Below are 53379 nucleotides of genomic sequence, written 5' to 3'. Positions count from 1 at the left end.
GTGGGCAATATCGACGGCGCACGCACGGCGATGAACGGGCTGGTTTCGTCGAGCCAGTCCGCGACCGGCGCTCTCCAGGCAGCGCAGGCCGGCAACCAGCTTCTCGCCCTGCAATCGCAGCAGCTCGCCGACCTCACCGCTCTGGTCGCGGCACAGGGCCGGGCGCAGGCATTGGATTCTGCTCGCCGCACGGCGGCCGAAGCGGAGGGCCGCGAGCGGCGTCAGCGCTTCCTGACGCCGTCCACCGGCTATCAGCCGGGCAACGCGCGCATGTTCCACGACTGACCGTCATGGGCAGCAAACACCTCGCTCGGATCGGCGCGATCATCTTCGTCGCGATCGCGATCACGATGACCGCGATCGAAATGGCGCGCGTGCCGGAGCCGATCCGCGAGACGCCGGTGTCCGTCGCCGAAACCCCGGCGACGGACCCGCTGCTGATCGAGCTACGCCGTTGTCAGTCGCTTGGGGCTTCCGGCGCCAGCGATCCCGATTGCCTTCGCGCATGGGCGGAAAATCGCCGCCGCTTCCTCGCGCCTGGTGCGCGTCCCGCCGCGCGCATCGCCGATGGCGCGGCCCCACAGGAGAACTGACATGGGCGGCACCGGCGTCGTCGATCGCTTTCTGGATGTGTTCACCCGCTACATCGACAGCGGGTTCGGCCTGCTCGGCGGCGAGGTGGCGTTCATCGCCACGACGCTGATCGTCATCGACGTAACCCTGGCGGCGCTGTTCTGGACGTGGGGCGAAGGCGACGACATCGTTGCCCGCCTCGTCAAGAAGACGCTGTTCGTCGGCATCTTCGCCTACATCATCGGCAACTGGAACAGTCTGGCGCGGATCGTCTTCGAGAGCTTCGCCGGCCTGGGGCTGAAAGCGTCCGGCACCGGCTTCACCGCCGCCGAGCTGCTTCAGCCGGGACGGGTCGCGCAAGTCGGCCTTGAGGCCGGTCAGCCCATCCTCGAATCCATCTCCGACCTGATGGGTTGGATCGCGTTCTTCGAGAATTTCATCCAGATCGCGTGCCTGCTGTTCGCCTGGGTGCTGGTCATCCTCGCTTTCTTCATCCTGTCGATCCAGCTCTTCATCACGCTGATCGAGTTCAAGCTGGCGACGCTGGCCGGCTTCGTGCTCATCCCGTTCGGCCTGTTCGGCAAGACCGCCTTCATGGCCGAGCGCGTGCTGGGGCTGGTCATCTCGTCGGGCGTCAAGGTGCTGGTGCTCGCCGTCATCGTCGGCATCGGCTCGACCCTGTTCGACGAGTTTCGCGCCGGCTTCGGCGGCGCGCAGCCGAGCATCGAGGACGCGATGGCGGTCGCGCTCGCAGCGCTCTGCCTGCTCGGCCTCGGAATCTTCGGCCCGTCAATCGCCAACGGCATCGTCTCGGGCGGTCCTTCTCTTGGCGCGGGCGCCGCGGCCGGAACCGCACTGGCCGCCGGCGGCGCGCTGGTCGGTGGCGCGGCCGCAGCTCGCCTTGGTGCGGGCGCCGTCGCTGGCGCTGTTGGCGGCGCAGCGCGTGGCGCGGCCTCCACCTCGGGCGCGGCGAACAGCGCCTATGCGCTCGGCTCTGCCGGAAAGACCGGCGCAGCCGCCGCAGCGGGCGGCGCAGCCGGCGTTGGGCGGGCCGCTGTAGGAGCCGCCATTTCGCCGCTCCGCCGCGCCGCTGCCTCGCTCAAGGACAGCTATCGCTCGGGTGGCCGCGCCGCCGTCACCGCCACGGGCGGCACCATTTCGGGCGGCGGCGCATCGCCCGCGCCGGAGGCGTCCAGCGGTTCGCCCGCTTGGGCCGCCGCCATGAAGCGCCGCCAAACCATGACCCATGGCGCGACCGTCGCTGCCCATACGCTGCGCTCGGGCGACGGCGGGGGCAGCGGCGCGTCGGTCGACCTCAGCCAGAAGGATTGATTCATGTTCAGACGTCCCAGCATCCGCTACGGCCAGACGCCGGAACCGACCACCCCCTATCAGCGCGCCGCACAAGTCTGGGACGATCGGATCGGATCGTCCCGCGTGCAGGCCAAAAACTGGCGGCTCGCCTTCTTCGGCGCCCTGGCGCTGTCGGGCGGCCTGACTGGCGGCCTCATCTGGCAATCGGCGCGCGGCCATATCGTTCCCTGGGTCGTGCAGGTCGATCGGCTCGGCGAAGCGCAGGCGGTCGCCCCGGCCGAGGCCGGCTACAAGCCCACCGATCCGCAGATCGCATTCCACCTCGCGCGCTTCATCGAGCAGGTTCGCGCGATCCCGGCCGATCCCGTGATCGTCCGCCAGAACTGGCTCCGCGCCTATGACTTCACCACCGACCGCGGCGCGGTAGCGCTCAACGACTATGCCCGCGCCAACGACCCGTTCACGCAGGTCGGCAAGGTGCAGGTCGCGGTGGACGTGTCGAGCGTGATCCGGGCATCGCCCGACAGCTTCCGCGTCGCCTGGACCGAGCGCCGCTATCAGGACGGCAGCCTGGCCGCGACTGAGCGCTGGTCCGCGATTCTCACCGTCGTCGAGCAGCAGCCGCGCACGCCTGACGCCCTGCGCAAGAACCCCCTCGGCATTTTCGTCAATGCCCTCAACTGGTCGAAGGAGCTGTCGCAATGACCGCAAGTCCCTATCGTCGCGCCGCATCGGCGGCGCTGCTCGTTTCCGCTGCCGCACTCGCTGGATGCGCCACCACATCCGCGAAGCCGCCCGCTATCACCTATGACGATCCACCGGCGGGGATCGCCGCGACGCCTGCGGTCGAACCGCCGCGTCCGGTCGAAGTGGTGACGATTCCCGAGCCGCTGCCGCTTCCCGGTCAGTTGAAGCCTGTGACCGTCGCGCCTCGCGCGCCGGAACCGTCCGATCCCCGCCAGCGTGTCGGCGCGGCGAATGCGGCCGCTCGCGTGCAACCCGTGCGAGACGGCTTCCTCAACGCCATCCAGCAATATCCGTGGACCGACGGCGCCCTCTATCAGGTCTATGCCGCGCCTGGTCAGGTGACGGACATTGCCTTGCAGGAAGGCGAGCAGCTTGTCGGGCCGGGGCCGGTCGCAGCCGGCGATACCGTGCGCTGGATCATCGGCGACACCATCAGCGGCAGCGGTCCCGCCGCGCGCGTCCATGTACTCGTCAAACCGACCCGGCCCGATCTCGCCACCAACCTCGTCATCAACACCGATCGGCGCACCTATCATCTGGAACTGCGCGCCACATCCTCGACCTACATGGCATCGGTGAGCTGGTCCTATCCGCTGGACGCACTGATCGCCTTGCAGGGCCGCAACGCGGCGGCCGCAGTCGCCGCGCCGGTGGCGAGCGGCATCGACCTGACCACACTCAATTTCCGTTATCGCATTGACGGCGACCGCGCGCCCTGGCGACCGGCGCGCGCGTTCGACGACGGGCGGCAAGTATTCATCGAGTTCCCGGCGGGGATCTCGCAGGGCGAGATGCCGCCGCTGTTCGTAAGCGGCGCATCTGGCGGAGCCGAGCTGGTCAACTACCGGGTGCAGGGCCGTTACATGGTGGTGGACCGGCTGTTCGCCGCCGCCGAACTGCGTCTGGGCGACCGGCGCACCGCGCAGCGGGTCCGTATCGTCCGCACCGATGGACGGGAGCGGCGGCCGTGAGCGATCCAACCGTCACCGCACAACCCGCCGCACCGGCAGCGCAGCCCGATCCGAACGCATTCCAGCTACACGGGCCGCAGCCGCGCGTCATGCGCTTGTCGCGCAAGGCGCTCGCCGTCGTCTGTGTCGCCGCCGGCCTCGGCATCGGCGGCTCGCTGATCTATGCGCTACGACCGCCAAGCGATCGCCAGGCACAGGAACTCTACAACACCGACAGCCGGACCACGGCCGAAACCATCACCTCGGGACCGCGCGACTATGCTCAGGCGCCGCGGCTCGGCCCGCCGCTTCCCGGCGATCTTGGGCGTCCGATCGTATCGGCGCAGCAGCGGGGCGAAGACGTGCCCGTTCCGCCTATCGGGGCGCAACCGGGGCCGCCCGATCCGCACGCCCAGGCCGCCGAAGCCGCACGGCAGCGCGCCGCTCAGGAACGCGACGCGGCGCGCACCAGCTCGGTCTTTCTCGGCAGTGGTGGAGGCGCCGCATCTTCGCCCGCACCGGCTATGCCGGCTTTGGCCGCGTCCGGCTCGGCCCCGCCGACTCCTGAAGCACCGGCCCAAGGCGATCAGGCGGGCAAGCGCGCTTTCCTGGCGCAGGCGTCCAACCAGCGCACCGTCAGCGTCGAGCGACTGACGGCTCTGGCCTCGGCGAACATCGTGCAGGCGGGCAGCATCATCCCTGCCGCGCTCATCACCGGCATCCGCTCCGACCTTCCCGGCCAGATCACCGCGCAGGTGACGGCCAATGTCTATGACAGTCCGACCGGGCGCATCCTGCTCATTCCACAGGGCGCGCGGCTGATCGGCGAATACGACAGCGAGATCGCAGCAGGACAGACCCGCGTTCTGCTCGCCTGGGATCGGCTCATCTTGCCGGACGGCCGCTCGATCGTTCTCGAGCGCCAGCCCGGCACGGACGGGGCCGGCTTCGCGGGCTTACAGGACCGCGTGAACCAGCATTGGGGCAATCTGCTCAAGGCCGCCGCGGTTTCGACGCTCCTCGGCGTGGGCGCGGAGCTGGGTGCGGACAGCGAGGACGATCTGACCCGCGCGCTGCGGCGTGGATCGCAGGATACCATCAACCAGACCGGCCAGCAGATCGTGCGTCGGCAGCTCAATGTGTCGCCGACGCTCGCCATCCGGCCCGGCCATCCGCTGCGCGTCGTTCTGACCCGCGACCTGGTGCTCGAACCGATGGGAGCAACACGATGACGAAACTGAAGCTGGGGCCGCTCGCCGACGACCGGCCCGTGAAGCTGACCGTGGAGCTACCGGCCGCTGTCCACCGCGATCTCGTGGCTTACGCCGCCGCGCTCGGGGCGGAGATGGGCGGCGAGGCCGTTGCGCCCGAGAAGCTCGTCTCGCCCATGCTGGCAAAGTTCATGGCAAGCGATCGGGGGTTTTCCCGCCGTCGCGATAGCTCGAGGAGCTGAATCCGTGCGGCGATCAATTGCCCAAGAACCGCTTCCGGCGCTCTTGGGCATCGACCTTGATGATCGCTTCTTCGGCCGTGGCGCACTCGCCACCTCGCACCGAACCATCACGGCATCCAGCCACGATTTGGCGCGCTTCTTCGAGATGCGCTACAAAATACTGGACGCCTCGCGCCTCGCTTGATGTCGCGGCCATTGGCGGCGCGTCAGCCACAGTCTCGGATTGCGGCACGGGCAGTATCACGGGGCGCATGACGAAACCGCCTGCAAATCCTACGACGAGTGCGGTCAGCGCGACAATAAGCACCTTATTCTGCGACATAAATAAGCTCCGACAAAACAGGTCTATCCTACCGCGCTATCCGAAATATCAAACGCTAGCGCGTAGCGCGACTTGATGAACCTGAGAAAGCGCAGAAGCGCGGGATTGCTGTTAAGGTCGCGCCAGTAGCCGGAATAGCCGATCAGCATCGGCCCTTGTTCACCATGAATGGGCCGATAGACAACTTCAGGATAGCACGCCCCGGCGCTACCTTCGCAGATGACGGTGAGGCCAAGCCCATCGCCCAACAAGCTCAGGATCGTCTCGCGGCTACATCGATGCATCCTGATGTCTGGTTGGACCCCGGTCACTGAAAGTCGACCGACAAGCATGTCGCAAATTTCTGGGCCTGGGTCCGCGGCGGGTAGCAGGAATCGCTCGCCGCGCAGGTCGGTCCAATGCACGATCTCGCGTTCCGCGAGAGGGTGGCTTGAAGACAGGGCTACCATCACACGCTCGCTCCAGAAGGCTTCGCGTCGGTAGCCATCATGAGCGGCTTCGCCCGCCAGAATGGCGATGTCGATTTCCCCGGTATCGAGACCAGCAAGCAAAGCGCTTCGGTTCGCTTCTATTCCGTCGAGATTGACATCTGGATGCGTGCTACTCCAACCTAATATCGTCGCTCGCAGGTTTCCCGCAGAAAGGGAGCAATAATGTCCAATAACGAGCTCGCCGGCGCGACCCTGACCAGAAGCACGCATCGCTGCCACTAACCTATCCGCGTTGGCAAGCATTGGCCTAACGCATCGAATAAAATCCCTTCCCGCCACCGTTGTGCTTATTCCTGCGCGCGAACGCACAAAAATTTGGACGCCGATCATCCGTTCTAGTTTGGCAACGTCCCGACTAAGTGTGGACTGCTCCATCCCCAGTGCACGGGCGGCCTTGTAAAAGCTACCGTGATCGGCAGCGGCGAGGACGTGTCGTATCTGGCAAATGCTAAAAGACATCAGCGGACGACCGTCCGAAGGACATTGGTCGCTGCTGCTGTTGTACGCGCTCCGGATATCAATCCGGCTCGCCGAGGCACAAAATACCGGCCGCCTTCATGATGATTTTGGCAGCTGAGCCAGGCGACACTTAATATGGCGCCCGTCATGGTCTGCTCAAGCTGGCTTGAACGTCATCGCAACGCCATTCATGCAATAGCGAAGCCCGGTCGGTTTCGGGCCATCATTGAAGACATGCCCCAGATGACCGCCGCATCGTGCGCAATGAACCTCGGTGCGTTCCACGCCCAGGCTGTTGTCGATGCGCTCGCCGATTGCGCGAGGTAGGTGGTCGTAGAAGCTCGGCCAGCCGGTGCCACTGTCGAATTTCGTGGCTGACGAGTAAAGCGGGAGGGCGCATCCAGCGCACGCGAAGATGCCCTTGCGGTGCTCGTTATTGAGCGGGCTTGAATAGGGACGTTCGGTCGACTCTCGCCGGAGCACGGCATAAGCCTGCGGAGAGAGCCGCTTTCGCCATTCCGCATCGGTCAGACGAAATGTGGCGGGTGCGGCCGCCACAGCCGCAGCGTCATCGGCACCGATCAATCGCCATACGAGCGTGCCGAGTGCTGCGGTTGCGCCAAGCCCGAGAAGCTTGCGGCGAGTGGGCTGGGAGAGTGATCGTTCCATATCCACATATACGTCGCTGGGGGCAGGATGGTTACAGGTCGCCTGTAACCGGCGTTGTGGCACGAACGAATGCAGGACCGGAGGCGCGTTTCCGGAGTCTGTGTCAATGTTACGTTCCACTGCCTTTGCGGCCACATTGTTCGTCGGTATCGGCGTGACCGCTGCAATAAAGCCCAGCGAAGCGCGCGATAGCGCCATCAAGGTTCCCGCTGCCGTCGTGAAGGAAGTGCCTGGTGGAAACCGCGAGACTGCGATCTTTGCTGGCGGCTGCTTCTGGGGTGTCGAGGGGGTCTTCAGTCATGTGAAGGGAGTAGTCAGCGCGACCTCCGGATATGCCGGCGGCTCGGCATCGACCGCGCAATATGAGACCGTTTCGAGCGGCACGACCGGCCATGCGGAAGCGGTCAAGGTCGTGTTCGACCCGCGGCAGGTCAACTACGCTACTTTGCTGCGCATCTATTTCTCGGTAGTCGCAGATCCGACCCAGGTGAACCGGCAGGGGCCCGATCAAGGCACCCAATATCGCACCGCCCTGTTCCCTCTATCGGCACCTCAGGCCAAGGTAGCACGCGCCTACATCACCCAGCTGAGCGCGGCCCGCGTCTATTCGGCGCCGATCGCTACGCGGCTCGAACAGCAGAAAGGCTTCTTCGCAGCAGAGGGCTACCATCAGGACTTCATGGCTCGTAATCCGAACTACCCCTACATCATCGTCAATGATCGGCCGAAAGTCGAGGCGCTCAAGCGGATGTTCCCAGAGAACTGGAAGGCCTGATCTCTGTAACGCACACCGCCAGTCCTCCTGGCGGTGTGCGACCGGCGGCGTGCTGGTCATTCGCTGATAGAGCGCAGGCCAAACCGTCACGCCAGATGAGGTGATATTTTCGGATCGAGTGTAACCATCTTCGATTGAGGCGCGAACTTATCGTCGTTGTCTCATTCCAAGCGAAGTGGCAGATGCTGCTCATGATCCGCCAAATCCTCTCTCTGCTGCTTTCGATCGCGCTCTTCAGCGCGGTAGGGCAGAGCGCGGCGTCGGCAGCTCAGGGCCCGATGCCGGCGGGGAACATGGCGATGTCTATGGCCGACTGCATGAACATGATGCAATCAGCATCGGATCAGGACCACGGGCCAAGCAAGCACAAGGGCTGCACGCCAGCGGATTGCCTCAACTACATGGTTGCCTGCTCTGGAATGGCGCTAGCGCTTCCCGATACGGTTCCGTCCGCGGTCCGCTCCTATATCGCCAATTCGATTGTGACGCTGAACGTCACCGTCCCACTTCGAGGCCGCTCGCCGCCGCCCGACATCCAGCCTCCGATCATCTGATCTGAATCTCGCAATCCAGTGTGCTTGCTGCCGGGCTGAGCCCTCGCAGGCGCTGGTTTGCTGCAATTCATTCAGATTCGGAGATTGACCAATGAAGACCTCAACCTTTGTCGCGGCAATAGTTGCCGCTCTTTCTTTCGCCGGCGTGGCTCACGCTTCCCCCTCGCAGCCCGATGCTTCCAGCGGCCACTACGAATGGCGCCGGGCGCCGACCTACGGGCCTCGCGCTCCGCTGGTCGCACCGCGCCGGGTTTGGGTTCCTGACACCGAGCAAATGGCCATGTCGGGTGGACACTATGAATGGCGCTCCGGACCGAGTTTCGGTCCCAAGAGCCCGTTCCCGGTGCGGCGGCGGGTGTGGGTGCCCGACCACGCGGAGGCTGGCGACCGCGCGGCCGGCGATATGGCGTGCGCGCCGGCAGCTTCGGCCGGCTGATACCCGGGCCGATCCGACGCCTCTGGCAACAGAGAACATAAATTCCGGGGGAGCGGCATCGCCGCGCCTCCGGAAACGCGCGTCCAGCGCTGAGGGCATCGGTCGGCTCGATCAACTCGATCGGGAGTTTTTCATGCGATACCTACTTTTTGTGCCGCTGCTCGCGGCGCTTCCCGATGCGGCTTGGGCTGGGCCGCTGACGTTCGAAGCTGCGTTGCGTCAGGCGCAGTCAGCTGCACCCTCCTTGAAGGCTAAGGCGCTTGGGGTCGATGCCGCCCGTTCGGCGCGAGACGCGGCTGGAACCCTGCCTGATCCTACCCTCGCGTTGGGCATCGAAAGTTTCCCCGTCTCAGGACCGCTGGCATTTGAACCGAACCGCGACGATTTCACGATGGCGCGGGTTGGCGTTTCCCAGGACTTTCCCAACCTCGCCAAACGCCATGCGCAACAGGCACGCGCAGCGACGAATATTTGGGCGGCCGAGGCCGGCGAAGCCGTGGAAGCGCGGAACGTTGAGGTCGCAACGGCGCTTGCCTGGATCAACCTCGCATATTCAGAGCGGCGCCTCGCCGCGCTCGACCGCTTGCTAGCCGGACTGGACGGCGTGATCCGCACGACACGGGTCGCGGTAGCGTCCGGGAATGCCAGACCGGCGCAAACGCTGGAAGGCCAGCAGGCAATCGCGGCCCTTCAGGATCGCCGGGCGGAGCTAGTCTCCCAGGTCGCGCGGGCCAAGGCGATGTTGACAAGATGGACAGGCGAGCCTGATCCCGAAATCTCTGGGCCGGTCCCCGATTTCATTGTTGACGGGGCTGTGCTGAGAGCGGGCATCGAGGGCAACCCGTCGCTCCGATTGGCAGACGCACAAAGGGTGCAGGCGGATGCGGACGTGCGTGTCGCCGAAGCCAGTCGCCGACCGGATTTCGGTGTCAATCTCGCCTACCAGCGTCGCGACCCCCGGTTCGGCGACTATGTTTCGGCGGGACTCACGATCAGCCTGCCGACCTTCACGCGGAAGCGCCAGTCGGCGGATATCAGCGCGGCGCGGTCGCAGGCCGGGCGGGCTGCTGCCGACCGCGAGACTATTTTGCGTTCGCTGACGGCCGATCTGGAAGCCGACCTCGCCGATCATCTTATGCACCATGAACAATGGGTGCGCGCGCGCGACACGTTGCAGCCGCTCGCGGAGCAGCGTGTGAAGCTCGAGATCGCAAGCTATGGGGCGGGACGCGCGACCTTGGTTGATGTGGCCAGTGCCTATGCGGCGCTCGTCGACGCGACGCTCAACACCCTCGACCGCGAAGCTACGGTTGCCGCCGATGGCGCACGGCTGACGCTCACCTATCGGAGCACTGAACAATGAAAGTTTCGTCCTTGATACCACGCACGCCGGCAGGACGCGCCGTCATCCTCGCGATCTTGGCGAGCGGGGGCTTGGGCTACGGCGTAGCTCGTCTGACGTTGACCGCGACCCCATCTGCCCCTGCGACAGATGGCGGCAGGGGCAAGCCGCTCTATTATTACGACCCGATGGTGCCCGGGCAGCACTTCGACCAGCCGGGCAAATCTCCTTTCATGGATATGCAGCTCGTCCCGAAATACGCCGACGACGCGGGCGGCGGTGCTCCTGGGATCCGGATCGATCCGGCAGCCTCTCAGAGCCTCGGTCTGCGCACCGTGACGGTTCGGCGCGGAGAACTGGCGGGCCAGCTCTCCGCAACGGGCATGATCGACTTCAACCAGCGCGACCTGGCGATCGTCCAGGCACGGGCGGCAGGCTTCGTGCAGCGCGTCTATGCGCGTGCGCCGGGTGACGTGATTGGTGCCGGCGCGCCTCTGGCAGACATCCTGGTGCCGGACTGGGCAGGCGCGCAAGTCGAGTATCTCGCCGTGCGCCGCACCGGCAATTCTGCGCTCGCTGCTGCCGCCCGCCAGCGGCTTGCCCTGCTCGGGATGCCGGTAGGGACGATCGCTGCCGTTGAACGCAGTGGCAGGCCACAGAACATCATCACGATCTCGACACCGACCGGAGGCGTGATCAAGACGCTTGGTGTCCGCTCGGGCATGACCGTCGCGATGGGCCAGACGTTGGCCGAGGTGAATGGCCTCGGGACCGTTTGGCTCAATGCTGCCGTGCCGGAGGCGCTCGCCGGCCAGCTCAAGATCGGCCAGGCCGCGACCGCCACGCTCACCGCTTATCCGGGCGAAACCTTCACCGGTCGGGTTACGGCGGTGCTGCCTGACGTGCAGGTGGGGAGCCGGACGCTTACCGCGCGCATCGAACTTCCCAATCGCGGAGGACGACTGCGCCCCGGCATGTTTGCCACAGTAGGATTTGGTGGCAACGCGACACCGGCATTGTTGATCCCGTCCGAGGCCCTGATCCGGACGGGCAAGCGGACGCTGGTGATGTTGGCCCTTACCAATGGGCGCTATCAGCCGGCCGAAGTGCAGACCGGCCGCGAGTCCGGTGACGATATCGAGATTCTCGCGGGCCTTTCGGAGGGTGAGAAGGTGGTGGCTTCGGGCCAGTTCCTGATCGACTCGGAGGCAAGTCTGTCAGGTGTTCAGGCGCGTCCAATCAGCGGGATGGCGATGGCAGTAAAGCCTCCGACGTCGGCAGTCAGCAGCGAAACGACCGGCAGGATCGAACAGCTTACCAGCACGTCGGTCACGCTTAGCCATCAAGCGATACCGACGATCGGATGGCCGGCGATGACGATGAGCTTCGCGCTTCCCGATCCGTCGATTGCCCGAGGCTACAAGGTGGGCGATCGGGTGCGCTTCAGCTTTGATCGGCCGGCGTCGGGGCCAGCGGTTCGCCGCATGACGAAGGCGGCTGGCCAATGATCGCATCCATCATTCGCGGATCGGTCAAGAACCGGTTCTTCGTCGTGCTCGGCGTCCTCGTCGTCGCAGCGATCGGGGTATGGGCGGTCCGGACCACGGCCATCGACGCGCTGCCGGACTTGTCCGACACGCAGGTCATCATCCGCACGTCCTGGCCGGGGCAGGCGCCGCAGATCGTCGAGAACCAAGTCACCTATCCGCTTACCACCACGATGCTGTCGGTTCCGGGCGCCAAGACGGTGCGCGGTTATTCCTTCTTCGGCGACAGCTTCGTCTATGTGATCTTCGAGGACGGCACCGACCTCTATTGGGCGCGTAGCCGGGTGCTGGAATATCTGAACCAGGTCCAAGGCCGACTACCGGTAGGATCGAAGAGCGCTCTGGGTCCGGATGCGACCGGCGTCGGATGGGTTTACGAATATGCACTCATCGACAAGACCGGGCGACATGACCTGCCCCAACTTCGATCGTTGCAGGACTGGTTCCTGCGGTACGAGCTAAAGACCGTCCCGGGCGTTGCCGAAGTCGCCAGCATCGGCGGCATGGTCAAACAATATCAGGTGCAGCTCGACCCGGTGAAACTTGCCGCATACGGGATCACGCATTCCCAGGCGGTCGATGCCATTCAGAAAGCCAATCAAGAAGCCGGCGGATCGGTGCTCGAAATGGGCGAGGCCGAATATATCGTCCGCGCCTCGGGCTATCTGAATACGCTCGACGACTTCCGCGCTATCCCCCTTCGAACGGCCTCGGCAGGCGTACCCGTCACGCTTGGCGATGTCGCCACCATCCAGGTGGGCCCCGAGATGCGGCGCGGGGTCGCCGAACTGAACGGACAGGGGGAAGTCGCCGGAGGTGTTGTGATCCTGCGCTCCGGCAAGAACGCGCGGGAGGCGATCACCGCCGTGAAGGATCGGCTGGCCACACTGAAAAGGAGCTTGCCGGCCGGGGTCGAGATCGTCACCACTTATGACCGCTCGCAGCTCATCGATCGCGCGGTCGACAATCTCACTCATAAGCTGGTCGAGGAATTCATCGTCGTTGCCATCGTGTGCGTGCTGTTCCTTTGGCACGGGCGATCGGCGCTGGTTGCAATCTTCACACTGCCGCTCGGCGTGCTCGCGGCCTTCGTCGTCATGCGGTTCCAAGGGGTCAACGCCAACATCATGTCTCTCGGCGGGATCGCCATAGCGATCGGCGCAATGGTCGATGCCGCAGTCGTCATGGTTGAGAACGCCCACAAGCATATCGAACATTGGGAAGCCGATCATCCCGGAGAATCTCTGCGGAGCACCGAGCGCTGGAGTGTGATCACAGAAGCTGCGGCCGAGGTCGGACCGGCGCTCTTCTTCAGCCTGCTCATTATCACGCTCTCGTTCGTGCCGGTGTTTACGCTAGAAGGACAGGAGGGCCGGCTGTTCGCGCCCCTTGCCTTCACAAAGACCTATGCGATGGCGGCGGCGGCCATCTTGTCGGTCACGCTCGTCCCCATTCTGATGGGCTGGCTCATCCGGGGAAAGATTCCGGCAGAACAGGCCAATCCGGTCAATCGCTGGCTGACTCACCTCTACCGGCCGGCGATCGACTGGACGCTCAATCGCCCCAAGACGGTGCTGCTGGTCGCAGGCCTTGTGTTCGCGACCACGGCTTGGCCCCTTAGCCGATTGGGCGGCGAGTTCATGCCGAACATGGATGAGGGCGATCTGCTCTACATGCCTTCTGCATTGCCTGGACTGTCGGCCGCGAAGGCGTCCGAACTGCTTCAGCAGACCGATCGCCTGATCAAGACCGTGCCCGAGGTCGAGAGCGTGTTCGGCAAGGCCGGTCGCGCCGAAACCGCCACCGATCCCGCACCGCTCGAAATGTTCGAGACCACCATCCAGTTCAAACCGCGCGACCAGTGGCGTCCAGGCATGACGCCATCCAAGCTGGTCGACGAGCTGGACCGGACGGTGAAGCTTCCCGGTCTAGCAAATGTCTGGGTGCCGCCGATCCGCAATCGCATCGACATGTTGGCGACCGGCATTAAGAGCCCGATCGGCGTGAAAGTCTCCGGGCCGATTCTCGCCGATCTCGACCGGATCGCCCATGATGTCGAGACGGTCGCCAAGGGCGTGCCCGGGGTCAGCTCGGCGCTCGCCGAGCGGCTCACCGGCGGGCGCTATGTCGATGTCGACATCGATCGTGCCGCAGCCGGGCGGTACGGGCTCAACATCACCGACGTACAATCGATCGTCTCTGGAGCCGTGGGCGGTGAGAATGTCGGCGAAACGGTGGAGGGCCTGGCCCGTTACCCGATCAATGTCCGATATCCGCGGGAATTGCGCGACAGCCTCGAAGGGCTTCGCGATTTGCCGATCCTGACGCCAATGGGGCAGCAGATCACCCTTAGCAGCGTCGCGAGCGTCAAGATCGCGGACGGTCCCCCGATGCTCAAGACCGAGAATGCGCGACCCTCGACCTGGGTTTACATCGACGTCCGCGGGCGCGACCTCACCTCGGTGGTCAACGACCTGCAGCGCGCGGTGGCAAGCGGGGTCAAGCTCTCGCCTGGCGTCAGCATCGCTTACTCCGGGCAGTTCGAATATCTCGAGCGTGCCGTCAGCAAGCTCAAGCTGGTCGTGCCGGCGACGCTACTGATCATCTTCGTGCTGCTCTATCTGATTTTCGGACGGCTCGACGAGGCAGCTCTAATCATGGGGACGCTGCCGTTCGCGCTGACCGGCGGCATCTGGATGCTCTATTTGCTCCACTTCAACCAGTCGGTTGCAACCGGCGTCGGCTTCATTGCGCTCGCCGGTGTCTCGGCCGAATTCGGCGTGGTGATGCTGATCTATCTGAAGAACGCGCTTAAGGAGCAGGGTGCGGATCCCGACCCGGCACAGGTAGAGACGGCCGTCCGGGAGGGGGCCTTGCTCCGCGTTCGGCCCAAGGCGATGACGGTCGCAGTCATCCTCGCCGGTCTATTGCCTATCCTGCTTGGGTCGGGCGCAGGCTCGGAGGTCATGAGCCGGATCGCCGCGCCAATGATCGGCGGTATGCTGACCGCGCCGCTGCTGTCGATGTTTGTGCTGCCCGCTGCCTATCTGCTGCTGCGACAGCGCCGAGCGTTGCTCGCGTCAGCGCACCTGCAGGTACGGGAGTAACCTATCAGTTCTTGGGGCACGGCCTACATGGCCGTGCCTGCTACGCCCCTCTGCGGTCAGATATTAGCGCGGTCAACATGCGACGATTTACGCCACACCGTTTTCCCGGAAGTGCGTCAACATGCGCGACCATCCGTCGCGGGCGTCGCCTTCGTTGTAGCTCGACCGGTAATCGGCGTGAAATCCATGCTGGGCGTCGGGATAGACGTGGATGTCCGAACCCGTTTTCCCGGCTGCTTTCAACGCAGCACGCATGGCGTCGACGTCGGCTGGTGGGATGCCCTGATCAAGCGCGCCGTAGAGGCCTAGCACCGGGGCCTTCAATTCCGCAGCGCGGCCGATCAGCGGCTTGAGCTGCCCATACCAGGCGACGCCTGCCTTGATATCGGGATCTTCCATTGCGGCGCGCCAGACGACTGCACCACCCCAGCAAAAGCCAGTGATTCCGATACGCGCTCCTTCTACGAAGGTCTGTGTTTTCAGCCAGGTCGAGGTTGAGGCAACGTCGCTTTTGACCTGGTCGGGTGTCGCCTGCCGGACGATCGGGATGATCTGGTCGATGTCGGCGATGGCCGGGAGATTGACGCCCGCTCGATAGAAGAAATCGGGCGCGATCGCGACATAGCCGAGATGCGCCAACCGTCGGCAGATGTCTTTGATATAGTCATGGATTCCGAAGATCTCGTTCACGACGATGATCGCAGCGTGTCGGCCCTGACCGACAGGTCGGGCGATATAGGCGGGTAGGCGCTGGGACGCTCCGTTCGGAATCGTAACGCCCTCGATAACTAGCCCGTCGGCGGATGTCGTGATCGGCGCGGCCTCCGCGGAGAAAGCCGCGAGGGCATAGCCGCCGAAGAACATGCCCGCGACTGCCCGTCGCGTGAGGTGGAAATCTTCCGGCAAGGAGCCTTCGGGTCTGGTCAGCATGGGAGCCTCCCTGCGAGGATCGACTTGCTTCACAGCGCGCGATGCGACTGCACGCCTCGCTCGAAGACGTCTTTGATCGCGATAAAATGGGCGTCGATCGACGTCGGATCCGCGCGATTCAGATCGATCAGAACCTGTCGTTCGGGGCCGCCGCGCACCACGCTGATGGCGTCGTTCTCGATACCTGCGATGATCGCCTCAGCGACCGCTTCGGCCGGCTCAAGCGAGAATCCGATCTCCGGGCCCGCATTATTCGTCGCCATCATCGGCGTGTCGGTGCCGCTGGGATAGACGGTCATCACGCGGATACCCTCTCCATTGAGCTCGCGTCGCATCGATTCCCCGAAGTTCGCCAGGCCAGCTTTCACCGCAGCGTAGGTCGCATAGTACGGCATCGCGACCAGCGCGATCGCGGAAGAGACGTTCACGATCATGCTCTCTGGGCCGGTTCGCAGGAGAGGCAATGCAGCGCGGGTCAGCATGATGGGGGCGACAAGGTCCACCTCGATCATGGCGCGAATCTCATCTTCATCAATCGCATCAAGGCGACCGGCGCGGACCGCGCCTGCGTTGTTCACGAGAATATCGAGCCCGCCGAATGCGTCGATGGCGCCCTGCAAGGCCGCCGCTCGCCCTGCCTCGGTTGCGACATCGGCCACGATGCCGGCGGCCTCCGCGCCAGACGCGTCCAAAGCCGCGACAGCGTCATCGACGCGCGCTGCTCCGCGCGCGGCGATGACCAAATGCGCGCCGCGTGCCGCAAGCCCATGCGCCATGGCAAGCCCGATGCCGCTCGACCCGCCAGTGATAAGAACCCGTTTTCCTTCGACGTCCACGATCGGTGTCCTCAGCCTTTTGCCGCATAATTTGAGGGAAAGAGCGCGCGCAGGGTTTGCTCGTCGAACTCGCGCTTGAACTCGTGGTCGCTGCCGACGTCGCGGGCGCGCCACACCGCCGGCCGTGCATTGATCAGCCTGTGCCACCGGGCCACATTCGGATAGCGATCGAGAGGCTCATCGAATTCAGGGAAGACGAAACCGGCGCGTTCGATCCATCCCCAGGCGGCCATGTCGGCGATGGTGTAGGCTTCGCCGACAAAATAGGTCCGTTCGCGAAGATGATCGTCGAGAACCTGGTAATGGCGTTCGGCTTCGCGCCGATAGCGGTTGAGCGCATAGTCCAGGCCCGGTGGTGCGACCCGTTGGAAGTGCACCGCCTGGCCGGAAAACGGTCCAAGGCCCGATGCCACGAAAAACAGCCACGAGAGCAATTGCCCTCGATCCTCGTGCGACCCGAGGAATTTGCCGTGCTTTTCCGCGAGGTAGAGCAGGATCGCGGTTGAATCGAAGACCGCCGTCGGAACCCCGCCCGGACCTTCGGTATCGACGATCGCGGGGACTTTCCCGTTCGGATTGATCGCCAGGAAGGAGGAGGTGCGCTGTTCGCCCCTATAGGTGTCGACAGGTACAAGCTCATAGTCGATGCCGAGTTCTTCGAGCATCAGGGCGACCTTCAAGGGGTTTGGGGTCGGATGAAAATAGAAGCGGATCATCGGCGCTTGGTCCTCATACAAAACGGTCTCACCGGATTTCCGCGATCATCTGGTCTTGCACCCAGGACGCGAGGTAACGACTTGCGGCATCGACCGCAATTTCGATGCCGATCTCTTCGGACAAGCGGTCGCACAGGCGAGCAAAGCTCATTCCCGACGATGCGAGCTGGATGGCTCCCATCTCGGTGGTCTCAATCGAGGCGAAATGCGGTTGGAGGCCGACACGCCAGACACGCACCCAACCTGGTTCGGGCAGCATCTCGGCCGCCGGAACTTCTTCTTCGGCGGCGATCGCGTTCCAGATCAAGGCGCAGTTGGTCTTGACGGATAGCAAGGTGAGTGTCGGCACGAACGCGATCACCGCTTCATCCCAATCGACCGCGCCGAGCTGTTGCGGGTCGAAGGCCGGTGCATCGGGGCCGTCGAAGGCGCGCCGTAGGGCCCAGTCGAGCGCGGCGATTTCGGCGACTTCGGGATCGTCCGGGTAGAGGTCGGCCACCGTCGCTGAAAAATCGACGCCATAGTCGGCGAGCGTCCAGCTATGCGGCGGGTGGCCGGCGATATGTCGCCGCGCAGCCGTTTCGAACGCCTCGTCGCCGAGCCATGCCCACAGGCGCTCGTAACTGTCCTTGAGGCACTCCACGAGTTGGGCGCTGTAGGCGTTGTGATAAACCGCGAGGCCAATTCCATCGTCACCGCCAACCGCGATGTCACTTGGCGCATCGACCAGGAAATCCAGGAAATCCCGCTGGAGATCGAGCAGCCTCATGCCGCAGCCGCCGTCACATCGCCCGCGATGCGACGCGCAATATCCAGCTCATCCAGCAGATCCTGAAGCGGAGGGATGTTATCGTCGCGTTCGATCATGGCGGCTACAGGGCCGAGACCGGGGTAGATCCGGGCGAACAGATCCCAAACGGGATCGGGAACGGGCTCATCGTGGGTATCAATCAGGCGACCCCGCCCCTGGCTGTGGCCCGCAAGATGGATTTGCCGAACACGCTCCGCCGGCACGCCCGCCAGATAGTCATAGGGGTCGAAACCGTTGTTCGTGCCGCTGACATAGATGTTGTTGACGTCGAGTAGCAGGTAGCAGCCCGTTCGCTTCGTCATCTCGGCAAGGAAGGCCCACTCGGTCATCTGGTCGTCGGCGAAGGTGAGATAGGTGGACGGGTTTTCGAGGACCAGCGGGCGTTCGAGTACGTTCTGGACATGTTCGATGTTCGCGCAAACGGTGTCGAGCGCTTCCTCGGTGAAGGGCAGCGGGAGCAGGTCATGGGAATTGACCTCCCCGACGCGCGACCAGCTCAGATGGTCGGAGACCCACAATGGCCGGACCCGGTCGGCGAGCGCTTTAAGGCGTTCAAGATAGTCGGAGCGGACGCCATCGGCCGAGCCGATCGACATCGAAACGCCGTGCATCGCAACCGGCCAGCGCTCGCGCACCTCGTCGAGAACGTGGAGCGGGCGCCCGCCGGCCACCATGAAATTCTCGGAGATGATCTCGACGAAATCGACAGGAACGGATTCGGTCAGGTAGTTCTGGAAATGCGGGATGCGCAAGCCGAGCCCGAAACCGTGAAATGGTGCGATTGTTTCTTCCGGCACAGACATACTCCGATAGGTGTGCCGGGCCCGGACGGGACGGAGGGACAGCCCGGCACATGACGGAATTCGAGGGGCAACGTCCGGCGGTTACAATGGGACCGAAAGTTTCGCGTCGCTGTTCATAGCAAGCGCCCGGAACCGGCTCGGTTGGCTACCAACGGAGCAGCCGAGGCCCGATGACCGCACCGATTAGCGTCGCTGCGCCGAGGCCGAGCGAGTACCAGAGCAGCACAAAGCCGGGCGATGTCTCGGCGCAGTGCAGCGCGTATATGGAGGCACCAGTGGCGCCCGCGACCAACCCAGCCGCTGCGCCGGCCGCTTCAAGCCGTGTCGGGGCAAGATGCGTCATCGCTCGCACCAAGCCAACGAAAACGGGCACGGACAACAGCGTCACATAGAGCGGGCACTGAAACCAGCTCGACCCCATCCAGAAGGAAGCGGAACCGCCATCGGGAGCGATGGCCCACTGCATGGCCGTCACCAATGCCAGAAGCGCGACCGGAGGCCAAAGGAGACGGGTCCAGTGAAAGTCGCCGGTGCCTGGCTGGCTCAGCCGTTCGAGTACGAAAAAGCCGAGCGAGGCAATCGAAGCGGTATAGAGCAATTTCACCCAAAAGCTCATCGTCGCGGCCGCTTCCAACAGGTCGCCGCGTGCGCCAAGCGAAGGCCAGAACAGGAGTACGGCGGTCGCAAGGACCGCGCCCCAGATCAGGCCCCGGCGCAGGAAAGTGCGCGGGCCGTGCGGGGGCACGGGCTGCAGGTTTCTGGAAAGCTCCGCAATCAACACTTCGGTATTCATCAAATGCTCCGTCGAACACTCGGTCGACGGGCCTCCACGCCGCGAGTCTTGACACTACATTCGCAGCCGCGAGGCAATCGGTTACGCTGGGGCCAGGCCGGGGGGTCGATATGGGTTCAGGCAGAACCAGAGGATGCGCCTGAAAAAGCCCAACGGCGCATCCGCCGAACACCTTTGCGCGTGTCTTGACGTCGGACATGACCCCGTTTCGGTTGGGGGGGCGGAGCCTGTGCCCCGCCCTGAAACGGCGTGTTGCCGCCTCCTCAAGTGCGCCTCTCGGTCAATCCGCCGCCTGACTAGGCTATGCTTGATCCCTTCCGCTGGACCGAGTTTACAAACAGGACCAACGAGGCGGCCAGGAGAACGGCATCTTTCAAGAGGAACTGACCGGGCGCCGCCGAAATTGCGGGGAAGCCGCCCGCGGTTTGCTCGGCCACGCCAGGCGTGCTCACGAAGAACGTCAATGTTATGGCGTAGGTCGCGATCGACATCGCAGCGCCGAGAGCCGAAAAAGCGGAGCGAAAGGCGCCAGCAATCAGGGCGGCTGCCGTCGCGAGTTCGATCACACCAATGACGTAGCTTTGCCCCTGGACGCCGAACATGTTGAGCCAGTGCATGACGGGGCTGTTGTCGATGAATGGTGCAATCCCGTTTGCCTCATAGGCGGTGAATTTCATCCCGCCAAACCATAGGAATACGATGACCAGTGCCCAGCGCAGGAACGCGAGATCGTTCCGGTTGTGCTCCGCGACTCGAAAATCGTAGCTGTCAAAGATTCTCATACTTTCAGTCCTTTCATAAGCGAATTGGTGTGATGTCGCGTCCCACCCGCTTCTCAGGGGGCCGTCGTCATTTGATCGAGCACGCCCGTTGCGGCGTTCGGATGGGAGGCACCGGATTGGTTGATCGAGCGCCCGCTCGTGCATTCATGCTCCGATACGTGGAATGTATGCGGCGCGCATATATCCTCGTTTGAGGCTTGTCTATATGCGTCGCGCATATAAATGGAGGCGATGGATATGAACCGTGACCGGAACACGATCGGGGCCTTCGCCTTATTGATCGGAGACGAAATTGCCCGTGTGGTCGCGTCCAAGGCACCAGATGCCGGCCCGACTGCCGCAGCGCTGGCGCTTTTGGATCATGAGCCGGGGCTGTCGATCAGGACGCTCTCAGCCGGGGTCGGCCTATCTCATGCAGGCACTGTTCGACTTGTCGACCGACTGGTCTCCGAGGGGCTGATCGAACGACGGGGACATGCGGACGACAGCCGCGTTCGCTCGCTCTATCTGACCCCGTCGGGGGAGCAGGCCTCAGCCGCTGTGCTTGACGCCAGAAGCGAAGCGTTGGCGTCCAGCCTGGACGTCCTGAGCGCGGATGAGGTTGCCATCTTGGCGGATATGTCTCGGCGAGTCCTCCGCGCCCGCTTGCGCGATTCAGACCATTCGTATCGCATCTGCCGCCTGTGCAAGCATGATGCCTGCGCGAACTGCCCGATCGATGCTGAATTGAAGGAGCGCGCTGAAAACGTCGCCGATTGATTGCTCGCGCGGGCGGATGAGGCGTCCGCATCGAGCGCCGCAGCTGCGGAGAGGTCGATAGTCTCGAGGAAATCGCGTGAGTAGGCGAGACTTGCTGTAACCCAAGGTCGTTCAAGACCGAATGACGCGATGTGCCGCGTAAGCAAAGTCAAGAAAGCGGCGCTGTGTGGCGGGACAGCCCCTCACTTCCCGCCACACACATTTTTTCCAGACGGGAGCGCCAGAGTGACGGATTTCTCCATCTCGATCATCCAGGCGCCGCCCGTCTTCCTCAATCTCGCCGCCAGTATGGACCGGGCGGAGGAACTGATCCGTGATGCGGCCCGGCTTGGCGCCACGGTTGTGGTGTTCCCGGAAGCCTGGTTGCCCGGCTACCCGGTATGGCTGGACGAGAGCGCCGGAGCGGCGCTTTGGGGGCATCGCCCCGCGGAGTTGTTGTTTCGTATATTGTTCGCGAACTGCCCGGTCTTGGAAGGACCGGAAATCGCGCGACTTGCCGATCTTGCGGCGGAACTGTCCGTCGAGATCGTCATGGGCATTCAGGAACGGCGCGGCTCGAGCATCTACAATAGCGTCGTTCGCGTGACCCCGAGCGGATGGCGCGATATCCACCGCAAGGTCATGCCAACGCATAATGAGCGGCTGATCTGGGCGGCCGCCGACGGCAGCACCTTGAGGCCCTGGCCCGGAACGCACGGACCTGTCGGCGCACTTATCTGTTGGGAGCATTGGATGCCGCTCGCCAGGGCGGCACGGCATCAACATGGCGAGGTTTTGCATTTCGCCTTGTGGCCCGCAGTGACGGAACTCCACCTTCTTGCAAGCCGTCACTATGCTTTCGAAGGCCAATGCTATGTCGCCGCGGCGGGCACCGTCCTGACCCGGCACGATGTGCTCGAAGGGTTCGATAGCCTCGATACTGCCGAACCCGGTGCGCGTTTGATGTTGGAGGCGATCCCCGCAGAGCGCGAATTGCTGAAATCGGGGGGAAGCGCCATCATCGGCCCTGATGCCTCGATTGTCGCGATCGCCGCGAGCGGGGATACTTCGACGCTCTCCGCCACGATCGATCCGGACAAGCTGGCCGAAGGGCGCCTCTATCTCGACACCGCGGGTCATTATTCGAGGCCCGACATCTTCGAGCTGCTTGTGGATACGCGAGAACGGCCGGGCGTGCGATTCACCAACTGAGACAATGGCCCGCGTTCGAGCGAGGGAACTGTAACCGCGGCGCCGATGTCAGCGAATTCCAGAGCATCAAGCAACATGCCCGAGAGGAACGAAACCGTGCAGACCCAGACCAGCCAGCGGGCGCTTTCCGGCGCACTTCCGTTCATCGGTTCCGGCGTGGCGCTCATCGTCATGCTCACCTTCGGCACGATCTCGATCGCAGGCGCCATGATGGGTGTGATGCCGGGCTACTGAAAGGAACCGTGATGCGCGCTCCAGCCCTTATCCTCGGTTTGCTCGCCTTTGGCGCGGGCGTCATGGGCGTGATCGAGTCGGGCCGCGGCGATGCCCAAACGGCGTCGCCCCGGCGTGGCGGTCCTGTTCTGGTCGAACTGTATCAGAGTCAGGGGTGCTCGAGTTGTCCGCCGGCGAACGCCAATCTGAACGCGCTCGCCGATCGTCCTGATGTCGTGGCCCTGTCCTTCGGCGTCACCTATTGGGACTATCTCGGTTGGCGCGACAGCTTTGCTACGCCGCAATTCACGCAGCGGCAGTGGGATTATTCGCGCTACAATCGTCTGGGCAATGTCGCGACCCCGCAGATTTGGATCAACGGCAGCAAGACGGTCATCGGCAACAGCCGAGCCGAACTCGACGCATCGATCCGCGCGGCACGCAATGACGGCCCCCCGCTCACAATCGCGAACGGCAAGATCAACGTCGGCTCAGGTCGCGCTCCAGCGGGCGGCGCCGATATCTGGATCGCCAACTATGACCCTCGAACGGTCCAGGTCGCGATCAGGGCCGGCGAGAACGGCGGCCGAACGCTCCCGCATCGCAACATCGTTCGCCGGCTGACCAAAATCGGGCATTGGAATGGAAGCGCCAACAGCTTTGCGCTGCCGCAGGCCGCCCCAGGTTTGGCAACAGCCGCGTTCTTGCAGGCTGGACGGGGTGGTCCTGTGCTGGCCGTAACCAAGGCAAGCTGAGCTGTAACCTCTTCGAGAGTCAGATCGAAGCTCGCTTCGTCTCCAACCAACCACGGAATTGCGATCATGACCTTTCTTCGCGTGCTGCCTCTTGCGGCGCTTGCTGTTATTGCTGCTCCGGTTCAGGCGCAGCCGGTTCAACCATTCAGCCTGGCGGCTCTTAAGGCTGCTCAGGCGGCCGGTAAGCCCGTCCTGGTGGATGCCTTTGCGCCCTGGTGTCCCACTTGTCGCGCCCAGGCGCCGACGATCGAAAAGCTTGCCAAGGATCCTGCATACAAAAACCTGATCATCCTTCGCCTCGACTATGACAATCAGGCGGCCGAGAAGAGGGTGCTTGGGATCACGAAGCAAAGCACGCTGATCGCCTACAAAGGAAACCGGGAAGTCGGCAGGATCGTCGGCATTACGGATCCTGCGCAGTTGAAGGCGTTCGCCGCAAAGCCCCTGCGCTGACGCCATGCGCTTCGATCGTCGCGCCGTCATTGCAAGCCTCGGAGCGGTCGCGGTCGGCGGCGCTTCCTTAGGCGAAGCCATCACGGCTCCGAGCTATGAAGACCCGGACGACATGTATGCCGCGCTCGGCCGCCAACCCCAACAGGTGCTGAAGATCGGTGGTGGGACGATACGGGTCGTTTTCGCCGACGGCGCGCCCGGGCTTGCTCGCAAGCCGGTTCTAACCTGGGTGCGCACGGCGGCCCTGGCGGTGACGGCCTATTTCGGACGCTTTCCGGTCGAGGATTTCGGTCTGCTCGTCATCGCCGACTCATCCGATAAGGTCGGTCACGCGACGACGTTCGGCTACGCCGGTTCCGCTACCAGGATTCATGCCGGGACCGGGGCCGCAAGCGCCGCGTTCCGCGATGACTGGGTGCTTGTCCATGAAATGGTCCACACCGCGCTTCCCGATCTGCCACGCCGCGCTCTGTGGCTACAGGAGGGAAACGCGACCTATGTTGAGCCGATCGCGCGCGCGATGGCCGGCCAGCTCCCTGCCGCGGAGGTGTGGCGTCAGCTGGTCACGGGTCTGCCGAAGGGCAGTCCGCAACCTGGTGACGGCGGCATGGACGGCACCCGTGCCTGGGGCCGGCTCTATTGGGGTGGTGCCGCATTCTGGCTCCTCGCGGAGATCGCCATCTATCGCGATACCATGGGCAAGCGTTCACTCCGCGACGCGCTTCGTCGCATCAATCGCATGAGCGGCGGGAACACCACGGACTGGTCGCCCGAGCAGCTCATGATGGTCGGAGACCAGGCGGTCGGCACCAATTCGCTGATCGATCTCTATACCCGCTTCGCCGCGTCGCGGGTGGATCCCGATCTCGCCGATCTGTTCCGTCAGCTTGGTGTCAGCCGGCTCGGCGATGGCGCGATCTCTTTCGATGATCACGCACAATTGGCTCAGCTGCGACGAGGGATAACGTCCGCGCCGCGGTAAGCTGGAGCGGGATCCCTGGTGGATGCTCGCTGAGATTGTCGACCGCGATCAAAATTTGATTGGGCGAAGAGCAAGACCACCATCATCGACGGATGGCCAATCCGCGGCCGGCGCAGCGTGTTTTGTGTGATTGGGAAATGGCGATCGCTCGGCTCTCGAGCGTTTCGCGATGCCGGGCCGCAGGGGCAGTCCGACCCGGCATCGTCTTACGGACTGCCGCCACTGGTTGAGCGACAGGAGTCACCGCCCATCGGGCAGCGGCGTCGTCGGCTGAAGGGAGGGTAACGGCCGCGACACTATGGTATTCGACGCCGTGGCGATTCAGGTTACGCGCTTCGGCAGTTTTTTGCCGATCTCGATCAGCGCTGGAATTCAGCTTTTCGAAATGGCGCGATGCTCGGTCCAATTCTCGATCACAGCGAAATGGCGATCCCGCATCGGTGCCAGGATTCTCACATCCCATGCCGACTGCTTGGGTCGCCGTGCGGGCATCACTCCGCTTCAAAACATTTGTGCCGCTGTCGACCTCTGGCAAATGCAATAGCGGCACGGAGCGCCCTTTCGGGCGATGCCGTGCCGCTGGGTATCTGGATGCCGGCGCTGGAGCGCCGACGGTAAGCCGTTATCAATCGGCCGCATAATCCTTGTTCGCCTTGCCGCGCACCGGATCGATCCCGAGCAGATGGTCGAGCGAAAACTTGCCGCCGCCGCGGAATATGATCGGAAGGAGCAATCCGGCCCAGCTCAAGTGCGTCGGCCAGGCGTCGGGATAGACGAACACTTCGATGACCGTCGTCATGCCGAGCAGCCCGAGAGCCGCGACACGGTTGAACAGGCCGAGCACAAGCAGGATCGGGAACAGATGCTCCTGATAGGTCGCGAGATGAGCCGCAATGTGGGGCGGGATCAAGGGGATGCGATAGTCGGTCTCGAACAGCGAGTAAGTGCTGTCGGTGATATGAAGAATGCCATCAACCTTGGTGCGGCCGGACATGAAGAACACTCCGGCAACGCCGAAACGAGCGACGAGCAAGAGGATCGAGCCCGGAAGTTGATCGAGTTTCTGGCCGATACGGGCATAGATGTTCATGGATTTTCTCCCTGTTGGATATGTCCGGCAAAGGCGCCGGCCGAAAGCAAGGTCGCGAAGATCGCGGCGACATCGCCGCCTTCGCTGGCGGCGTTCTCTGCTGCGGTTGCGAGCGTCGAGCCGGCAAGGAAGGCGCGCGTAGGCGCGCCGATCACCCGGACCTCAATCGCATCGGCCGGGCGGGTGATGAGGAACTGCTCCGGCGCCCAGATGAGCGTATCGAGGGCTTCGGGCGGCGCGTCGGCCTGATGAGCAAGCCACAGGCTTGCAGCGGGCGACTGGCTCTGTCCGGTCCGTGTCGCCGGATGCCAGCGCAGTGCCGCATCTGGATCGATGCCCGCTGCGAGCGCTTCGGGATCGAGAAGGCCTTCGTCCGCCGCGAACAGCGCATCCGTCACCAGGCGCTCAAGCGCAGCAACGGCGCCGAGATAGGATGCTTCGGCAAAGGGAGTCCAGGCATCGACAAATGCCGGAAATCTGGAGCCATAAAGGCACAGGCGCGCTTCCGCCGGCGGTGACACTTCGACATAGGCCGTTGCGCAGGCTGCGAAGGCGTCCTCGCCAACCAGTGCCGCCACGACCGGGTAGTTGGCGAACAGAGCGTCGCGCGCGGCCTTTGTTGCAGTGTTGCGGTGCACGGCCAGGGCACGTCTGATCGCCGGGTCGGACGCTCGTTCCGGCGAAGCAAGCATCGCACCGAACCCTTGCTGAAATGAGCGAGCGTCAAGCATCGACCGGCATCCGTTGTTCGAGCAGCCGATGCGCGCGGTCGCGCTCAAGCATGAGTTCGTTGAACTGGGGGATCTCGTCGTCGCGTTCGATGATCGTCGGTCGCGGGCCAATCCGGTCGATCAGCCGCTGATAGAGCAGCCAGACAGGATCGGAGACCGAAGCGTCATGGCTGTCGATCAACAATCCGCTGGTCGGGTCGGGATCGGGACGGTGCCCGGCGAGATGGATCTCGCCCACGATCGACGCCGGGATTGCATCGATCCGCGCCTCGGCCGAGAAATTGAGGTTCGCCGCACTGACGAAGATGTTGTTCACGTCGACGAGAAGGCCGCAGCCGGTCCGCGTCGCGAGCTGCGAAAGGAAGGCAGCCTCATCGAGTTCGTGTCCGGGCAGATCGACATAAAGTGATGGATTCTCGACCATGATGGCCCGGCCGAGCGCATCTTGGACGCGCGCGACATTGTCGGCCGTGATGGCGAGCGCCTCGCGTGTCCGCGGAAAGGGTAGGAAATCGGCGTGATGCGCGCCTTCCCATTTCTGCCATGCGAGATGATCGGAGACAGCGGCCGGCTGGATTCGATCGACGAGGCGTCGCAGAAGCGTCAGATGCTCCGGTGTCGGCGGTTCGGCCGAGGCAAGCGATAGGCCGACGCCGTGCAGCGAGATCGGGAATTGCGAGGCAAGCGCGACGAGCGCCCGCAAGCGCGGCCCCCCGTCCACCATGTAATTCTCCGCGTGCACCTCGAACCACAGGCCCGGGTTTCGCGCCGTCAGCGCTTCATCGAGATGCTCGAGCTTGAAGCCCAGGCCTGCGGTCATGGACATGGCACCGATCCTTACGCTTTGGGGGTCAGCGAGCCGTAGCCCTTGGGCGTCTTGATTTTGGTGCAGGTGCCGGCAGGCACCAGCTTCCAGGCGTCGCGCTGATAGTCGATCTTCGACGTGCCCGCGCAGGTTGTGCCGGCGCCAGCCTTGCAGTCGTTCTTGCCGGCCTTGGAAACGCCGTAGCACTTTTCCATCGGCTTCTTGGCTTGAGCATGCGCCGCGGTGGTTGCGCCGGCAGCGAGCGAGGCGAGCAGCAGCGCGCTGAGCGCGGCGGTCTTACGATTGGTCATGACAGTCTCCTTCAATCAGCCTCACGTGCGACGACCTCCGGGAAGGCGATCGCCGCACGGTGGTCCGGGAGGCTGATTGAGTCGGACCACGATGTTGGGTCCGCTGGAGGCTGGCCGACGGTTACACTTGCTCAGGCAAAATAGAATTTATCGAAGTCTGTAACCGGCGCCGCATCACGCTCGAAAACCGCCATGCCATCTGGCGAAACATCACCTCTATTCAGGAGTATCTCATGAAGACCTTCAAGACCGGCGCCGCCATCGCCTCCGCCGCTGCCATGCTCGCTCTCGCCGGCGCTGCGACCACCGCTCCGGCTTATGCCGCGGGCAAGGCCAAGGTGCAGCCCTGTTACGGCGTCAATTCGTGCAAGGGCACGTCGGACTGCAAGTCGGGCAACCACGACTGCAAGGGCCAGAACAGCTGCAAGGGCCAGGGTTTCAAGGACATCACCGCCAAGGCCTGCAAGGCACAGGGCGGCAGCCTCACCCCGAAGGCCGGCTAATTCTCCGTGCCGCCCGGTCGCCAAGCCGGGCAAGTTCTCGAGCCGCTCGTCAGTCCTGTGCTGGCGAGCGGCTCTTTATTTGTGCCGCAATGATCAATCAATGTGATCGCGCCTCCAACCCACAGTGCTTCACCGTGACAGCGAACTGTCTGGCAGAAACTCGACCCGCTAGTCGGCATTGGAAGCGCTTGCCGCGTCTCGCGTTAGCCGCCGAGCGACGAAAGATCGCGCCAGCCGTAGGCATCCTCTATGAGGGCGGCGTCGTGCACGCCGTCGATTTTCTCGTCCACGACAATGCCACCGAGCTTTTCGTAGAAGGCTCGCGCAGGGGCGTTCCCGCGTAAGACCCACAGACTTGCGGCGAACTCCCCGCTAAATCCCTTGCCGGTCAGGGAAGCATCGCGTTGTTTCCCGCAAGAGCCGAAGCCGACCACACACCCATGATTCTCGGCGATGACGACGGCAGTACAACCGTATTCATCTGGGGCCTTGAGAATATTGCCCCACATCGCCGTTCTCGCGTCGACCGATAGCCCCGCCAACATCTCGCCTGGAACGAGGCCGGTATATGTCTCGTGCCATGAAGCGACATGTAACGCCCCAAGCGCTGCGGCGTCCGCATGGGTAGCTTGGCGGAGCGAAACGGCGACCATGCAATCTCTCGGGTTCAAGTCCAGGTATCCGAGCATGATCCTCGCGACGCGGTCAGGCAAGAATCCAGCCCAATCCGGTCACTATCCGGATTGCTGCGTCAGGCTGGTGATGAACGGCGGAATCAGCGGCAACGATGGCAACGGCATTGAAGTAAGCCAGATTGCGAAATTAATGTAGCCGAGCGCGAATATCACCAGCGCGAAATACGTGGCAGGATCACCCTCGCAATCAATGTGATCGTGCCCACGCCGAGCGAGTACCAAAACACGATGTAGAACGGATCATCACTGGGACAGTGGAACGCGAAGATCAACGCGCCCCACGTCGCCGCAGCGACGCCTACCGCGACGGAGCTCGCTTGCCTGTCGGTGGGCGCGCCGCGGCGCATCATCACGCCGAGCGCAATCACCGGCGGGATCGACAGGATGCTCATGACCGTGAGGCATTCGACACCCATGCGCCACATCAGGCGCGTCGCGAGCGCGTCCACGCCCTGGCCTGCTGCATCAATCACCCAGCCGGCAAGAAAGAGGCCCGCGACAACTGCGAGCCAGCGGCGCAGCCCCGAGCGCGGTGAAGAAACGGGATTGAACGAGCCGAGTGCGATATGGACGCCGAAGGCCGCCAAAAGGGCGAGGCCTCCCATCTTCCACCAGAATGCCGCGCGACCAAGGGCCGCCGCCGCATCAGGGCGCAGCGTGCCGAGCGCCAGGAACCCGGCGAGCTCGATCGCTGCCAGACCGAGCAAAATGGCCAACTGACGACGCGGATTCGACCGGCGCACCGGGCGCAGATCGCCAACCAGCTGATCTATCAGAAAATCACTCGGCATCGGGCTGCTTCTGAACGATCGCGGCCAGTCGCGCCAGCCCACGATGAATGTTCACCTTGATCAGCGATCCGGACTGGCCGGTCCGCGCGGACGCTTCCTCGACGGAAAAACCTTCAATCTTCACGAGTCGAATGGCCTCAGCCTGAGCCGGCTTTAGTTCGGTCATCAATTGGGCCAGGACCACAGAACTCGTCACGCTGCTCTCATGGTCCTCGACCGCGATGTCGTCCGGCAGTTCTTCCGTCGTCGCTCGTCCCATCGACCGGAGGCGATCGATCCATTTGTAACGAGCCACCGCGACAAGCCAGGGCTTGAACGGGCGTTCGGGATCATAGGTATGACGCTTGTCGTGAATCGCGATCAGCGCATCCTGCACGGCATCCTCGACCATGGCCGGCGGCAGACGACGGGCATAGAACCGGCATAGCCATTTCCTCAGCTCGTCGAGGAGCCGCCTGTATGCCCCGGCATTGCCCTGCTGGGCCGCGACCATCAAGCGGCTCCATTCTTCCTCTGGCGCGTTCATGACTGGCACCGCAGGAAATCGGGCGAGCTCTGCCGTCTGGCGGGCGGTCTGGGGGCTAGGGTCAAGGCGCACGGATACGCATTCGCTTCAAATCGTGGTCGGGTTACACGCGGCATTCGCAAAAAGTGCGCGGCAGCTCTTCGACGAGCCGCGGCAACGGCCGCGCCCTTACACATCAACCATCTCCTGATGATCACGGGTTTTCCGCAACTTGGTCGGGTCCATCCCAAAGGCATTCCGAAAGGCGCGGCTGAAATGGCTGCGACTGATGAAGCCGACACGATTGGCGACGATCGACACCGGAAGCTGCGTGGAAAGCAGCAGGTTGCGAGCATGGTCGAGGCGTGTGCGTGCCACGAATTCCATCGGCGGAGATCCTACGGTCTCAGCGAACACCTTGGCGAACTTGGAACGGCTCATGCCCGCGCTCCGGGCGAGACCCACCAAGGTGTGATTGGCAGCCGGATTTTCCATGACCTGGGCGACGGCCCGCGCGAGCGATGGACCCTCGAATAGTCCGGGCAATGCCCTTCGCGATCCTTGCCTCTCCGCAAATCGCCGGATCGCGAGAATCAGGCAGCTTTTCATAAGCGAGGCAATTAGCGCCTTGCTACCAATCGACGTGATCCGAGTCTCGAGCAATATCCGTTCGAACGCGCTGCGGACGAACGGCTCGTCGGCGAGCAACGAGTAGATTGGCTCCTTGAGTCCATCAAACGGCCCGAACGATCCCGCGAAATCCGCCGTTATCTGCCCACATGCGATGAGCACGCTGGCAGGCTCGCCCAGAGAGGCATCATAATGCATCAAGCCATCGCGCCGCCGACTACAGGTTTCCGATGGACTGAACATGGAGGAGGGCGCTGGCGAGCCGCCGATGATCTGCCTGACAAGAGGCGGAACCAAAACAATCCCGCCCTGCGGAACCGTCATGATCGGGTCATCGCCGATGCTGAGGTGCAAGCTGCCCGCGAGCACGAAATGGACTTCGATCTGTTCTAGCGGCGGAATCTCGATCGCCGAACTCGAAGCAAATTCGCATACCGCGAATTCCTTCACGTCCACCGCGAGGACGGCTAGAATCTGATCGAGTGCCGACTGTGCCATAGCTACCTCATGTGTGCCGTATCGTCAGAATGATTCCAGACGATTCGCAACGGAAGGCAAGTTTCGGACGATCAGGCACGCCGACGGATGATCCGCAACTTCGGGCGGCGCGAGCGCACCGTTTCTTATGGTCGGCGCTGTTTGGCTGCGCGATGAGACTCGCCTATTCTGCTGGCTGGTCCATGGCTGTCTCGCCCCGGGCCGTGTCGGCATCAAGTCCGGTGATGAGGCGCGCACCGCGATCGAACGTGATGTAGTTCCACAGCCAGTTCGCGCCCACGACCAAGCGGTTGCGAAAGCCGACCAGGAAATAGATGTGCGCAGTCGACCACAAGAGCCAGGCGAATAGTCCGGAGAAGCGAAGCCATCCCAGATCGACGACAGCATTCTTGCGTCCGATCGTCGCGAGACTGGCATAGTGCCTGTACCGGAAGGGAGGCGGTAGCCGTTTTTCGCCAAGTTTGGCGGCTATTCGCCGTGCGGCATACTGGCCCTGCTGCTTTGCCGCTGGCGCAATGCCTGGGACCGGCACCGCGCCGGCGCTCGTGACAGCTGCGGTATCTCCGACGACAAAGACATTCGGCCTTCCGGGCACCTCCAGATTGCTGTCGACGATGACACGGCCTGCCCGGTCCGACTCCACGCCCAGCCAGGCCGCCGCAGGCGACGCCTTGACGCCGGCGGCCCAGACGATCGTTGCCGCGCGGATCCGTTCACCGTTTACGACCACACCGGCCTCATCGACCTCAGTTACGCGACCGCCGACGCGCACTTCGACCCCGAGATCGCGCAACGCCCTTGCCGCGGCTGCGCTCAGTTTCTCGGGGAAGGATGCGAGCAGTCTCGGACCCGCCTCGATCAAAATGATCCGGACGCATGTTCGCGTGATGAAGCGGAAGTCCATGTCCGCGGCGTGCCGCGTCAGCTCGGCAATCGCGCCCGCCATCTCGACGCCCGTGGGGCCGCCGCCGATTACCAGAAAGGTGAGGAATTCGCTGCGCTCCTCGACATTCTCCTGACGATTGGTTTCCGCCTGCTCGAGCGCGAGCAAGATCCGTCGGCGGACATGGAGCGCGTCGTCGATCGTCTTGATACCAGGTGCATGCCGCGCCCAGTCGCCGTGGCCGAAATAGCTGTGGGTCGCGCCCGTCGCCAAGATGAGGGCGTCATAGTGCGTCGTCGCCCCCGTGGTGAGGATGATCCGGCGACGCTGGTGATCGATGCCCTCGACGCCATCGAGCAACACGCGGGTGCGCGGGTGCTTTTTTACGATCGAGCGCACCGGAGCCGCGACATCCGCCGGCGACAAGCCGGCAGTCGCGACCTGGTAGAGCAGCGGCTGAAACAGATGGTGGTTCTGCCGGTCGATCAAGGTAACATCGATGGGATGGCGCGCGAGTTCGGCGCACGCTGCGAGACCGGCAAAACCGGCGCCGACGACCACAACATGTGGCGTGTCCGATTGGGCGCCTTCGTCGCCGGACCCTATCCGTCCCCAATCCACAATGATCTCCCGACTGCGTCAAACCATCTGCGGTTTCGCGTCGGGGGGACATCTGGTTACGGTGGGAGTCCCTTCTGCGATGGCGGTTAGTGCGCGAGCCGGGCAACAGACGAGCAATTTTCTTCGGCGCCTGTAACCTTTTAGTCGCCGTGCCGAACATCCGGGCATGCGCGTTTTCTGTATCTCTCGGGGCCGGCATCGTCGGCGCACGCACCTTATGGTTTTTCGAGCGGCGAGCTGCGCCTGCCTGCTCGTTCCAGCGAGTGCGAACGCGCAGGCAGCCGCTGCCCCCGGACAATTCGCGCTGAAGGTCAGTGGCTACGCCAATGGCACCGTCGCCGACACCACATCGCAGCCCGACGCCGGCGGGGGCGGTCTGGCCGAGACCGAGGTGGAGATCACACCCCAATACCGCACCCCGGGCGGAACGGTCCTTGCCTTTCGCGGTGTCGCCAATGCCCAGGGGCTGGCTAGCAACGCATCCTCGTCCTATCGGCTGTCGATCCCTGAGGCGAGCCTGTTCGTCATCGGAGACTTTGGGCGGATCGAAATCGGCGAGCGGGCAGGATTTCCGCAAAGCCTGGTTGGCTTTACGCCGTCCGAGATCGCGTTCACGACGCCGGGCTTTGGTCCGGAATCTGGCGCGCGCCTCGATCCGAATGGGCGCTTGCCGACCAGCTTCCTGCCCCGCGGATTGGGATCGCGGATCAATGCGCTGACCTATCTCGGCTATGCGGCGCGCGTCTATGGCGATGCGTCGCCAAAGATCATCTATATCTCGCCGCGCTCGAAGAGTGGATTCTACGGTGCCGTTTCCTATACGCCCGAGACCGTGCGGCCTGCGGGCTTCAATGTCGCCAATGGCGCCACCGCGCCGTCCGGTGCGATCGCCTCCTCATTGGCGGATCCCCGCTTCCGCAACGTCGTCCAGGCGGCGATCGTCTGGAACCATAGGACCGAACTGGTAGATCTCTCGATCGGCGCGACCTATTCGCGCGCAACTGCTGACACCCCCGCAACGTCGCTCGCGCCGCTCCGGCGATCCGATTCATTAAGCGGTGGCATCAGCGCGACCTTCCGCGACACAGTTTCGATCGGAATCAGCGGAACCTATGATGGCTGGTCCCGGGTCGCGCAGCCAACAGCCGGTGGGCGCCGCGCGACCAGGCCATACGGAATTGTTGCGAGCGCGGATTACGTGCGCGGCCCCTGGACCTTCGGCGGATATTATCAACACGCGACAGCTGACAGCCAAACGCTGATCGTCTCCCGTGACACTGTCGACGTCGGCGAGTTTGGCGCGTCCTACCTGCTGGATCGCAACCACGATCTGTTGGGGCAGAGGTTCCATACGGACGTGAAGCTCTTCGCGAGCGTCTATCTCTACCGCTTCGCAAGCGCCGCGAGCGCGGCCGACCAATTGCGGCAATCGGGTCAGGTGTTCCTCACAGGCGCCCGCTTCTCTTTCTACTGACCTTCTCGACAGGGAGACAATCGATGAACAAGGCTACCACTATCGTCAGCGCCGCGGGACTCTTTGCCGCGGTCGCCATCGCGGCGAATGCCGCGCACGGCCAGGTCAACGTGCCAAAGCCCACCTACAAATTCGAAAAGTGCTATGGCGTCGTGAAGGCAGGCGAAAATGACTGCTTCGGGCCGGCAAACGCTTGTGGCGGAACGTCAAAGGCCGATCGTCAGGCCGATGCCTGGATTTATGTGCCGGCCGGGACGTGCAAGAAGATCGCCGGAGGGTCGACTGCGCCCGTGAAGTCCTGATGCACCGGGCACCGGGCGCCGACTGGGTCGGGATCGGATTGCGCGGTCCCTATCATGCGGAATTTAGCGATCCCGAGAACGACCCCGCCATCGACTGGCTGGAGATCCATGCCGAAAACTATTTTGATCGGTCTGGCCCTCGGTATCGCTCGCTCGTGGCGATCGCGGATCGCTATCCTATCAGTGTGCATGGCGTGGGATTGTCGCTCGGCTCGGCCGAGCCGGTCGATGAGGACCATCTCGAGCGTCTCGCCGCGCTCGTCGATGGTGTCGGTGCGTGCCAGATCTCCGAGCATCTCGCATGGTGTCGGCTCGGAACGATCTACTACAACGATCTCCTGCCTCTCCCGTTGAACGAGGAGGTACTGGATGTCGTCTCGCGCAATGTCGAACGGACGCAGTGCCGGCTCGGCCGAAATATCCTGATCGAAAATCCTTCAGCATATGTGGATGTCCCGGGCGGGACGATGAGCGAAGGGGCCTTTCTGAAACGGCTCGTCGAGCGGACCGGCTGCGGATTGCTTGCCGATCTCAACAATCTGGTCGTCTCGGCTGGCAATCTGGGTCGGTCCCCGCTTGATTGGCTTGAGGAGGTTCCGCTGCAATCGATCGGTGAAATCCACCTTGCTGGCCATGAATCGGATGCCGCCGGCAGCGGCTTGCTGGTCGATACCCATGGCAGCGACGTCGGCGAGGGTGTGTGGACACTCTACGCCAATCTCGTCGCGCGCATCGGTCCGAGGCCCACGATCATCGAGCGCGACTGCAATTTCCCGCCGCTCCGCACGCTGCTGGCAGAGGCGGACCGAGCAAGCGCCATTCTCGGGTGCTCCCCACGATGACGGGCTGTAGCCTCGCCGAATTTCAGTCGCGCTTCGCTGACGGGCTGCTTGCAGATGCGCCCACCCCCGGCGCCTCCGCCGCCGTTCGCGGCTACGCTATTCACGCCCGCAATGTCCGAAACTCACTCGTAGCGGCGCTCGAACAGTGCTTTCCTGTGGTCCGCACGCTCGTGGGGGACGCCTTTTTTGCCGAGGCGGCGCGCCAATTCATCGGAAGCTCTCCGCCGACCAAATCGTGGCTGACGGCCTATGGCGACGGCTTTCCGAAATTCTTGTCAGAATATCGGCCCGCATCGGAACTGCCGTACCTCGCCAACGTCGCGGAGCTGGAACGCGGCCGGATCCGCGCGGTGTTCTCAGAGGACGCGGCGGCAATCGATCTGCAGGCGCTTACGCTGCTTTCGCCGGCCGTGCTCATGGAGCTGACGGTAGATATCCATCCGTGCGCGACGATCATCCCGACCGACTTTCCGATCTATCGAATCTGGATGGCTCATCAGGATCCTGACGGTCTCGAGCAATTGGCGACGGTCCCGCCCGGCCCGGGCAACGAGATCGTACTTGTCACGCGGACGGTGGACGGCGAGGCGCTGGTCAGTCGCTTCGAGGCGGCGCGCGCGACATTTCTCATCGCGCTGGCGAATGGTGTCCCGCTGGGATCGTCGTGGAGCCAGGCATTGAACGACGATCCGGAATTCGATCTGACATCTGCGTTGCGCGAGCTGGCTATGCTGCGCGCGTTCGGTCCGTCGAGCATATAGCCCTGCCGTCGGCGATGGGGCTATGATCGATGCGGGCGAACGCGGACCGGACTGCTGCGTCAGATGGAGGTCGTGAGATCGGTCAGCCAATCGGGAGAGACGGTTAGAATTGCGCCCTCGATGATGTGGTCGGTGCCGGTGATGATCAACAGACCAACCGCCATGACGAGCACGCCCAGCGCTTTCTTCCCGCCGTTGCCCGCACTCATCAGCCTGCCACGCCATTTCGCGATCACGCTCCGCGCGGCAAGCGCAAGCACGAGCAGTACCGAAGCGATTCCAAGGCCGAAGGCCGCCATCACGACGGCGACGCCCGCGAGATTCTGTCCTTGGGATGCGAGCACGGTCGCCGCACCGAGCGTCGGTCCGACGCATGGACTCCATACGAGGCCGAGTAAGACGCCAATCCCAGCTTGCCCCCAGAGGCCGTATTTCTCAAGACCGGCCTGGCGTTCGCCAGCCCAGCTCGCCAGAGGTGCTGCCAAGCGCTCGGACAACCGCTGAAACTGCGGGATGATCAGTGCCAGACCGATCAGGACAAGCACGATCGCGCCGATCAGCCGAACAGTGTCGCTTTCGATCCCGGCTGCCTCACCGACGGTCGCCAAGGCGAAGCCGGTGAGAGAGAAGGAGACCACAAGTCCCGCGGCGAGCGCGAGCGGACCAAGCCGATGCCGTTGCGCAGCGCTTCCCAGCACGATCGGCACCAGCGGCAACACGCAGGGAGATAGGATGGTGAGGGCGCCCGCCGCATAGGCCAGTACCGGATTCAAGGCGTTGCTCATCGTCGTTTCTTCCTGGAAATCGCGACCACGATTGGGTGCTGGAGCAAATGGACCACGGCGCGAACACCTTGGTTTTCGATAGATTTCGGGGCAGTGGCTGCGATGGTTACAGGTCGGACCGCATCACTGACCGGAACACCGCCGAGATCAGTGAAGCGTTGACGCCAGTAGTGCGTTGATCTTGTCCTTGTTGGTCATGTACTGAATCCGGCCAACTTCCTGCCGTCCGCGGAAGGCAATCAGGGTTGCTTGCTTGCGAACGCCGAAGCCTTGCCAAACCGGCTTTTGCTTGTCGTAGTTGATCCGAAAGACGATCAGTCTGTCATAGGCAGGCGCCGCTGTAGTCTGCTTGATAGTGCGGTTTTGCGAGGCGCAAACCGGACACCACCAGGCATGAACGTCGAGCAGAATGGGGCGACCCTGTGCCTGCGCGGCAGCAAAGGCCACCTGGTCGAAGTCCCGAAACTCCGCAGCTTGCGCTGGTACGGCTGCAATCGCCGTGGAAAATAGGCTGGCAGTCAGGAAGAAGCGCCGCATCGTAACCTCGTAGAGCTCATGGCTTGAAGACGTTTGGCCCGGAAGCCTGCTCGATAGTTCGATGCTGACCGCGCCGTCGTTACAATCTGGGTTCAATCGAGCTTTGACCGATATTGGGCGAGTGCCGCCAGCAGCGCGATGGCGAGGAATATGACGATTGGCACGCCTTGAAGAAGGACGGCACTGGCATCGCCTCCGCGCAATGTCGCTTCGCGCGCCGCTCGGATGAAATGGGTCAGCGGAAACAGATTGCCCAGTCGCTGCGCCCAGGCCGGCAAGGTTGAAAAGGGATAGAGGAAGCCCGACAGCAGCATCGCCGGCAGATAGAATGCAATCGCGCCTTGCAGTGCTGCGAGTTGGGTCCGCGCACGGGCGGCAAGCGCCTGGCCAAGAATCAGGTGGGCCGACGCGAAGATCGGGAACAGAACGAGCAGCGCCGCAATGCTGCCGCGAACCGGCAGATCGAACATCAGGACGCTGAGCCCTATCACGATCGCCCCCTGCGCTGTGCCCACCAGCGCAAGCGGGAGCGTCTTTCCTGCGAGCAGGGCTGTGCGGCTGACCGGGAGCGCAGCGAGCGTTTCCCATGTGCCGATCTCCCGCTCGCGCGCCATGCTGAGCGTTCCCAACATGAGCATGCTGATCATGATGATCGTGCCCGCCAGCGCTGGAAGGAATGCCCAGTCGGACCGTGCATCCGGGTTGAACAAGCGCTCGACGTGCAATCGGGGACCGATGTCAGCGACCTGATTTTGTTCGGCGAGGGCGTGCCAATAGATGGCGTTGACCCTCTGCTCCGCGACGGCGGTCAGATTGGGGTCGCTCGCGTCGATGATCGCCCGCACGGGCGCGAATGGCTCGGTCGGAAGCTCGATCCCGATCGAGGCCTTGCCCTCTTCCACCATCGCGCGCGCGCCGCCGGGTCGAAGATTCTGCGCCACCAGCTCGAAGCGCGCGTCCCTGGCGAGGCGTGCGATATCGGCCTGCGCGGCCGAGGGGCCGGCGACCGCGACCGCGACGGTGGCTGACGTCGGCCGAATGGCATAGCCGAACAGCAGGATTTGCAACGCGGGGACGAGCAGCAGCAGCGTAAAGCTGGTCGGCGAGCGCAAGAGGCGCAACAATTCGACTCTCGCGACCGCGATCGAGGTGCGCATACTCGCTCTCATCTGCGCGCCGCGAGACGGATCACCGCATCCTCAAGGCTTGCCGCGCCGGCCTCGACGACAAGCGCCGCCGGTGGCATCGGCCCGTTCAGCCTGCCATCGGTGTAATGCAGGATATATGCGCAGCGCTCCGCCTCAGCGAGATCGTGCGTGCTGATGATGACGCCATGTCCGGCGTCGGCGAGCTCGCTCAACCAATGCCAGATCATTTGGCGGGTCAGGACATCGAGGCCAGCCGTTGGCTCATCCAGCAAGAGAATCCGGGGACTGTGGAGCGTCACGGCGGCAAATTGCGCCCGCCGGGCCCAGCCGCCGGACAAGCGGTCAAACCGCGTGTCGAGAACCTCGCTCAATCCATATCGCTCGATCGCGAGATCGATCGTCGGACGCGAAGGCGGGGGCAGCAACGCGCCTCGGAAGGCGAGATTCTCGCGCACCGTCAGTTCGGGATAGAGCGACAGGCGCTGGCTCATATAGCCAATGTCGCGGCGCGCCCGGGGATCCAGGCGATAGATGTCGCGCCCCCACACGCTGCCTTCACCCTCGTCTGGCCGGGTCAGGCCCGCGAGCATCCGGAGCGTCGTGGTTTTTCCGCCGCCATTGGCGCCAACGAGGCCCAGAATGACGCCGGGCATCAAGGTGAAGCTCAGATCGCGCACGACCCAGCGCGCGCCGAAACGCTTCCCAAGCCCGCGCACGGAAATCAGGGGCGCTTCACGCGCTTTCATGGACGAAGCCTCCGAACATATATTTGGTTGCCTCCGCACCGAGCGCGAGCGTTCGGGTGCCGCGCGGCAGCCCTCTTGCCCGCAGTTCGGCAAGCGCGATCCAGATCGCGGCCGACCCGGTGTTGCCGATGCGATCGGCATTCACGAAGAAGCGTTCTTCGGGTTGTCCGAGATGGCGCGCCAGGAGCGTGCCGACCTTGCCGCTTGCCTGATGGGGGATGATCCAGTCCGCCTCACCAAGCGCGAGCCCTCGGCTCTCCGCCGCCGCGATCCCCGCCTCGAACAGTTCGGCACCGCCGCGCAGCACGGCCGAAAAATCATGTTCGAAGCCGAGTGGCCCCTGACTGTTGCTGCCAGGGGCCGCGGAGCCGCCCTTGCGCATCTGCAAGCCCGGACTGCGATCAAGCCCGATTGCGCCGAACCAGGCGGCGCTCAGCCGATCGGCGTCAGGCACAGGCGGCCCAAGGATGATCGCGCCGGCGCCATCCCCCATCTGGACGAGATTGACGATCTGGCCAGCCTCATCGGCAAGCGTTGCGAGATCGAGGAACACCGACCCGGTTTCCGAACCGACAATGGCCACGGGCCGGGCATTTGGCGCAGACAGCAGCCCCATCGCGATCATCAGCGCATTCGCGAATCCGGTGCATGCCTGACGCAACTCGACATGCGGCCCGCGATAACCCAGCCGATCAGCAACCAGCGTGATATTGCCCGGGAGAGGCTGCGCCGGCGTGGCCGTGTGGCCGATCAGATAGCCGAGATCGCCTACCTTGAGGCCCGCTTCGTCCAAGGCCGCGCCAACAGCCCGTGCAGCAAGCGTTGGATTGTCCGCACCTTCGCGGAGCGCGTCGAGGCGCGCCGACCAGCATCGACCGACATGGCGGGTTCGGATGCCGAGGCGCTCGGCAACGGCCTTCGCCAGCGACCGCTCGCGCCCGTCAAGGCCGGCCTCATCCAGCAGATGCTCTGTCGCGACCGCCGGTCCTGGTAAGGCCATGCCGGTTCCAAGCACGGAGGCTTCCTCATGGGAAAACCATGCTCCGGGCGGGACGAGCCTGTCCATCAGCGGTACAGCCCCGCAGGGATTCGCGCGAGGTCGATGCGCAGCCAGCGTGGATCGAACGCAAGCGCTTCGAACGCATCGCCCGCATGCTCGAGCAGGACGGCGAGCGCTTCGCGAACGGGCGCGCCGACACGGACAAGCGCCGCTTCGTCGGCTCGATCGCGTACCAGCCTGCGCGTGAGCCGGACATGACCCGCCTCGTCGCGAGCAATTCGGCGCAATATGCCCGCGATCACCGGGTCTTCGGACAAGGGCGCGCCCGGGCGCAGCAATCGCGATAATATGAGGCAGACTGCGGAATCGAGTGCCGTGATCCGCGCCAGCCGCACGATATGGTCGCCGCGGCCAAGCTCGAGATGGAAGCGCCTCGAAATAGCGCGCAGCCGCGACGCATCGGGCGACGGGGGCAGGCCCGCCATAAGTGAGGCGATCAGCCCGTCATGAACCCGTTCTTCGTCCGCGATCAGCCGGAGAGCGGCGACGCCGGCGGCGTCTGCGATCCCCGAATCGGCGAGGTTGCCGAACGCGAGCCCGGCAGCCTCCTCACCGCATCCCAGGACCGGCAGCAACTCAGCCAGCGCCTCCGCCGCGCGGTCCGGCAGGTTCGACCGGATCGGCGAGAGCTGCGGAAGTTTTGCTGATCCAAAGCAGCGCTGGCTCATCGGCGATCGGCTCGAGAAGTTTTGTGGATAGCGGTCACAGGCCGCGCGCGGTCAGGCTGCGGTGCGCCAACGTGCAATATCCTGAAGAACGAGGTTCTCCTGGATCTTCTCGTCGAGGCGAAACTTGAGCACGTCGCCGATGCTGAGAATGCCGACCAGCTTGCCCTCGTCGATCACCAGAGCGTGCCGGGCACGCAAGTGCGTCATGGCCGTGGTGACGACGTTGAGCGTGTCAGTCGGATGCACCGACAGCGGCTCTTTGACCATGATGTCCTGCACCTTTCGGTGCGGAGCATCGCTTCCCCACCGGGCGACCGCCGCAGTGAGCTCGCGTTCCGATATCAGGCCGTTCATTTTGCCGGCGGGGTCCTCGACGACGAGCGCGCCGATGCCCGACGAGGACATGAGCCCTGCCGCCGCCGATAGTGTTGCCGTCATAATGATCTGATGAACATCGCTCGATTTACTCTTGAGCACGTCGCGTACAAGCATCTGACATTCCTCTCTTAAATTGAGCGCTCTCACACTCGACGCGCTCAATATGATATTCGACGGTGCGCTTCGTCCGGTTACGGAGACGATGATGGGGGACGGCGATTTTGCGCGTGGCGACAGGGCGTCACTGCGCCGAGGCATCGCCATGCGACCTCCGCGAAATGGCGAGGATCACTAATATCGCCGCCGACATGGCGGCCGCTGCGATCCAGGCGTAGGAGCGCAAGAGGGGCACGCCGATCAGCAGCAAGGCGTCGTTGCCTCCGGGCACCAACGCGGCTCCCCAGCCCATCAAGACGCCTCCGACGAGGCAGCGCAGCGCCGTTCGCGCATTCAGCGCTTGCAGGCGGAGGCGGCCACCCTGCCATCCCGCGAAGACCGCACCGCCGAACAGGCCCGCGATCAATATCCACCGTCCGTCACGGATGCTGCCACCGCTGCGTGCGATATCCGCCAGAACGTCCGTGTACGCCCAGGGGCCGACCGTCAAAAACATCGCCAGGAAGGTCAGGGCAATTACGATGGTGGCAAGGTGCGCGGTCGATGGGCGCGCGACCAGCGGACGCCCAGCGAGTGCTCCTCCGACGCCTAGGACGCGCCAAGCGACCAGGCCGATAATCGGTGCCAGTAGCCAACCGTGCGCAATCAGCGCGGACGACGCACCGAGCATGCCCGCCGCCATCATCCGATGCAGATGATTGAACGCGATGTCGCCGGCAAGAATACCGATCGGGGTGAAGACATAGGCCCATTGACCCGAACCAAGCCGCGCGACGGTGCCAAATGCGCAGGCGCCGTTCACGCAAGCGCCCGCTCCGAACAGAGCCCCTCCCGCGATCGCCCAGCCCGCCGTCGTCGAGGGTTGGGAAACGGTCACGGCGAAACCCGCCAGCCGCGTGATCACGATTCCTCCCGCGACCCATATCGCAGCCTCGGCGATTGCGATCAGGCGCGATCCTCTTCGCAGGTCGAGTAGCTCCTCGATGGCCGCGACGAGGCAGGTGCTCCCGCGCTGGATCGCATACCCCATGACGAAGGTGCAAACGGTGCCGAACAGGATGAGATGCGGAGCCAGCGATAGCCCGATCGCGGTGAGTTCGCTTGACCCTGGTACGGCCATCGTTCGTTCGCCTCGATTGCGGTTTCTGTGCGGCGGGCCGCCTATGCGATCATTCGGTCAGCCCGACGTTCTGACCGCGGGCACTCATTTTGCGCGCTCCATGATTCTGGTCGCCTCGGGGCCGGTCCAATCGATTGAGCGCGCTACGCGCTGCACTTCCGTGCCCTTCGCGTCGAGGACGATGGAATAGGGCATGCCGAGAGCGCCATAATTTTGGACCGCGGAAAGCGAGGCAAACGCCAGACGGAGATGCGGACGGTTGCTCCCGAAGGCGGCCTTGCCCGACCGGGGATCCTCGTCGACCGAGGCTGCGATCACGATCACTCGACCGGACCGCGTGGCCGCGAGGCGTTCAAGACTCGCAAGTTCCGCCCGGCACGGAACACACCAACTCGCCCAGAAATTGACGATGACAACATGGCCGCGCAACGCCTGCAGCTTGATCGCCTGGCCCTTGTCCGCGACCAACGTCGGAAATGGCGCCGGGCCTGACTCCGCAACCGCCGGAACGCCGCCGACCCCGAGCAGCGTCAGGGTCAGCGCGAATCGGCGGGCTGAAAGCGAGACAATGCCTCGCTTGTTCACTGCGCTTTGTCTTTCACCGCGGGCCAGTTCTGCTCGGCCCGCTGAATGGTGCCCGGCACATCCTTGTTGAACAGCGCCTGCGCCTTTTCATTGAAATTCACGTAGAGCTTGCCGTCGACGACCCGGCCAGTCTCGGGATCGGCATCGACCTTCTCGCCGAAGGAGGTTCCGATCGCGCAGAAGCCGCCGAACTGCGGTACATATTTAGCCGGATCGGCCATGAACTGCTTACGGTGTTCCTCGCTCGCGAAGAGGTAGCGGGCACCGTCGAAGCTCGCCTCGAGGCTGGTGAGCCCCTTGGTCGGCTTGCCGGTGTCGAAATAGGCGACGGGATCGTATCCGCGCATCGCCAGGCCATTCTCGTCGGTGTTCACGGCCGAAGTCGAGCCCGGCACAGTCGCATGCACGACGGCTGGGACCAAGGCGACCGACGGCGCAGCAACAGCGAGCAGCGCAACCGTCAAAGGACGAAAACCAAGGCGTAACATATAGGCGTCTCCCACTTGTTCGGACTCTGAAATGATCCGACATCAGTTCGACGGCGCGGGGCCTTTGGTTACACCTTCGCCATATGCTCTCGACGATTGCGGCCTTGATGGAAGTTGGGGCGTGCGCACCTGTCGGGCCACCCGATGGCGAAGCGAACGCATTGTCGCCCGGCAAAAATGCGCCTTCAAGAGTAACCTTCAAAGCCGTTCCAGCGTAATTCGGCATGATCTTCGGCCCACTATGCCGCCAGGGGCCGTGCGGAGGGAATGGTCGGCACGATGGAGAAGCATGGTGTTGGATCATCCCGCGATTGCCTGGTCGGGCTTGCCGCATATATCTGATAAGGAGCGATTGGCGCGTGTCTTGGCAACTCGCGACCATCTCAGGCTGAGGCGCACTTGCCGATATTTCTCCGACGCCCCCGTGCCCGTGGAAATTATCCGAGCCGCAGTCGAAGCAGCCGGCACAGCGCCATCGGGCGCCAACCACCAGCCATGGCATTTCGCTGTGATCGGCTCGTCCGCGCGAAAGGCAGAAATCCGCGCTGCGGCCGAAGAGGAGGAGCGCACTTTCTATGCCGGTAAAGCCGGGTCGGAATGGCTCGACGCGCTTGCTCCACTCGGGACGGATGCCGACAAAGCCTATCTCGAAATAGCGCCTTGGCTGATTGTCGTGTTCGCCCAGCGGCGCGGGGGCATCGAGCCCGGTGACGACAAGCAGAATTACTATGTCAGCGAAAGCGTTGGGATTGCCACCGGATTGCTACTTTCGGCCCTGCATGCCGCGAACGTCGCGACCTTGACCCACACACCCAACCCGATGGGCTTCCTCAACCGCGCCTGCGGACGGCCCAGCACCGAGAAGGCGGCGATGATCGTCGTTGCCGGGCATGCCGCGCCGGATGCCTCGGTCCCGCTGCACGCGCTGCGAAAGAAGCCCCTCGATCAGATTTCGAGTTGGCTCTAACGGCACTCGCTCGCTTCGGCGACAAAGCGATTGATAGCCGCCCGCTATCAGCGGGATCGTATCGACCGACAACATAGCGTGTTTGGGCACTTTACGGCGACAATCGGATATCCGAGGAGGGAGAGTGAGACCCTAGCGTAGTAGAAGCGGCGATTCATATTCATCGCTTTCGTCCGCCTTGGGGCACCATTTCCCCCGGCATCGGCCGGGGGGCGGGCTGAACGATCAGCCGAACACCGACAGCTGCAACTGCCGCATCAGCCTGGTGCCTTCGCTTGGTGATGCGGCCAGCGCCGCCTTGCGCAGCGCCACCTGCGCCTTGCATTGGTCCTTGATCTCGCCCGCGCTGCTGAACGCGCGACCCAGCCGTTCCTGATCGAAGCCGGTCCGCTTCAACAGGTCGCGCATGATCTCGCCGCGTACGGTGAACTCCCGGCTCGGGGTCAACTGCACTGCTTGCGACGCCAGCGCCTCGACCCGTTCGATCAGCGTGCGGCGTTGTTCCTGCCACACCCCGGACAGGCGCGCATCGGGTCGCCACAATGTCGTATCGACGCACTGCGCCGGATCGAACGGCGCATAATAGTCCATCACCTTTACCTCCCACTGCGTGATCTCGCGGATCACTGCCGGCGGGGCGTTGGTCAGCCCGCTGATCCGTTCGTTGCGGATGCTGACGACCACGGGGCTGAACGTCGCCGATGCCGTCGGCTGGGGCGCTTCCTTGCCGTCCGTCGTCGTCGGAGTCGGCGCGGCGGCGGGTTCGGACGTCAGCACCGCCGGGACCGGTGCGTCGGGTGCCGACGGCGAATCGCCCGATCCCACGAACACCCGGAGCACCGTCACGATCGCGAAGATGACGAGCCACACCGGCACGCGCATGCCGCCCGACGCGCCATGCTCCACCTCCGCCACGCGCAGGGGGTTCAGCCACCCCTCGACCTGCGGATGGGATTTGCGGATGATCGACAGCAGCTCGATCCGCGGCCCCTTCGGGTTCCACCATGGCTTGCGCGCGGCATCGTCGCGGTTGAGTTCGACCCATGGCCGGTGCAGCCGGTGCTTCGGATCGCCGACCAGCGCCGCGAACCGCGTCGCGCCGATCCGCTCGACGATCGCCTGCGCCTGCGGCAGCAGCGCATAGTCGTTGCGCCGGTCGATCCAGCCGAACATCGCGGCGGCGGGTTCGAGCAGCGGGTCGGACCGGGGAATGCTGGCGGCCAGATGCTCGGCGAACCAGCGCTCGGCCCCGCTCTGGAAATCCACCTGCTCCATCCGCGGATCGTCGAGCAGCGCCTGCCCGTGATGGGCGATCGCCGCCAGCTCATCCCGCGTCGGCGGCGCATCGTGGCCGGGGAACAGCAGCGATTCCAGCGCGCGGAAATGCGCCTCGATCGCGGCATGGAACGCCGCCTCCGCCGGATCGATCGCCGGTTCGGCAGGCGGTTCGGGCAACGCTTCCGGCTCGGGCGCGAAGCCTGCGTCCTCGTCGGCGAGCACCGGGGTCGACACCTGTGCCGCGTGGGCCAGCGCCGCGTCGCGCGCCGCGCGCAGCCGCTCGAAGCCGTCGGGATCGGCATCGACGTCCATCGCCTTCAGCCGGGCGGCATAGGCGCGGCGGATCGCGCCCCTGTCCCCGGTGGGCGCGATGCCCAGCAGCGCCCAGTCGGCGCGCCTCACAGGAACCGCTCGCCTTCGATCTGGTCGAGCGCCTCGGTGAAGCCCGCCTGTGCCTGCGCGATGATCCGCTCGTCCTGCGTCTCGAGCGCGCTCTCGAACTGGCCGATCATCTGGCCGATCGCGGCGCGGGTGTCGCCGAGAAAGGATTCATACGCCCGCTTCGCCCGCGCCAGCAGCGCGACGTTGACCGCGTCGTCGCGCGGATGGACCTTGAGCGCGGCCAGCGCCTTGCGCCGCGCTTCCAGCTCGGCGGGGGAGGGGGCCTCCTCCTCGTCGACGATCACCAGATTGCGGGTGATGCCCGTCTCGGGCACGGTCACGTCGATCTCGAGCAACCCCGAACTGTCGTAGCTGAAGCGGCAGTCGATCGCGATCGTGCCTGCCGCGCGCGGCGGCACCGGCACCTCGATCTCGCCGAGCTTGACGTTGCCCGACACCTCGCGCGCCTCGCCCTGATAGACCCCGAACTGCACCTTCTTCTGGTTGTCGGCCACGGTCGAGAAGATCGACGAGCGGCTGATCGGCACCGGCGAATTGCGCTCGATGATCGGCGAATAGAGGCCGGTGCGCAGGCCCCCGCGCCCGTCGGGCTCGCTGGTATCGACGCCGAGGGTGAAGGGGCACACGTCGGTCAGGCGGATCTCGTCCAGCCCGGCATCCTTCGCCAGCAGCCCGGCCTGCACCGCCGCGCCCATCGCCACGGCGTGATCGGGATGCACCGTGGTCGCAGGGAAGCGTCCGAACATCCGCGTCACCGCGCGGCGCACGATCGGCATGCGCGTCGCCCCGCCGACCAGCACCACCTCGGACAGCGTGTCGGCGGTGATCCCGCTGTCGCGCAGCGAGCGCAGCACCGGCTCGCGGATGCGCTGGAGCAGCCCCTTGGCATGCTCCTCGAACGCGGCGGCGGTGATCGGCGCGGTCAGCGCCACATCGCCGAAGGTCACGGCCAGATCGGCGGTATCGCCTTCACTAAGCGCCCGGCGCGCCCGCTCGGCGGCCTGCGCCAGCAGCGCGGCGGCCTTGTCCGGCGGCAGCTTCGCCAGCAGCCCCTGCGGATCGAGCACCGGCCGGGCGAGGTCGATCAGGCAGTCGTTGAAATCGTCGCCCCCGAGCCGATTGTCGCCTGCCGAGGCGCGCACCTCGATCACCCCGTCGAACATCTCGACGATCGACACGTCGAACGTGCCGCCGCCCAGGTCGAACACGAGGAACGGTTCGCGGTCGGCGCGGTCGGCGATGCCGAAGGCGAGCGCGGCGGCGGTCGGTTCGTTGATGAGCCGACGGATCGGCAGCCCGGCAAGGTCGCCCGCCCGCCGCGTCGCCTTGCGCTGGCGATCGTTGAAGTATGCGGGGACGGTGACGACCGCGCCGGTGATTTCCGCGCCGCTGAACGCCTCCGCATCGCGCTTCAGGCTGGCGAGGACCAGCGCGGAGAGCGCCTCCGCATCATAGTCCTGCCTGGCGAGGCGCACCGTCTCGCGCGTGCCGATGCGGCGCTTGAAGCTGGTGACGGTGCGGTCGGGATCGGTCGCCATCCGGTCGCGCGCCGCGCGGCCCACCAGCACCGCACCGTCGTCGCCGATGCTGACCGCGGAAGGGGTCAGGAACTCGCCCAGCGCATTGGGCACCATGACCGGCGCATCGTCCCGCCAGATCGCGCAGGCGCTGTTGGTCGTTCCCAGATCGATACCGACGATCATCTTGTCTTCCCCGTCCCCATCGCACCGGGTGTAGCCGCTCGGCGGGAACAGGCAATCCTCAGTCGCGGTTGAGCCGTGCCGTCACCTGCGGATCGAGCGTGGCCATGATGAAATAGGCCCCCGCCTGCTTGATCCGCGTCCACCAGCCCGACCGGGCGCGATGCGTCTCGCGGGTGATCCGCTCGCTGCGCGCGATCTCCCCGTCCATGTACGCGCGCAGGTGCGCGGCGAAGCCGGCATCCTCCACGCGCAGCATCAGCTCCATGTTCAGGAACATCGATCGCATGTCGAAATTGGCCGATCCGATATGCACCGCATCGTCGGCCACGAACAATTTGCTGTGCAGCTTGGTCGGCGCATATTCGTACAGCTCGATCGCGTGGCGCAGCAGGTTGCGATAGGTGAAGCGCGCGGCGAGGATCGCGATCGCATGGTCGGTGCGCGCGGGTACGAGGATGCGCAGCCGCGTACGCTTCGCCGCCTTGTCCAGCCGCCGCAGCATCAGCGGCCCCGGCGCGAAATAGGCGGCGATCATGTCGATCCGGCTGCCGTGCGTGATCTCGTGGCGAACCGTCCGCGCCCATGGCGACAGGCGCCGCGAAGGGCCGCCCAGCAACCAGCGGATCGGCCCGCGCGTCTCGCTCCACTGGTTCAGCATCCGCGACAGCTTGCGTAAAGGCGCGCCCGGCAGCGCGATCCACGCCTTCAGCGCATCGAAATAGCCCGCCAGCCGCCCGGCGGCCGGGCCGTCGACCAGCAGGCCGATGTCGCGCCATGCCTGATCGGCTTCGGTCCCGAAATAGGCGTCCTCGATATTGAAGCCGCCGACGATCACCCGCGCCTCGTCGGCCAGCGCCAGCTTCTGATGGTTGCGCAGCAGGTACCGCCGCCCGATGCGGGGCAGGAACACGCACACCTCGCCGCCCGCCGCGCGCAGGGGATCGAAGAAGCCGCGGCTGGCGGCGGCTTCCGCCCCCAGCCCGTCGACGATCAGCGACACTCGCACGCCCCGTTCGGCTGCGGCGACCAGCGCGTCGCGCACCCGCGTGCCCGCACCGTCCTCCTCCCAGATGTAGAACAGGATGCGTAAGCTGCGCCGTGCCCCGCCGATCAGCGCCAGCAGCGCGTCCATCCGGTCCGGCCCCTCGGTCAACAGGGTCAGCCGGTTGCCCGCGACGGTAAAAACCGGGAGGGTTTCAGGGGGCATGCGCGCGTCCATGATCGTTGTGACAGGGTAACGGCGCGGGGGCGGGGCGAGTTTCATTGACTTTCCGCCCACAGGCGCGTAGCCACCCGGCTTTCCGATACCCTCCGTTTTTGCAAGGAAGGCGTTTCATGGCGCGCGTCACCGTCGAGGATTGCGTCGACAAGATCCCCAACCGGTTCGACCTGGTGCTGCTGGCCGCACAGCGCGCGCGCCAGATCTCGGGCGGAGCCGAACTGACCCTCGATCGCGATCGCGACAAGAACCCGGTCGTGGCGCTGCGCGAGATCGCCGAGGAGAACATCACCCCCGACCATCTGCGCGAATCGGTGATCGGTTCGATGCAGAAGGTGCAGATCGACGACGAGGAAGCGCCGGACGAACTGGGTTCGCTGGCCGCATCGGCGGAGGCGCTGCGCCTCACCGCCGCCGCCCCGCCGCGCAACCAGAATGTCGGCGGCGACTACGACGGCTGAGGCCGGACGGTAGCGTCACGGTGTGAGAGGGCGGTCCTGCGGGGCCGCCCTTTTTCGTGTCGGCGCCGTCGGTCAGGCGTGGGCGAAACCGGCATCGCGGGATATCCGAAGCGCGCGTTGCCGCTGCCGCGGTGGGAAACGGTACCGGAACCGGGCGGACCCTATCTGACTCGTACGACGGCAACGCTTGCACAAGCGACGATGACCTGGCCCGTGGCTTCCTTCGGCGGTGCCCGCATCGATCCATTCCCGAATGCGTGCCGCGCCGGGTCTGGACAGGTCCTGCGTCGCCTCCAGCACAACCATGTCGGCGACGACGACCCGGCCACCGATTTCATGCAGCAGATGCAGCGCGTCGGCCTGTGCCAGATGGATCAGCGGTCCGGTATCCGGCACCACGACATCGGGACGGTCGATCTGCCCATCCGGCATCGTCACGCGTCGTTCGGCCCTGGGTCGGCCACCGGCGACGCTGCGATCACGTCCTCGCGCCGCCCCTTGAAGTTGGTGGCGATCACATACCATTCCGACGAATCCTTGCGGCTCGCGGGCGGCTTGGCGTGCTTCACCGTCTGGAAATTGCGCTTGAGTTCGGCGACCAGCGCATTGTCCGCGCCGCCTGCCAGCACCTTCGCGACGAAATCGCCGCCCGGCCGCAGCACCTCGCACGCGAACATCACCGCCGCCTCGACCAGGGCCATGGTGCGCAGGTGATCGGTCTGCGGATGGCCGACCGTGTTGGCCGCCATGTCGGACAGGACAAGGTCCGCCTCGCCGCCCAGCGCCTCGCGCAGCCGCTCGGGCGCGGCGTCGGACAGGAAGTCCATCTGCAAAATCACTGCCCCGTCGATCGGGTCGACCGGCAACAGATCGATGCCGACCACCACCGCCTCGGGCCGGGCCTTGCGCACCACCTGTGTCCAGCCGCCCGGCGCGATGCCGAGGTCGACGACGCGCTTCACCCCGCGCAGCAGCTTGAACCGCTCGTCGAGTTCCAGCAGCTTGTACGCGGCACGGCTGCGATAGCCCTCGGCACGGGCCTTCTTCACATAGGGATCGTTCAGCTGGCGCTCGAGCCAGCGGGTGGATTGGGCGGAGCGGGCGCGGGCGGTGCGCACGCGCTGGCGGCCGGGGGGTAGTCCGCGGGTCATCGGGTTCCTGCCATCAAACGGCGCAGGATTCCCTCACGAATCCCGCGGTCGGCGATCCCTAGCCGCTCGGCGGGCCACAGCGCCAGAATCGATTCGAGGATCGCGCAGCCCGCCACCACCAGATCGGCGCGCTCGGTGCCGATGCACGGCACCTGCCCGCGCTCGGCAAGGCTCATGTCGGCGAGGCCGCGGCTGACCTTCAGCATCGCCTGCGCGGGCACGATCAGCCCGTCGACCTGCGACCGGTCATAGGTCGGCAGCCCCAGATGCACGCTGGCGAGCGTCGTCACCGTGCCGCTGGTGCCGAGCAGCCGCCGCGGCCCCGCGGCGGGCGGCAGGCGTCTGGCGAACGGCGCGAAACTCTCGTCGACGCAGCGGCGCATCCGGTCATAGGCACCCGATCGGAGCGGCGCGTCCCTGCCGCCCCCCAGGCTCTCGGTCAGCGACACCACGCCCCATGGCGCCGAATGCCAGTCGAGCACGCGCGGCACCGGGCCGGTCGCGTCGAGCAGCACCAGTTCGGTCGATCCCCCGCCGATGTCGAAGACGAGGGCGGGGCCGTCCCCCGGCTCGAGCAGCGCATGGCAGCCGAGCACGGCAAGCCGCGCCTCCTCCTCGGCGGTGATGATGTCGAGGTGGATGCCGGTCTCCGCCAGCACGCGCTCGACGAACGCCGCGCCGTTCGATGCGCGGCGGCACGCCTCGGTCGCGACCGACCGTGCAAGCGTCACGTCGCGGCGTTTCAGCTTCTCGGCGCAGATCTTCAGCGCGGCGACGGTGCGGTCCATCGCCACGTCGGACAGCCGCCCGGTCGCCGCCAGCCCCTCGCCCAGCCGGACGATGCGCGAGAAAGCGTCGACGACGGCGAATCCGTCGCCCTGCGGCCGCGCGATCAGCAGGCGGCAGTTGTTGGTGCCGAGGTCGAGCGCGGCATAATGGCGCGCGCCGGGCCAGCGCGGGCGCGCCGGCGATGATGTTGCCTGTCGGGAAGCGCCCCGCGCTCCCCGGTACGGCAACCGGGTGGATATATCCCCCATGCCGTCACTCGCTTTATGTTCTATCCGTCACGGCATCGCGCCGCTCGGTGCTTGGGATGGAACGTAGCGGAACACCCCGGCAACGACAAGGCGGTGCGACGAAACGATGCGAAATAGCGTTGACACCGCGAATCTCCCGGCCTATCGGACCGCCCTCGCTGCGGTGCTGCCCTGTCGTCTAAAGGTAAGACCACGGACTCTGACTCCGTTAATTGAGGTTCGAATCCTCACGGGGCATCCAGCGATCCTTCCCCACCGTCGATCGCTTTAGCGCTTGCGGGCAGCCGCCCGGCTGGTCCATCGGCGGGACATGGATATTCCTGCGCTCTATGCCGAACTGATCGGGGAGATCGGTGACGGCACCGGCATGGCCGACAGCCTGCTGCACGTCCATGCGGGCATGGCGGTGCTGCTGCTCACCCGCGTCATTACCGGGCGGCGGCTGTCGACGCCGATCCCGCTGCTGGTCGTCGCGCTCGCCGAACTCGGCAACGAAGTGCTCGACCGGATGCATTACGGATCGTGGCGCTGGCCCGACACGTCGATGGATATCGTCAACACGCTGTTCTGGCCGCTGATGCTCTATGTCGGGCTCAACATCCGCAACAAGCTGGAACGAAAGGACAATCCGGCGGACGTGGGGAACGGCTGACGCTTCCCGACGGTTGGGATGGGCGTAGCAGGAGAGCATCGATGCCCGCAACGCCGCCCCATCCCGCGGTCGATCCCGAACGGACCGAGCCGCTGAACGCCTTCGACACGCCGACCGGCCATTCCGGCCAGGAATATGATCGCACCCGCGACGCCGCCGAAGCCGCCGCGCAGACGACGCCTCCGGTCCCGCACGCGCAGGGCCACGACGACCTGCCGCCCGAAGCAGGCCACCGCGCCACCATCGCCCCCAATGGCGAGGCGCGCGGTAGCGGCATGGGCGCGGGCGGCGGCGCACCGGGCGAGGATTATGACGAAGGCTCGCCCGGCGCCGCGCCGGAGGTGCCGCAGGCCGGGGCTGCCCCGGACCGGCAGCAGGGGTGACGCCGTGAGAGGTTGCACACGGCAAGCCCACTCCGGTCATTCCCGCGCAGGCGGGAATCCATAAACGCTGCCGCTGCGACTTATTGCGGACGGCCGGTGCATATGGATTCCCGCCTGCGCGGGAATGACGACGGCGGGGTGAAGCGTGCTTTAAGACTGGCCTAGGTCTAGGCCGGATCGACATTCATCGTAGCCAGATCATGGCGGCGGCGAGGTGGACGAAGCCGGTGAAGTGGATGGTGCGGCGGTCGTAGCGTGTCGCGAAGCGACGGAAGTGCTTGAGGCGGCC

At 64.6% G+C, this 53379-nt stretch carries 63 protein-coding genes, 1 tRNA gene and 1 pseudogene (1 of these 65 only partly in view); 29 read left to right on the top strand and 36 right to left on the bottom strand.

Going from position 1 to position 53379, the window contains the following annotated elements; translation table 11 throughout:
* The 7 genes in view from trbJ to ABLE43_RS12090 are tightly spaced (at most 5 nt apart) and all read left to right on the top strand, a layout consistent with a single transcriptional unit that may run on beyond the window.
* Positions 1–285: the 3' portion of a P-type conjugative transfer protein TrbJ gene (trbJ, locus tag ABLE43_RS12120; protein ID WP_348978720.1), read on the top strand. 474 nt of this gene lie to the left of the window's left edge; only the last 285 of its 759 coding nucleotides appear in the window; its start codon lies beyond the left edge, outside the window; the stop codon is at positions 283–285.
* A 5-nt stretch (positions 286–290) separates the two neighbouring features.
* Positions 291–593, top strand: coding sequence for a putative entry exclusion protein TrbK-alt (trbK-alt, locus tag ABLE43_RS12115; protein WP_155178558.1), 303 nt, complete (start codon positions 291–293; stop codon positions 591–593).
* Position 594: 1 nt separating this feature from the next.
* Positions 595–1905 carry a P-type conjugative transfer protein TrbL gene (gene trbL / locus ABLE43_RS12110; protein WP_155178560.1) on the top strand — a complete coding sequence of 437 codons (1311 nt, stop codon included), beginning with the start codon at positions 595–597 and terminating at the stop codon, positions 1903–1905.
* Between the two features lie 3 nt (positions 1906–1908).
* On the top strand, positions 1909–2592 hold the full coding sequence (trbF, locus tag ABLE43_RS12105) for a conjugal transfer protein TrbF (protein WP_155178562.1): 684 nt from the start codon (positions 1909–1911) through the stop codon (positions 2590–2592).
* The gene (gene trbG, locus ABLE43_RS12100; protein WP_155178564.1) at positions 2589–3605 is read left to right on the top strand and encodes a P-type conjugative transfer protein TrbG; all 1017 of its coding nucleotides are present in this window, start codon (positions 2589–2591) and stop codon (positions 3603–3605) included. Before trbF ends, trbG begins: the two co-directional genes overlap by 4 nt.
* On the top strand, positions 3602–4816 hold the full coding sequence (locus tag ABLE43_RS12095; protein WP_155178566.1) for a TraB/TrbI/VirB10 family type IV secretion system protein: 1215 nt from the start codon (positions 3602–3604) through the stop codon (positions 4814–4816). Before trbG ends, ABLE43_RS12095 begins: the two co-directional genes overlap by 4 nt.
* The gene (locus ABLE43_RS12090) at positions 4813–5037 is read left to right on the top strand and encodes a DUF2274 domain-containing protein (protein WP_155178567.1); all 225 of its coding nucleotides are present in this window, start codon (positions 4813–4815) and stop codon (positions 5035–5037) included. The genes ABLE43_RS12095 and ABLE43_RS12090 overlap by 4 nt, the downstream gene beginning before the upstream one ends.
* Positions 5038–5050: 13 nt before the next feature.
* Here ABLE43_RS12090 and ABLE43_RS12085 read toward each other — a convergent pair whose 3' ends face one another.
* The 3 genes from ABLE43_RS12085 to msrB all read right to left on the bottom strand — a co-directional run bounded on the left by ABLE43_RS12085 (position 5051) and on the right by msrB (position 6978).
* Positions 5051–5359 (bottom strand): EexN family lipoprotein, encoded by a 309-nt coding sequence (locus ABLE43_RS12085; RefSeq protein ID WP_155178569.1) that lies wholly within the window; start codon positions 5357–5359, stop codon positions 5051–5053.
* A gap of 23 nt (positions 5360–5382) precedes the next feature.
* Positions 5383–6309 (bottom strand): LysR family transcriptional regulator, encoded by a 927-nt coding sequence (locus ABLE43_RS12080; RefSeq protein ID WP_155178571.1) that lies wholly within the window; start codon positions 6307–6309, stop codon positions 5383–5385.
* Between the two features lie 156 nt (positions 6310–6465).
* Complete coding sequence (msrB, locus tag ABLE43_RS12075) at positions 6466–6978, bottom strand: peptide-methionine (R)-S-oxide reductase MsrB (RefSeq protein WP_155178573.1); 513 nt, start codon at positions 6976–6978, stop codon at positions 6466–6468.
* A 106-nt stretch (positions 6979–7084) separates the two neighbouring features.
* On the opposite strand from msrB, the gene msrA reads away from it, so the two are divergent.
* The 5 genes from msrA (at position 7085) to ABLE43_RS12050 (ending at position 14739) form a co-directional block, all read left to right on the top strand.
* Complete coding sequence (gene msrA, locus ABLE43_RS12070; protein ID WP_155178575.1) at positions 7085–7753, top strand: peptide-methionine (S)-S-oxide reductase MsrA; 669 nt, start codon at positions 7085–7087, stop codon at positions 7751–7753.
* Positions 7754–7935: 182 nt separating this feature from the next.
* On the top strand, positions 7936–8307 hold the full coding sequence (locus ABLE43_RS12065; protein ID WP_155178577.1) for a hypothetical protein: 372 nt from the start codon (positions 7936–7938) through the stop codon (positions 8305–8307).
* 569 nt (positions 8308–8876) lie between these two features.
* The gene (locus ABLE43_RS12060) at positions 8877–10106 is read left to right on the top strand and encodes a TolC family protein (protein ID WP_155178579.1); all 1230 of its coding nucleotides are present in this window, start codon (positions 8877–8879) and stop codon (positions 10104–10106) included.
* Positions 10103–11593 carry an efflux RND transporter periplasmic adaptor subunit gene (locus ABLE43_RS12055; RefSeq protein ID WP_155178581.1) on the top strand — a complete coding sequence of 497 codons (1491 nt, stop codon included), beginning with the start codon at positions 10103–10105 and terminating at the stop codon, positions 11591–11593. The genes ABLE43_RS12060 and ABLE43_RS12055 overlap by 4 nt, the downstream gene beginning before the upstream one ends.
* Positions 11590–14739, top strand: a complete 3150-nt coding sequence (locus ABLE43_RS12050; RefSeq protein WP_155178583.1) for an efflux RND transporter permease subunit — start codon at positions 11590–11592, stop codon at positions 14737–14739. The genes ABLE43_RS12055 and ABLE43_RS12050 overlap by 4 nt, the downstream gene beginning before the upstream one ends.
* Before the next feature lie 87 nt (positions 14740–14826).
* Here the strand turns inward: ABLE43_RS12050 and ABLE43_RS12045 are convergent, their stop codons facing one another.
* The 7 genes from ABLE43_RS12045 to ABLE43_RS12015 all read right to left on the bottom strand — a co-directional run bounded on the left by ABLE43_RS12045 (position 14827) and on the right by ABLE43_RS12015 (position 20410).
* Positions 14827–15669, bottom strand: a complete 843-nt coding sequence (locus ABLE43_RS12045; protein ID WP_155178585.1) for a dienelactone hydrolase family protein — start codon at positions 15667–15669, stop codon at positions 14827–14829.
* A 29-nt stretch (positions 15670–15698) separates the two neighbouring features.
* Positions 15699–16505: an SDR family NAD(P)-dependent oxidoreductase gene (locus ABLE43_RS12040; RefSeq protein ID WP_155178587.1), complete on the bottom strand. Its 807-nt coding sequence runs from the start codon at positions 16503–16505 to the stop codon at positions 15699–15701.
* 11 nt (positions 16506–16516) lie between these two features.
* A complete protein-coding gene (locus ABLE43_RS12035) occupies positions 16517–17221 on the bottom strand; it encodes a glutathione S-transferase family protein (RefSeq protein WP_155178589.1) in 705 nt (234 codons plus the stop codon).
* A gap of 28 nt (positions 17222–17249) precedes the next feature.
* On the bottom strand, positions 17250–17990 hold the full coding sequence (locus ABLE43_RS12030; RefSeq protein WP_155178591.1) for an HvfC/BufC N-terminal domain-containing protein: 741 nt from the start codon (positions 17988–17990) through the stop codon (positions 17250–17252).
* Entirely contained in the window at positions 17987–18835 is an 849-nt protein-coding gene (gene bufB, locus ABLE43_RS12025; protein WP_155178593.1) for an MNIO family bufferin maturase, read from the bottom strand. The genes ABLE43_RS12030 and bufB (ABLE43_RS12025) overlap by 4 nt, the downstream gene beginning before the upstream one ends.
* A gap of 145 nt (positions 18836–18980) precedes the next feature.
* Positions 18981–19628 carry an NrsF family protein gene (locus tag ABLE43_RS12020; RefSeq protein WP_155178595.1) on the bottom strand — a complete coding sequence of 216 codons (648 nt, stop codon included), beginning with the start codon at positions 19626–19628 and terminating at the stop codon, positions 18981–18983.
* Positions 19629–19924: 296 nt separating this feature from the next.
* Positions 19925–20410, bottom strand: coding sequence for a YkgB family protein (locus tag ABLE43_RS12015; RefSeq protein ID WP_155178597.1), 486 nt, complete (start codon positions 20408–20410; stop codon positions 19925–19927).
* 237 nt (positions 20411–20647) lie between these two features.
* Here ABLE43_RS12015 and ABLE43_RS12010 point away from each other — a divergent pair, with 237 nt between their 5' ends.
* From ABLE43_RS12010 to ABLE43_RS11985, 6 genes are all read left to right on the top strand, one after another.
* Positions 20648–21169 (top strand): MarR family winged helix-turn-helix transcriptional regulator, encoded by a 522-nt coding sequence (locus ABLE43_RS12010; protein ID WP_230461250.1) that lies wholly within the window; start codon positions 20648–20650, stop codon positions 21167–21169.
* Positions 21170–21394: 225 nt separating this feature from the next.
* Complete coding sequence (locus ABLE43_RS12005; protein WP_196221735.1) at positions 21395–22360, top strand: carbon-nitrogen hydrolase family protein; 966 nt, start codon at positions 21395–21397, stop codon at positions 22358–22360.
* Positions 22361–22456: 96 nt separating this feature from the next.
* Entirely contained in the window at positions 22457–22594 is a 138-nt protein-coding gene (locus ABLE43_RS12000) for a hypothetical protein (protein ID WP_155178603.1), read from the top strand.
* An 11-nt stretch (positions 22595–22605) separates the two neighbouring features.
* A complete protein-coding gene (locus ABLE43_RS11995; RefSeq protein ID WP_348978719.1) occupies positions 22606–23328 on the top strand; it encodes a DUF1223 domain-containing protein in 723 nt (240 codons plus the stop codon).
* Between the two features lie 66 nt (positions 23329–23394).
* The gene (locus ABLE43_RS11990) at positions 23395–23781 is read left to right on the top strand and encodes a thioredoxin family protein (RefSeq protein ID WP_155178607.1); all 387 of its coding nucleotides are present in this window, start codon (positions 23395–23397) and stop codon (positions 23779–23781) included.
* A gap of 4 nt (positions 23782–23785) precedes the next feature.
* Positions 23786–24763: a gluzincin family metallopeptidase gene (locus tag ABLE43_RS11985; protein WP_155178609.1), complete on the top strand. Its 978-nt coding sequence runs from the start codon at positions 23786–23788 to the stop codon at positions 24761–24763.
* 625 nt (positions 24764–25388) lie between these two features.
* Here the strand turns inward: ABLE43_RS11985 and ABLE43_RS11980 are convergent.
* Genes ABLE43_RS11980 through ABLE43_RS11965 form a run of 4 tightly spaced genes read right to left on the bottom strand, consistent with a single transcriptional unit; the run spans position 25389 to position 27700 of the window.
* Positions 25389–25853 carry a DoxX family protein gene (locus tag ABLE43_RS11980; RefSeq protein ID WP_155178611.1) on the bottom strand — a complete coding sequence of 155 codons (465 nt, stop codon included), beginning with the start codon at positions 25851–25853 and terminating at the stop codon, positions 25389–25391.
* Positions 25850–26584 carry an HvfC/BufC N-terminal domain-containing protein gene (locus ABLE43_RS11975; protein ID WP_155178613.1) on the bottom strand — a complete coding sequence of 245 codons (735 nt, stop codon included), beginning with the start codon at positions 26582–26584 and terminating at the stop codon, positions 25850–25852. The genes ABLE43_RS11980 and ABLE43_RS11975 overlap by 4 nt, the downstream gene beginning before the upstream one ends.
* Positions 26577–27410, bottom strand: coding sequence for an MNIO family bufferin maturase (gene bufB / locus ABLE43_RS11970; RefSeq protein WP_155178615.1), 834 nt, complete (start codon positions 27408–27410; stop codon positions 26577–26579). The genes ABLE43_RS11975 and bufB (ABLE43_RS11970) overlap by 8 nt, the downstream gene beginning before the upstream one ends.
* 11 nt (positions 27411–27421) lie before the next feature.
* Positions 27422–27700: a BufA1 family periplasmic bufferin-type metallophore gene (locus ABLE43_RS11965; RefSeq protein ID WP_155178617.1), complete on the bottom strand. Its 279-nt coding sequence runs from the start codon at positions 27698–27700 to the stop codon at positions 27422–27424.
* A gap of 233 nt (positions 27701–27933) precedes the next feature.
* Between ABLE43_RS11965 and bufA2 the strand changes: the two genes are divergently transcribed.
* On the top strand, positions 27934–28203 hold the full coding sequence (gene bufA2 / locus ABLE43_RS11960) for a BufA2 family periplasmic bufferin-type metallophore (RefSeq protein WP_155178619.1): 270 nt from the start codon (positions 27934–27936) through the stop codon (positions 28201–28203).
* Between the two features lie 203 nt (positions 28204–28406).
* Here the strand turns inward: bufA2 and ABLE43_RS11955 are convergent, their stop codons facing one another.
* Positions 28407–28892 carry a GNAT family N-acetyltransferase gene (locus ABLE43_RS11955; RefSeq protein ID WP_348978718.1) on the bottom strand — a complete coding sequence of 162 codons (486 nt, stop codon included), beginning with the start codon at positions 28890–28892 and terminating at the stop codon, positions 28407–28409.
* Here ABLE43_RS11955 and ABLE43_RS11950 point away from each other — a divergent pair.
* On the top strand, positions 28891–29034 hold the full coding sequence (locus ABLE43_RS11950) for a hypothetical protein (protein WP_155178621.1): 144 nt from the start codon (positions 28891–28893) through the stop codon (positions 29032–29034). The genes ABLE43_RS11955 and ABLE43_RS11950 overlap by 2 nt on opposite strands.
* A 13-nt stretch (positions 29035–29047) precedes the next feature.
* On the opposite strand, the gene ABLE43_RS11945 is transcribed toward ABLE43_RS11950, so the two are convergent.
* The 4 genes from ABLE43_RS11945 to ABLE43_RS11930 form a co-directional block, all read right to left on the bottom strand.
* On the bottom strand, positions 29048–29689 hold the full coding sequence (locus ABLE43_RS11945) for an NrsF family protein (protein WP_155178623.1): 642 nt from the start codon (positions 29687–29689) through the stop codon (positions 29048–29050).
* Positions 29679–30182, bottom strand: a complete 504-nt coding sequence (locus ABLE43_RS11940) for a sigma-70 family RNA polymerase sigma factor (RefSeq protein WP_425475266.1) — start codon at positions 30180–30182, stop codon at positions 29679–29681. Before ABLE43_RS11940 ends, ABLE43_RS11945 begins: the two co-directional genes overlap by 11 nt.
* Before the next feature lie 201 nt (positions 30183–30383).
* The gene (locus ABLE43_RS11935; protein WP_155178627.1) at positions 30384–31322 is read right to left on the bottom strand and encodes a helix-turn-helix domain-containing protein; all 939 of its coding nucleotides are present in this window, start codon (positions 31320–31322) and stop codon (positions 30384–30386) included.
* 163 nt (positions 31323–31485) lie between these two features.
* A complete protein-coding gene (locus tag ABLE43_RS11930; RefSeq protein ID WP_348978717.1) occupies positions 31486–32766 on the bottom strand; it encodes an NAD(P)/FAD-dependent oxidoreductase in 1281 nt (426 codons plus the stop codon).
* A 277-nt stretch (positions 32767–33043) separates the two neighbouring features.
* Here ABLE43_RS11930 and ABLE43_RS11925 point away from each other — a divergent pair, with 277 nt between their 5' ends.
* From ABLE43_RS11925 to ABLE43_RS11910, 4 genes are read left to right on the top strand one after another with little or no spacing between them, the layout of a single operon-like run.
* Complete coding sequence (locus tag ABLE43_RS11925; RefSeq protein ID WP_155178629.1) at positions 33044–34300, top strand: hypothetical protein; 1257 nt, start codon at positions 33044–33046, stop codon at positions 34298–34300.
* A gap of 23 nt (positions 34301–34323) precedes the next feature.
* A complete protein-coding gene (locus ABLE43_RS11920) occupies positions 34324–34602 on the top strand; it encodes a BufA1 family periplasmic bufferin-type metallophore (protein ID WP_155178631.1) in 279 nt (92 codons plus the stop codon).
* On the top strand, positions 34602–35444 hold the full coding sequence (gene bufB / locus ABLE43_RS11915; RefSeq protein WP_155178633.1) for an MNIO family bufferin maturase: 843 nt from the start codon (positions 34602–34604) through the stop codon (positions 35442–35444). Before ABLE43_RS11920 ends, bufB (ABLE43_RS11915) begins: the two co-directional genes overlap by 1 nt.
* Positions 35441–36205: an HvfC/BufC N-terminal domain-containing protein gene (locus tag ABLE43_RS11910; RefSeq protein WP_155178635.1), complete on the top strand. Its 765-nt coding sequence runs from the start codon at positions 35441–35443 to the stop codon at positions 36203–36205. Before bufB (ABLE43_RS11915) ends, ABLE43_RS11910 begins: the two co-directional genes overlap by 4 nt.
* Positions 36206–36264: 59 nt before the next feature.
* On the opposite strand, the gene ABLE43_RS11905 is transcribed toward ABLE43_RS11910, so the two are convergent.
* From ABLE43_RS11905 to ABLE43_RS11860, 10 genes are all read right to left on the bottom strand, one after another.
* A complete protein-coding gene (locus tag ABLE43_RS11905; RefSeq protein ID WP_155178637.1) occupies positions 36265–36990 on the bottom strand; it encodes a cytochrome c biogenesis CcdA family protein in 726 nt (241 codons plus the stop codon).
* A gap of 147 nt (positions 36991–37137) precedes the next feature.
* Positions 37138–37527, bottom strand: a complete 390-nt coding sequence (locus ABLE43_RS11900; protein WP_155178639.1) for a thioredoxin family protein — start codon at positions 37525–37527, stop codon at positions 37138–37140.
* 92 nt (positions 37528–37619) lie between these two features.
* Positions 37620–38684 (bottom strand): ABC transporter permease, encoded by a 1065-nt coding sequence (locus tag ABLE43_RS11895; protein WP_155178641.1) that lies wholly within the window; start codon positions 38682–38684, stop codon positions 37620–37622.
* An 8-nt stretch (positions 38685–38692) separates the two neighbouring features.
* Positions 38693–39421: an ABC transporter ATP-binding protein gene (locus ABLE43_RS11890; protein WP_155178643.1), complete on the bottom strand. Its 729-nt coding sequence runs from the start codon at positions 39419–39421 to the stop codon at positions 38693–38695.
* A complete protein-coding gene (locus ABLE43_RS11885; protein ID WP_155178645.1) occupies positions 39408–40487 on the bottom strand; it encodes a 3-oxoacyl-ACP synthase III family protein in 1080 nt (359 codons plus the stop codon). Before ABLE43_RS11885 ends, ABLE43_RS11890 begins: the two co-directional genes overlap by 14 nt.
* Positions 40487–41149, bottom strand: a complete 663-nt coding sequence (locus ABLE43_RS11880) for a 3-oxoacyl-ACP synthase (protein ID WP_155178647.1) — start codon at positions 41147–41149, stop codon at positions 40487–40489. Before ABLE43_RS11880 ends, ABLE43_RS11885 begins: the two co-directional genes overlap by 1 nt.
* A gap of 51 nt (positions 41150–41200) precedes the next feature.
* Positions 41201–41641 carry a CBS domain-containing protein gene (locus tag ABLE43_RS11875; protein WP_196221737.1) on the bottom strand — a complete coding sequence of 147 codons (441 nt, stop codon included), beginning with the start codon at positions 41639–41641 and terminating at the stop codon, positions 41201–41203.
* Between the two features lie 127 nt (positions 41642–41768).
* Entirely contained in the window at positions 41769–42764 is a 996-nt protein-coding gene (locus ABLE43_RS11870) for a YeeE/YedE thiosulfate transporter family protein (protein ID WP_155178651.1), read from the bottom strand.
* Between the two features lie 84 nt (positions 42765–42848).
* Positions 42849–43349, bottom strand: coding sequence for a TlpA family protein disulfide reductase (locus tag ABLE43_RS11865; protein WP_196221738.1), 501 nt, complete (start codon positions 43347–43349; stop codon positions 42849–42851).
* On the bottom strand, positions 43346–43837 hold the full coding sequence (locus tag ABLE43_RS11860; protein ID WP_155178655.1) for a YHS domain-containing (seleno)protein: 492 nt from the start codon (positions 43835–43837) through the stop codon (positions 43346–43348). Before ABLE43_RS11860 ends, ABLE43_RS11865 begins: the two co-directional genes overlap by 4 nt.
* Positions 43838–44126: 289 nt before the next feature.
* Here ABLE43_RS11860 and ABLE43_RS11855 point away from each other — a divergent pair, with 289 nt between their 5' ends.
* The gene (locus ABLE43_RS11855; RefSeq protein ID WP_155178656.1) at positions 44127–44804 is read left to right on the top strand and encodes a nitroreductase family protein; all 678 of its coding nucleotides are present in this window, start codon (positions 44127–44129) and stop codon (positions 44802–44804) included.
* A gap of 225 nt (positions 44805–45029) precedes the next feature.
* Here the strand turns inward: ABLE43_RS11855 and ABLE43_RS11850 are convergent, their stop codons facing one another.
* From ABLE43_RS11850 to ABLE43_RS11840, 3 genes are read right to left on the bottom strand one after another with little or no spacing between them, the layout of a single operon-like run.
* Positions 45030–46484: a hypothetical protein gene (locus tag ABLE43_RS11850; RefSeq protein WP_348978716.1), complete on the bottom strand. Its 1455-nt coding sequence runs from the start codon at positions 46482–46484 to the stop codon at positions 45030–45032.
* Complete coding sequence (locus tag ABLE43_RS11845) at positions 46481–48187, bottom strand: Hsp70 family protein (protein ID WP_348978715.1); 1707 nt, start codon at positions 48185–48187, stop codon at positions 46481–46483. The genes ABLE43_RS11850 and ABLE43_RS11845 overlap by 4 nt, the downstream gene beginning before the upstream one ends.
* A 58-nt stretch (positions 48188–48245) precedes the next feature.
* Positions 48246–49394 (bottom strand): phospholipase D-like domain-containing protein, encoded by a 1149-nt coding sequence (locus ABLE43_RS11840; protein ID WP_348978714.1) that lies wholly within the window; start codon positions 49392–49394, stop codon positions 48246–48248.
* A 128-nt stretch (positions 49395–49522) separates the two neighbouring features.
* On the opposite strand from ABLE43_RS11840, the gene rpoZ reads away from it, so the two are divergent.
* A complete protein-coding gene (rpoZ, locus tag ABLE43_RS11835; RefSeq protein ID WP_348978713.1) occupies positions 49523–49867 on the top strand; it encodes a DNA-directed RNA polymerase subunit omega in 345 nt (114 codons plus the stop codon).
* Between the two features lie 72 nt (positions 49868–49939).
* Here rpoZ and ABLE43_RS11830 read toward each other — a convergent pair whose 3' ends face one another.
* The 3 genes from ABLE43_RS11830 to ABLE43_RS11820 are packed head-to-tail and all read right to left on the bottom strand — an operon-like array spanning position 49940 to position 52055.
* Complete coding sequence (locus ABLE43_RS11830) at positions 49940–50299, bottom strand: PIN domain-containing protein (protein WP_484592967.1); 360 nt, start codon at positions 50297–50299, stop codon at positions 49940–49942.
* A 2-nt stretch (positions 50300–50301) separates the two neighbouring features.
* Positions 50302–51018 (bottom strand): RlmE family RNA methyltransferase, encoded by a 717-nt coding sequence (locus ABLE43_RS11825; protein ID WP_348978711.1) that lies wholly within the window; start codon positions 51016–51018, stop codon positions 50302–50304.
* On the bottom strand, positions 51015–52055 hold the full coding sequence (locus ABLE43_RS11820) for a Ppx/GppA phosphatase family protein (protein WP_348978710.1): 1041 nt from the start codon (positions 52053–52055) through the stop codon (positions 51015–51017). Before ABLE43_RS11820 ends, ABLE43_RS11825 begins: the two co-directional genes overlap by 4 nt.
* A gap of 167 nt (positions 52056–52222) precedes the next feature.
* Here ABLE43_RS11820 and ABLE43_RS11815 point away from each other — a divergent pair.
* The 3 genes from ABLE43_RS11815 (at position 52223) to ABLE43_RS11805 (ending at position 53090) form a co-directional block, all read left to right on the top strand.
* Positions 52223–52296, top strand: a tRNA-Gln gene (locus tag ABLE43_RS11815).
* Positions 52297–52365: 69 nt separating this feature from the next.
* On the top strand, positions 52366–52707 hold the full coding sequence (locus ABLE43_RS11810) for a hypothetical protein (protein ID WP_348978709.1): 342 nt from the start codon (positions 52366–52368) through the stop codon (positions 52705–52707).
* 41 nt (positions 52708–52748) lie between these two features.
* Positions 52749–53090, top strand: a complete 342-nt coding sequence (locus ABLE43_RS11805; protein WP_348978708.1) for a hypothetical protein — start codon at positions 52749–52751, stop codon at positions 53088–53090.
* A 184-nt stretch (positions 53091–53274) separates the two neighbouring features.
* Here ABLE43_RS11805 and ABLE43_RS11800 read toward each other — a convergent pair.
* Positions 53275–53379, bottom strand: a pseudogene (locus tag ABLE43_RS11800) (IS5-like element ISNeu3 family transposase); the annotation flags it as partial.

Source organism: Sphingomonas silueang, from assembly GCF_040049155.1.
GTDB classification, from domain to species: Bacteria; Pseudomonadota; Alphaproteobacteria; order Sphingomonadales; family Sphingomonadaceae; genus Sphingomonas; species Sphingomonas silueang.
Note: the sequence above shows the minus strand (reverse complement) of the source record. Positions and strands in the feature narration are given on the sequence as shown.

Bases quoted from the DNA above. Each gene is read 5' to 3' on its own strand.
- ABLE43_RS12045 (WP_155178585.1), bottom strand. From the start codon at position 15,669: ATGCTGACCAGACCCGAAGGCTCCTTGCCGGAAGATTTCCACCTCACG.
- ABLE43_RS12015 (WP_155178597.1), bottom strand. From the start codon at position 20,410: ATGAGAATCTTTGACAGCTACGATTTTCGAGTCGCGGAGCACAACCGG.
- ABLE43_RS11840 (WP_348978714.1), bottom strand. From the start codon at position 49,394: ATGCCCCCTGAAACCCTCCCGGTTTTTACCGTCGCGGGCAACCGGCTG.
- ABLE43_RS12020 (WP_155178595.1), bottom strand. From the start codon at position 19,628: ATGAATACCGAAGTGTTGATTGCGGAGCTTTCCAGAAACCTGCAGCCC.
- trbF (WP_155178562.1), top strand. From the start codon at position 1,909: ATGTTCAGACGTCCCAGCATCCGCTACGGCCAGACGCCGGAACCGACC.
- trbL (WP_155178560.1), top strand. From the start codon at position 595: ATGGGCGGCACCGGCGTCGTCGATCGCTTTCTGGATGTGTTCACCCGC.
- msrA (WP_155178575.1), top strand. From the start codon at position 7,085: ATGTTACGTTCCACTGCCTTTGCGGCCACATTGTTCGTCGGTATCGGC.
- ABLE43_RS11905 (WP_155178637.1), bottom strand. From the start codon at position 36,990: ATGAGCAACGCCTTGAATCCGGTACTGGCCTATGCGGCGGGCGCCCTC.
- ABLE43_RS11890 (WP_155178643.1), bottom strand. From the start codon at position 39,421: ATGAAAGCGCGTGAAGCGCCCCTGATTTCCGTGCGCGGGCTTGGGAAG.
- ABLE43_RS12060 (WP_155178579.1), top strand. From the start codon at position 8,877: ATGCGATACCTACTTTTTGTGCCGCTGCTCGCGGCGCTTCCCGATGCG.
- ABLE43_RS11975 (WP_155178613.1), bottom strand. From the start codon at position 26,584: ATGCTTGACGCTCGCTCATTTCAGCAAGGGTTCGGTGCGATGCTTGCT.
- ABLE43_RS11945 (WP_155178623.1), bottom strand. From the start codon at position 29,689: ATGCCGAGTGATTTTCTGATAGATCAGCTGGTTGGCGATCTGCGCCCG.
- ABLE43_RS12035 (WP_155178589.1), bottom strand. From the start codon at position 17,221: ATGATCCGCTTCTATTTTCATCCGACCCCAAACCCCTTGAAGGTCGCC.
- trbK-alt (WP_155178558.1), top strand. From the start codon at position 291: ATGGGCAGCAAACACCTCGCTCGGATCGGCGCGATCATCTTCGTCGCG.
- ABLE43_RS11880 (WP_155178647.1), bottom strand. From the start codon at position 41,149: ATGAGCCAGCGCTGCTTTGGATCAGCAAAACTTCCGCAGCTCTCGCCG.
- ABLE43_RS11955 (WP_348978718.1), bottom strand. From the start codon at position 28,892: ATGCTCGGATACCTGGACTTGAACCCGAGAGATTGCATGGTCGCCGTT.
- ABLE43_RS11985 (WP_155178609.1), top strand. From the start codon at position 23,786: ATGCGCTTCGATCGTCGCGCCGTCATTGCAAGCCTCGGAGCGGTCGCG.
- ABLE43_RS11870 (WP_155178651.1), bottom strand. From the start codon at position 42,764: ATGGCCGTACCAGGGTCAAGCGAACTCACCGCGATCGGGCTATCGCTG.
- ABLE43_RS11935 (WP_155178627.1), bottom strand. From the start codon at position 31,322: ATGGCACAGTCGGCACTCGATCAGATTCTAGCCGTCCTCGCGGTGGAC.
- ABLE43_RS11965 (WP_155178617.1), bottom strand. From the start codon at position 27,700: ATGACCAATCGTAAGACCGCCGCGCTCAGCGCGCTGCTGCTCGCCTCG.
- ABLE43_RS11825 (WP_348978711.1), bottom strand. From the start codon at position 51,018: ATGACCCGCGGACTACCCCCCGGCCGCCAGCGCGTGCGCACCGCCCGC.
- rpoZ (WP_348978713.1), top strand. From the start codon at position 49,523: ATGGCGCGCGTCACCGTCGAGGATTGCGTCGACAAGATCCCCAACCGG.
- ABLE43_RS11805 (WP_348978708.1), top strand. From the start codon at position 52,749: ATGCCCGCAACGCCGCCCCATCCCGCGGTCGATCCCGAACGGACCGAG.
- ABLE43_RS11995 (WP_348978719.1), top strand. From the start codon at position 22,606: ATGCGCGCTCCAGCCCTTATCCTCGGTTTGCTCGCCTTTGGCGCGGGC.
- bufB (WP_155178633.1), top strand. From the start codon at position 34,602: ATGCACCGGGCACCGGGCGCCGACTGGGTCGGGATCGGATTGCGCGGT.
- ABLE43_RS11845 (WP_348978715.1), bottom strand. From the start codon at position 48,187: ATGATCGTCGGTATCGATCTGGGAACGACCAACAGCGCCTGCGCGATC.
- ABLE43_RS11990 (WP_155178607.1), top strand. From the start codon at position 23,395: ATGACCTTTCTTCGCGTGCTGCCTCTTGCGGCGCTTGCTGTTATTGCT.
- ABLE43_RS12030 (WP_155178591.1), bottom strand. From the start codon at position 17,990: ATGAGGCTGCTCGATCTCCAGCGGGATTTCCTGGATTTCCTGGTCGAT.
- ABLE43_RS12050 (WP_155178583.1), top strand. From the start codon at position 11,590: ATGATCGCATCCATCATTCGCGGATCGGTCAAGAACCGGTTCTTCGTC.
- ABLE43_RS11900 (WP_155178639.1), bottom strand. From the start codon at position 37,527: ATGCGGCGCTTCTTCCTGACTGCCAGCCTATTTTCCACGGCGATTGCA.
- ABLE43_RS11895 (WP_155178641.1), bottom strand. From the start codon at position 38,684: ATGCGCACCTCGATCGCGGTCGCGAGAGTCGAATTGTTGCGCCTCTTG.
- ABLE43_RS11855 (WP_155178656.1), top strand. From the start codon at position 44,127: ATGGTGTTGGATCATCCCGCGATTGCCTGGTCGGGCTTGCCGCATATA.
- trbG (WP_155178564.1), top strand. From the start codon at position 2,589: ATGACCGCAAGTCCCTATCGTCGCGCCGCATCGGCGGCGCTGCTCGTT.
- ABLE43_RS12090 (WP_155178567.1), top strand. From the start codon at position 4,813: ATGACGAAACTGAAGCTGGGGCCGCTCGCCGACGACCGGCCCGTGAAG.
- ABLE43_RS11940 (WP_425475266.1), bottom strand. From the start codon at position 30,182: ATGGTCGCGGCCCAGCAGGGCAATGCCGGGGCATACAGGCGGCTCCTC.
- ABLE43_RS11910 (WP_155178635.1), top strand. From the start codon at position 35,441: ATGACGGGCTGTAGCCTCGCCGAATTTCAGTCGCGCTTCGCTGACGGG.
- ABLE43_RS11820 (WP_348978710.1), bottom strand. From the start codon at position 52,055: ATGGGGGATATATCCACCCGGTTGCCGTACCGGGGAGCGCGGGGCGCT.
- msrB (WP_155178573.1), bottom strand. From the start codon at position 6,978: ATGGAACGATCACTCTCCCAGCCCACTCGCCGCAAGCTTCTCGGGCTT.
- ABLE43_RS12010 (WP_230461250.1), top strand. From the start codon at position 20,648: ATGAACCGTGACCGGAACACGATCGGGGCCTTCGCCTTATTGATCGGA.
- ABLE43_RS11925 (WP_155178629.1), top strand. From the start codon at position 33,044: ATGGTTTTTCGAGCGGCGAGCTGCGCCTGCCTGCTCGTTCCAGCGAGT.
- ABLE43_RS11980 (WP_155178611.1), bottom strand. From the start codon at position 25,853: ATGAACATCTATGCCCGTATCGGCCAGAAACTCGATCAACTTCCGGGC.
- ABLE43_RS12055 (WP_155178581.1), top strand. From the start codon at position 10,103: ATGAAAGTTTCGTCCTTGATACCACGCACGCCGGCAGGACGCGCCGTC.
- ABLE43_RS11885 (WP_155178645.1), bottom strand. From the start codon at position 40,487: ATGGACAGGCTCGTCCCGCCCGGAGCATGGTTTTCCCATGAGGAAGCC.
- ABLE43_RS11950 (WP_155178621.1), top strand. From the start codon at position 28,891: ATGATCCTCGCGACGCGGTCAGGCAAGAATCCAGCCCAATCCGGTCAC.
- ABLE43_RS12085 (WP_155178569.1), bottom strand. From the start codon at position 5,359: ATGTCGCAGAATAAGGTGCTTATTGTCGCGCTGACCGCACTCGTCGTA.
- ABLE43_RS12065 (WP_155178577.1), top strand. From the start codon at position 7,936: ATGCTGCTCATGATCCGCCAAATCCTCTCTCTGCTGCTTTCGATCGCG.
- bufB (WP_155178593.1), bottom strand. From the start codon at position 18,835: ATGTCTGTGCCGGAAGAAACAATCGCACCATTTCACGGTTTCGGGCTC.
- ABLE43_RS12080 (WP_155178571.1), bottom strand. From the start codon at position 6,309: ATGTCTTTTAGCATTTGCCAGATACGACACGTCCTCGCCGCTGCCGAT.
- ABLE43_RS11860 (WP_155178655.1), bottom strand. From the start codon at position 43,837: ATGTTACGCCTTGGTTTTCGTCCTTTGACGGTTGCGCTGCTCGCTGTT.
- bufA2 (WP_155178619.1), top strand. From the start codon at position 27,934: ATGAAGACCTTCAAGACCGGCGCCGCCATCGCCTCCGCCGCTGCCATG.
- ABLE43_RS11810 (WP_348978709.1), top strand. From the start codon at position 52,366: ATGGATATTCCTGCGCTCTATGCCGAACTGATCGGGGAGATCGGTGAC.
- ABLE43_RS11920 (WP_155178631.1), top strand. From the start codon at position 34,324: ATGAACAAGGCTACCACTATCGTCAGCGCCGCGGGACTCTTTGCCGCG.
- ABLE43_RS11875 (WP_196221737.1), bottom strand. From the start codon at position 41,641: ATGCTTGTACGCGACGTGCTCAAGAGTAAATCGAGCGATGTTCATCAG.
- ABLE43_RS11830 (WP_484592967.1), bottom strand. From the start codon at position 50,299: ATGCCGGATGGGCAGATCGACCGTCCCGATGTCGTGGTGCCGGATACC.
- bufB (WP_155178615.1), bottom strand. From the start codon at position 27,410: ATGTCCATGACCGCAGGCCTGGGCTTCAAGCTCGAGCATCTCGATGAA.